The sequence below is a fragment of the Actinomadura sp. genome (assembly GCF_044508335.1).
In the GTDB taxonomy this organism is placed as follows: Bacteria; Actinomycetota; Actinomycetes; order Streptosporangiales; family Streptosporangiaceae; genus Spirillospora.
This window is the reverse complement of record NZ_JBIQHY010000007.1, coordinates 16064-71562: the sequence shown is the minus strand read 5'-3', so window position 1 is coordinate 71562 and position 55499 is coordinate 16064. Positions and strand designations below refer to the sequence as shown.

Below are 55499 nucleotides of genomic sequence, written 5' to 3'. Positions count from 1 at the left end.
CTCCACCGGCTGCGCCAGCGGCGCCACCGCGATCGGCGAGGCCGCCCTCGCCATCCGCGCCGGCCGGATCGACGCGGCCGTCGCCGGCGGCGTCGACGCGATCCTCACCCCGTTCGTCATGGCCGCGTTCGCCCGCATCGGCGCGCTCGCCCGCCGCGACCCCGCCCCGCACACCGCCGGGCGCCCGTTCGACGCCGACCGCGACGGGTTCGTCGTCGGGGAGGCCGCCGCGTTCCTCGCCCTGGAGCGCGCCGACCGCGCCGAGGCCCGCGGCGCCCGCGTGTACGGGGAGGTCGCCGGGTACGGGGCCGCCTCCGACGCCGCCCACCTCGTGCGGCCCCGCCCGGACGGGGAGGTCGCCGCCCGCTGCATCGCCGCGGCGCTCGCCGACGCCGGGCTGGAGGCGTCCCGGATCGGGCACATCAGCGCGCACGCCACCGGCGCCCGCGGCAACGACGGCGCCGAGGCGCTGGCGATCGACCGCTGCTTCGGCGGCCGCACCCCGCCCGTCACCGCCACCAAGGGCGTCACCGGGCACGTCCTCGGCGCCGGCGGTGCGCTGCAGGCGATGCTCGCGCTGCTCAGCGCCGCGGACGGGCTCGTCCCGCCCACCGCCAACTTCACCGCGCCCGACGCCGAGACCGCGCTCCTGGACGTCGTGCACGGCGAGGCCCGGGCGATCCCGCCCGCGCGGCCCGCGCTGTCGAACTCGTTCGGGTTCGGCGGGCACGACGCTGCCCTCGTCCTCACCCCCGCCTGACGGGGCGCTCCGGCCGGGGGCCTACCCGTCCACCCGGGGCCTACCCGTCCACCCGGGGGCCGACGGGCCGGGGCCCGTCCGGGACCGCGGGGCCGCGGCGCCGGCGGGAGGACCGCCCGCCGCGGGAGGCCAGCAGCGCCCCGGCCGCGATCAGCAGGACGCCGGCGGCGCCGCCGCACAGCGGCACCACGGTCTTCAGCAGCCGGATCTTCCGGGCGCCGTCCGCGGAGCGGTCCTGCAGCGCCCGCCGCGACTCCGGCGTCATCTTCAGGGTGAAGTCCGCGACGACGAGCCGGCCAGGCCCCTCCTTGGGGCGCAGCGTCGACAGGACGTGCCGCTGCTGGTCGATCGGCGCGCCCGTCCGCGGGTCCACCCAGTACGTCGCCTCGGCCTGGTAGTAGCGGTCCACCGGCACCGCCGGGCCGCCCGCGGGGCGCCCCAGCAGCTCGCCGGGCACGTCCGGCAGCTCCCCGGCGACCCTGGTCTCCGGGATCCGCTGGACGAAGCGGTAGGCGAGCAGGCCGCCGACGCGCTCCCGGCCGTCGAAGACCACCGGCCAGCTGCGCAGCGTGGAGGTGTCGAACAGCTCCAGGCCCTTCTTGCGGACCTGCACCGGCCAGAACAGCCCGATGCCCGACAGCCGGACGCCGGCGTCGCCGTCGATCGCCGCGCCGCAGCAGTTCCGCAGCCGCCCGGTGCGGCGGTCGAACGCGTACCGCTGCTTCTGGAGCTCGATCGTGGTGCCGCGCCCCACGTCCTGCACGACCGTCGTGGAGTCCCACACCGCGACGCCGTCGTGCGCCGACTTCGGGTCGCCGCGGACGGTGTTGGTCGCCACGATCGTCGCGCCCGTCCGCGGCATCGCCTCCCCGGCGTCGAAGTAGGAGGCGTCGTCGGCGCGCAGCCGGGTCACCTGGTACAGGTCCGCCGGCGCCCCGATCAGCGACGGCGCCACGTAGAAGCGGACGAGGAGCCCGGCGGCCAGCAGGAACGCGCCGAGCCCGATGAGGGACGCACCCATGATCCGCCGCACTGCCGCCTCCCGGCCCACGCTCGGAACCACGCACGAACTTGATATTTCATCTTTTGCGAGTGTCCCGCATCACACCCGCAAAAGAAATGGATCAGCGCCCGAACCCCGCGAAGAGTGTGCCGCCGCCCAGCCGGACCGGTCGTCCGGCGCGGCCCGCCCGCCCGAACCCCTCGTCCGGCCCGCCTCGGGGGCGGCGCCGCGGTGAGCGCCAGTTAACGCGCGGGTCACGCGAGTGATCCATCCGGGAAATACGGGCCGCCCAGCATCGGGGTTCATGGGAGCCGACAGCACAACGGACCGGAGGCTGGTCGTCGCGGGGCACGGACCGGCCGCGCACCGCCTCGTGGAGGCGCTCCGCGCGCGGGACGCCGCCGGGACCTGGACCATCACCGTCATCGGCGAGGAGCCGCGGCCCGCCTACGACCGGGTGGCGCTGACGACCCACCTGGAGGGCGCCGACCTCGCCCACCCCGCGCACGGCCCCGAGGTCGCCGTCCGCACCGGCGAGCGGGTCACCGCGATCGACCGCGCCGCCCGCACGGTCGCCACCTCGGCGGGGGACGCCGTCCCCTACGACGCGCTCGTCCTCGCCACCGGGTCGGCGCCGTTCGTGCCGCCGGTCCCCGGCGCGGACCTGCCCGGCGTGTTCGTCTACCGCACGATCGACGACCTGGACGCCATCCGCGCGTACGCCGCCGGCAAGACCACCGGCGCCGTCGTCGGCGGCGGCCTGCTCGGCCTGGAGGCGGCCCGCGCCCTGCAGGGCCTCGGGCTGCGCAGCGGCGTCGTCGAGGTCGCGCCGTGGCTGATGCCCCGGCAGCTCGACGAGGGCGGCGGCGCGATGCTGCGCCGCCACATCGAGGGCCTCGGCATGGCCGTGCACGCCGGCGTCCCGATCCGCGCCCTGGAGGCGGGCGGGGACGGCGCCGTCCGCCGCGTCGTCCTCGACGACGGCACCGTGGTCGACGCAGAGGTCGTGGTGATCTCCGCCGGCATCCGCCCGCGCGACGAGCTGGCCCGCGGCTGCGGCCTGCCGGTGGGGGAGCGCGGCGGCGTCGCCGTCGACGGGACCTGCCGCACCGAGGACCCCGCGATCTGGGCCGTCGGCGAGTGCGCGTCGGTCGAGGGGACGGTCTACGGGCTCGTCGGGCCGTGCTTCTCCATGGCCGAGGTCGTCGCCGACCGGCTCCTGTCGGACGCCAGCACCGCCGTGTTCGAGGGCGCCGACATGTCGACGAAGCTGAAGCTGATGGGCGTGGACGTCGCCAGCTTCGGCGACCCGTTCGCCGGCCCGGAGCAGGGCGCGCTCGGCGTCACCTACACCGACCCCGTCGCCGGCGTGTACAAGAGGCTCGTCGTCAGCGACGACGCGCAGACCCTGCTCGGCGGCGTCCTCGTCGGCGACGCCGAGTCCTACGGGACGCTCCGCGCCTACGTCGGGGGCGGCCTGCCCGGCCCGCCCGAGCAGATGCTGTTCGGCGGCACCGAGGCCGCCGGCGGCGACCTGCCGGGCGCGACGGTCATCTGCTCCTGCAACAACGTCACCGCCGAGGACATCCGCTGCGCCATCGCCGAGCACTCCCTCACCGACGTGCCCGGCGTGAAGGACTGCACCCGCGCCGGCACGAGCTGCGGCAGCTGCGTGCCCCTGGTGAAGCGGATCCTGGACGCCGAGCTGACCGCCGCCGGGATCGAGGTCAGCAAGGCCATCTGCGAGCACTTCGACTACAGCCGCGCCGAGCTGTTCGACATCATCCGCGGCGGGGGCGTCACCAGCTTCACCCAGCTCGTCGAGGAGCACGGCACCGGCCGCGGCTGCGACATCTGCAAGCCCGCCGTCGCCTCCATCCTGGCCAGCCTCGGCAACGGCCACATCCTGGAGGGCGAGCAGGCCGCGCTGCAGGACACCAACGACCACTTCCTCGCCAACCTGCAGAAGAACGGCACCTACTCGGTCGTCCCGCGCGTCCCCGGCGGGGAGATCACCCCCGAGAAGCTCATCGTGATCGGGGAGGTCGCCCGCGACTTCGGCCTCTACACCAAGATCACCGGCGGGCAGCGCATCGACCTGTTCGGCGCCCGCGTCGAGCAGCTCCCCGAGATCTGGCGGCGGCTCGTCGAGGCCGGGTTCGAGTCCGGCCACGCCTACGGCAAGGCGCTGCGCACGGTGAAGTCGTGCGTCGGGTCCACCTGGTGCCGCTACGGCGTCCAGGACTCGGCCGCCATGGCGATCCGCCTCGAACTGCGGTACCGGGGGCTGCGCGCCCCGCACAAGCTGAAGTCGGCCGTGTCCGGCTGCGCCCGCGAATGCGCCGAGGCGCAGAGCAAGGACTTCGGCGTCATCGCCACCGAGAACGGCTGGAACCTCTACCTCGGCGGCAACGGCGGCATGCGGCCCCGGCACGCCGACCTGTTCGCCACCGACCTCACCGACGACGAGCTGATCCGCTACATCGACCGGTTCCTGATGTTCTACATCCGCACCGCCGACCGGCTGCAGCGCACCGCGAGCTGGCTGGAGTCCCTCGACGGCGGCCTGGACTACCTCCGCGAGGTCATCGTGGACGACCGGCTCGGCATCTGCGCCGAACTCGACGCCGCCATGGCCCGCCACGTCGCGTCCTACTCCGACGAGTGGCGCGACACCCTCGACGACCCCGAGCGGCTCCGCCGGTTCGTGTCCTTCGTCAACGCCCCGCGCACCCCCGACCCGAGCATCGCGTTCGCGGTCGAGCGCGACCAGATCAAGCCGCTCCCGCTGGAGGTGAAGCGATGAGCCCCGCGGCCCGGCCGGGCATCGTGGTCGTCGGAAACGGCATGGCGGGGTCGCGGTTCGTCAGCGAGCTGCGCGACCGCGACACCGCGACCCCCGTCACGGTGTTCGGCGCCGAGACCCAGCGCCCCTACAACCGGGTGCTGCTGTCCAACGTCCTCGCCGGCGTGACCCGGCCCGACCACATCAGCCTGGTCGACGCCGCCTGGTACGCCTCCCACGGCGTGGACGCCCGGCTCGGCGTCGAGGTCACCCGCGTCGACCGCGCCGCCGGGACGGTGCACGCCTCCGACGGGACCGTCACGCCGTACGAGACGCTCGTCCTCGCGACCGGCAGCACCGCGTTCGTCCCGCCGATGCCCGGCCTGCGGGACGGCCTCCCCGAGGGCGCCCTGGTGTTCCGCACCCTGGACGACTGCCGGCGCATCACCGAGCTCGCCGCCTCCGCGCGGCGCGCGGTCGTCGTCGGCGGCGGGCTGCTCGGCATCGAGGCGGCCCGCGGGCTGGCCGGCCGCGGGCTGGACGTCACCGTCCTGCACCTGGCCGGGCACCTCATGGAACGCCAGCTCGACCCCGCCGCCGGCAAGGTCCTCGCCCGCACCCTCGCCGCGCTCGGCATCGGCACCCGGCTGCAGGCCGGCGTCGCCGGGCTGCGCACCGCCGGCGGCGCCGTCACCGGCGTCGAGCTGGCCCGGCCCGGCGGCGGGACCGAGGTCGTCGACGCCGACCTCGTCATCCTGGCCTGCGGCGTCCGGCCCGAGGTGACCCTCGCCCGCGACGCCGGCCTGGCCGTCGGCCGCGCCATCGTCGTGGACGACGAACTGCGGTCGGTCACCGACCCGTCCGTCCGCGCCATCGGCGAGTGCGCCGAGCACCGCGACGAGGTGTACGGGCTCGTCGCGCCCGCCTGGGAGCAGGCCGGCGTCCTCGCCGGGCTGCTCGCCGGCACCGACCCCGCCGCCCGCTTCACCGGCGCCCGGCAGATCACCCGGCTCAAGGCCGCCGGCATCGAGCTGGCCTCGATGGGGGAGACGCACTTCGGCGACGACGACGAGGACGTGGAGGTCGTCCGGTTCACCGACGCCGCCCGCGGCACCTACAAGAAGGCCGTGATCCGCGACGGGCGGCTCATCGGCGCGATCCTGCTCGGCGAGACCGCCGCCGCCGGAACCCTCACCCGGCTCTACGACCGCGCCGCGCCGCTGCCCGCCGAGCGCCTCGGCCTGCTGTTCCCCGGCATGGGCCGCGCCGCGGAGGCCGAGTCGCCGGTGCGGATGCCCGACGCCGCCACCGTCTGCCACTGCAACAACGTCAGCAAGGGGGAGATCCGCGCCTGCTGGCAGGCCGGCGCCCGCACCGCCGCCGACGTCGCCCGCGCCACCCGCGCCGGCACCGGCTGCGGCGGCTGCCGCGACGCCGTCGAGGGCATCGTCGCCTGGCTGGACGAGCAGGACTCCGCCGACGTCGCCTGAACCCGCCGAACCCCGCCGCCGAACCCCGCCGCCGACCTGGCGGCGGGGGCGGCCCGGGGCGGTGGGTAGGCTCCGCCCATGCTCGACGGACGTCCGCTGATCGACGCGCACGTGCACGCCGCCCGCCTGCCGACCCTGCCCCCGGCATGGCGGCAGTGGGCCGAGGAGTTCGGCGCGTCCCACCCCTGGCAGGACCTCTACGACGCCGACGGGACCCTCGTCCCCGAGCGGGTCGACGCCCGCTTCGAGGAGGAGGGCGTCGACATCGCCCTGCTGCTGTGCGAGTACAGCCCGAAGACGACCGGCACCCAGCCCATCGAGGACCTGGAGCCGCTCCTCAAGCACAACCCGCGCCGCTTCCGGCCGATCGCCAACGTCAACCCCCACCTGCACTACCCGATCGGCGCCGAGGTCGCACGGCAGCTGGAGTTCGGCGCCGCCGCGCTGAAACTCCACCCCGTGCACGGCGGGTTCAGCGTCGCCGACCCCGACCTGTACCCCGCCTACGAGGTGTGCCGCGACGCGGGCGTGCCCGTCGTCGTGCACTGCGGCACCAGCTCCTTCCCCGGCTCGGCCAACCGGTACGCCGACCCGACGCCCGTCGACGACGTCCTGCGGCTGTTCCCCGGCCTGACGTTCGTCCTCGCCCACGGCGGCCGCGGCTGGTGGTACGACGCCGCCGCGTTCCTCGCGCTGTCCCGCGAGGAGGTGTGGATCGAGCTGTCCGGGCTGCCGCCGCGCCGGCTCCCCGAGTACTACGCCCGGCACGACCTGCGCCGCCTGGCCCGCAAGTTCATCTTCGGCACCGACTGGCCGGGCGTCCCCGGCGTCGCACGCAACGCCCGCGCCGTCGCCGGCCTCGGGCTGGACGAGGAGACGCTGTCCCTCGTCCTCGCCGGCAACGCCCTGCGCGTCTACAAGGGCCTGTCCCTCTGACCCCTCCGGCCGCCGGCCGTTTCGCCCCCCGCCCGCGGGAAAGGACTCCTCCATGACCGACCCCGGTCCGTTCACCGAGGACGTCGTGCGGCAGATCATGCGGCACATGAACGACGACCACGCCGCCGACTGCCTCACCATCTGCCGCGCCCTCGGCGGCCGCCCCGGCGCGACCGCCGCCCGGATGACCGGCCTGGACCCCGGCGGCATCGAGTTCGCCGTCAGCGACGGCGGCGCCGAGCACACCGTCCGGATCCCGTTCGGCGAGCGGCTCACCGAGCGCCCGCAGGTGCGGCGCGAGGTCGTCCGGATGACCGAGGAGGCCCGCGCCGCCCTGAGCGGCTGACCTGGCTGGCCTGCACCCCGTCGGCGGCGACGCCGCCCGGCTCTGCCGCTTCCCCGGCAGGCCCAGGGCCTGCAGGGGCCGCTGCCGCGCCTCGCCCGAGGCCGCGGCGGGGGACGCCGCCGAGCAGACCCGGGTCAGCGCCGGGGCCGGGACCGCCTGCCGGCCCGGCGCCGCCGTCACCGCCGGGCTCGGCGGGCACGTCCGCGCCGGCGCCGCCTGACGGCGCGCCCCGCGGGATTTGGGGCGGGCCGAAAAGGGGATGCGGTTTGGCTCGCGGGCGGGTGGAGATCCGGTAGGCAGCCGCGGGGCCCGCGACGGGCCCCCGACCCCCAACGGAGGCCCGACATGCTCGCGATCGTCGCCGCGATCGTCTTCGCCCTGGCTCTGCTCTTCGACCTCGCCGACGTCTCCTCGGACGCGATCAACAACGGGACGCTGACCGTCCTCGGCCTGCTGCTCATCGCGCTGCACTTCGCCGGCGTCGGCACGTCGGCGAACTGGCGGCCCCGCCGCTACAGCCGCCGCCGCTGACCGGCGGTCACTCGGCGCGGGAGAACCGGACCCGGCGCCGCGCCGGGTCCGCCTCCTCCAGCCGCACCTTCACCTGCTCGCCGAGCGGCAGGTCCGCGCCCTCGCAGCGGCCGAACACCGGCGGCGCCACCAGCTGGACGCGCCCGCCGGTGCGGTCGCCGTTCACGTCCACCACCACCGCGTCGAACACCTCCCCGACGTGGTCGCGCAGCAGCAGCGCCTCGACGAGGTCGACGCAGGCGTGGTCGACGTCGGCGGCCCGGCGCAGCGCCCGCTGCATCGTGTCGGGCAGCCCCGGCAGCGCCTCGCGCGCCCACCCCGGCACCGGGCGCCCCGCCGCCAGCGCCAGGCACACCTCCGTCGCGTACCGGTCCGCCAGCCGCCGGATCGGCGCGGTGACGTGCGCGTACGGGGCCGCCACGGCGGCGTGGCCGGGCTGTGCGGGCGGCGCCCCGTCGAACGCGGTGTAGCCGGCGCCGCGCATCAGCGCCGCCGCGTCGTGCAGGAACGCCGCGTGCCGGGGCAGCGCCGGGTCGAGGGCGCGGACGATGCCGCCGTAGGAGGCGTCCGCCGGCCAGGCGACGCCGAGCGCGCGCGCCGCGATCCGCAGCCGCGCCTCCGCCTCGGCGGGGGGCGGCGGCATCGTGCGCAGCAGCCCGACCCCGCCGTCCAGCATCAGCCGGGCCGCGGCCCGGCCGGTCAGCAGGGAGATCTGCGCGTTCCACGCCTCGGTCGCGAGGTCGCCGCGCAGCTTCACCGCCCAGCCGCCGGCGGCGTGCACGACCTCCTGCTCGGGCAGCGGCAGGCTGACCCCGCCGCGCGCCGCCTCCGCCGCGATGAGCCGCTCGCCGATCTCGCCGAGCAGCGCGATGCGCGGATCCCCGCCGTCGTGGCGGGCGGTGGCGTAGTCGAGGCGGTCGCGGCTGCGGACGACGGCGCGCCGCACGTCCACCCCGGTGATCCGCCCGGCGTCGTCGATGTCGATCGTCCACGTCACCGCGGGGCGGTCGCGGCCCGGCAGCAGGCTCGCGGCGCCCTCCGACAGGGGGCGCGGGTGCAGCGGCGCGCTCGCGTCCGGCAGGTAGAGGGTGACGCCGCGGGTGTGCGCCTCGGCGTCCAGCGCGCCGCCCGGCCGCACGAACCCGGCCACGTCCGCGATCGCGTACCGGACCCGGTGGCCCGGCCCGCGCCGCTCCAGGTGCATCGCCTGGTCCAGGTCCATCGAGCCGGGCGGGTCGAGGGTGAAGAACGGGACGTCGCGCAGGTCGGCCCGGCCGCCGTCGAGGGCCGCGGGCCGCGCGGCCTCGGCGAGGACGGCGGGCGGGAACGGGCCGGGCACCGAGAACTCGGCGCGGATCCGGTGCAGCCCGGCGCGGACCTCGGCGTCGGCCTCGGCGGTACGCAGTCGCAGCGGTCGGCGCGGCACAGAACCGAGCGTACGGGACGGACCCGCCGCACCGATCGGAATCTACAATGTAAAGGCGTCGGGCCGGCCGCGCGCTCCGGGTGAGAGGGCGGGGGTCCCGGCGAACGCCCGCAGGCCGTCCGGGTCCACGACGGTGATCCGCCGCCGGCCGGTGCGCACCAGGCCCGCGTCGCGCAGCACGGCCAGGGCCCGCGCGACCGTCTCCCGGGAGGCGTCCATCCAGCTGCCGAGCTCCTCCTGCGACAGCGGCGGCCCGATCGCGATCTCGCCGCCGGGGCCCGCCGGCGCCCGCCGGGCCGACAGCTCGGCGAGCCCCTCCAGCAGGATGGCCAGCCGCCGCGCGCCCTGCGCCGACACGTGCGCCTGGGCCCGCCGCCCCGCGTCGTCGAGCCGCCGCACGAACGTGCCGCTGACCAGCATCCACACCCGCGGATGCGCGTCGAGGAAGGCGGTGAACCGCGACGCCGGCACGACCAGCGCGCGGATCTCGTCGAGCGCCTGCACCGTCGCCGACCGCTCCCTGCCGCCGAGGACCGCGCTCTCGCACACCAGGTCGCCGGGGCCGCGCACGGCGAGCACCACCGCGTGCCCGGCCGCGCTGGACGAGACGACCTTCGCCCAGCCCGACTCGATGACGACGATGTGGTCGGAGTCGTCGCCCTGGTAGCACAGCGGCGCCCGCGGCCGGTAGGTCCGCGGCCGCCCGGCGTCCCGGAGCGCCGCGCGCTCCCGTCCGTCCAGCGCGTCCCAGAACCCTCCGCCGCGCACCGCGGCGAGGCCGCCGCGGGATGTGGTCCGCTCGCTCACGGCAGTTCCGTTCCGGTCCGGGATGGGGTGAACCGGCACCCGCGGCAGTTGGGGGGAGTGGGGCGGTGAGGCCCAGTGCCGCGGGTACCGGTCGTCTGCACGCGTGTCCGCACGCCTCCAGCAGAACCCGTCACCGCCTCGGATGCTGCACGCCGGAGAACCGCCTGTCTGCGTCTTATGACACTTTTGGCGAAAATTGCAGTGAAATCGCGTGCTTCAGCGCGAAAGAGCATTGAGGAGGCGGTTCACCGGGCTGCCGAGATTCCACCGGTCGGCGAGCTCCACCAGCCTCTCCGCGTCGCGCGGCCCGGCGGGCAGCCGGTCGTCCAGCTCCGCCAGCTCAGGCGCGTCGATGTCGGTGACCACCCGCACCACCGTCTCTGCGGCGGCCAGGTACTCGCGCGCGGCCTCCAGCCGGCGGCGCGCGCCCGCCGGGAACCCCGCGTCGGTGCCCGCGTCCAGCGCCGCGAGGATGCCCTCGACCGACCCGAACCGGGTGACCAGCGCCGCCGCGGTCTTGTCGCCGACGCCCGGCACCCCCGGCAGCCCGTCGCTCGGGTCGCCGCGCAGCGTGGCGTAGTCGCCGTAGCCGCGGCCGGGGATGCCGTACTTGGCCGCGACCTCCTTCTCGCCCATCACCTGCAGGTTCCGGATGCCGCGCGCGGTGTACAGCACGGCGACCGGGCCGCGGTCGTCGACGAGCTGGAACAGGTCGCGGTCGCCGGTCACGATGTCGACCGGCCCCTCGGCGGCGCCGCGCACCGCGAGCGTCCCGATCACGTCGTCGGCCTCGTAGCCGGGGACGCCGGCGCGGGCCAGCCCCACCGCGTCCAGCACCTCGTCGATCAGCGGGAGCTGCGCCTCCAGCGCGTCCGGGGTCTGGTCGCCGCCGTCCGCGGCGACCCGATGCGCCTTGTAGGACGGCAGCGCCGCCACCCGGAACGCGGGCCGCCAGTCGGCGTCCATGCAGCAGACGAGGCGGTCCGGCGACCGGTCCTGGACGAGCCGCGCGATCATGTCGATCAGCCCGCGCACCGCGTTCACCGGCGTCCCGTCGGGCGCCGTGACCGACTCGGGCACCCCGAAGAAGGCGCGGAAGTACAGCGACGGCGTGTCCAGCAGCATCAACCCGCTCATGGGAGGACATGCTCCCACGCGGGTCCGGCGCCGCGCCGCACCGCCGCTCCTGCGATCCTGGTACCGGCCATCGGACCGGAACGGAGAATGGAGACGGGTGTGACAACGGAGTTGTATCCGCCGGAGCGCATCGGGCGGGTGCGGGAGGCGGTGGCGGAGGCGGGCCTCGGCGCGGTGCTGCTGACGCCCGGCCCGGACCTGCGCTACGTCACCGGCTACGACGCCAAGGAGCTGGAGCGCCTCACCTGCCTCGCGGTGCCCGCCGAGGGGGAGCCGTTCCTGGTCGTCCCGCGGCTCGAGCTGCCCGCCGCGCAGGAGTCGCCGGCCGGGGCGCTCGGCATCGAGCTGGTGCCCTGGGACGAGACCGCCGACCCGTACGCGCTCACCGCCGCCCGGCTCCCGGCAGGGCCGGCGAAGGTCGGCGTCGCCGACCGGATGTGGGCGGTCATGGCGCTGCGGTTCCGCGCCGCGCTGCCGGACGCCGAGCAGGTCGCGGCCGGGCCGGTGCTGCGCGAGCTGCGGATGCGCAAGTCCGCCGCCGAGGTCGCGGCGCTGCGCGAGGCGGGCGCGGCGATCGACCGCGTGCACCGCCGCGTCCCCGGCCTCCTCAAGGCCGGCCGCACCGAGCGCGAGGTCGCCCGCGACATCGCCGACGCGATCACCGCCGAGGGCCACGCCCGCGTCGACTTCGTCATCGTCGGCTCCGGCCCGAACGGCGCGAACCCGCACGCCGAGCCGTCCGACCGCGTGATCCGGCCCGGCGAGCCCGTCGTGGTCGACATCGGCGGGACGATGCCGAGCGGCTACTGCTCGGACTCCACCCGCAACTACTGCGTCGGGGAGCCGCCCGCCGAGTACCGCGCCTACTACGCGGTGCTGGAGGAGGCGCAGCGCGCGTCGTGCGCGGCGGTGCGGCCGGGCGCGACGCCCGAGGAGGTGGACGCGGCGGCCCGCGGCGTCATCGCCGCCGCCGGGCACGGCGAGCACTTCTTCCACCGCACCGGCCACGGCATCGGCCTGGAGTCGCACGAGGACCCCTACATCGTCGAGGGCAACCGCGAGCCGCTGGAGCCGGGGATGGCGTTCTCCATCGAGCCGGGCATCTACCCCGGCCCGCACGGCGCCCGCATCGAGGACATCGTCGTGTGCACCGAGGACGGCTTCGAGCCGATGAACACCACCGAGCACGGCTTGGTGATCGTGGACTGACCCGCCGCCGGGGACGGGACGGCGGCGGCGCGGACCGGCCTGCCGTCATCGGGCGCCGGCCTGCCGCCATCGCGCGGCGGCCCGCCGCCGGCGGTCGTCGAACGAGGGTGCGGACCGGTTTTCGGTCCGCACCCTCGCGTCATTGCGGACAGCACAAATTAGGGCGGAAACGGGTCGGTAACGATCTCTGCACCAAATGTGTCAGCGGGCACTGTGCGTATTGCGGTTCGGCCGGTCGGCCATGTACCACCTAGATGCATTGTTACGAGGGGGTAAGCCGGTTTCTTCCGCATCGCGGACCGTCGCGCCGTGCCGGAGCGAGCCCGCGCCCTCCCCGGAGCCGTGCCGTGCAGAAGAGGAGACGCCGTGGCAGAGGTCGACCTGACCAGCGTCGGGAAGGTCTATCCCGACGGCACGCGGGCCGTGACCGACCTGAACCTTCACATCTCCGACGGGGAGTTCCTCGTCCTCGTCGGGCCCTCGGGCTGCGGCAAGACGACCGCGCTGCGGATGGTCGCCGGCCTGGAGGAGATCTCCGAGGGCGAGATCACGATCGGCGGCCGCGTGGTCAACCGCGTCCCGGCCCGGGACCGCGACGTCGCGATGGTGTTCCAGAGCTACGCCCTCTACCCGCACCTGTCGGTGCGCGACAACATCGGCTTCGGGCTGTCGCTGCGCAAGATGCCGAAGGCCGAGATCCGCGAGAAGGTCGACCGCGCCGCGGAGATCCTCGGCCTCACCGAGCACCTGTCCCGCAAGCCCCGCAACCTGTCGGGCGGGCAGCGGCAGCGCGTGGCGATGGGCCGGGCGATCGTCCGGGAGCCGCAGGCGTTCCTGATGGACGAGCCGCTGTCCAACCTCGACGCCAAGCTCCGCGTCCAGATGCGCGCGGAGATCGCCCGCATCCAGCGCGACCTCGGCGTCACCACGATCTACGTCACGCACGACCAGACCGAGGCGATGACGCTCGGCGACCGGGTCGCGGTGATGAAGAAGGGCGAGCTGCAGCAGGTCGCGCCGCCGCAGGAGCTCTACGACCGGCCGGCGAACCTGTTCGTCGCCGGTTTCATCGGCTCACCGGCCATGAACCTGATCCAGGGCACGCTCTCCGGTGACGCGGCGAACCCGCGCCTGGAGATCGGCGGCCAGACCCTGGCGCTGCCGGCCGAGGTGCTGACCGAGCGCCCGGCCCTGGCGTCCCGCCTCGGGAGCGACGTCGTCGTCGGCATCCGCCCCGAGGACATGGAGGACTCCGAGCTGGTGGAGACGCCCGACGGGGCCGGGCTGACCTCCACCGCCGACCTCGTCGAGGCGATGGGGTCGGACGTGCTCGTCCACTTCGCGATCGAGGCGTCCCAGGTCGTCACCGAGGACACCAAGGAACTCGCCCGCGACGCGGGGACCGACGTGCTGGGGACGCTGGACAGCCCCCACACCGACATGGTCGCGCGGTTCAGCCCGCGCACCCGCGTGAAGGTGGGCGACCCGGTGACGATCCGCGTCGACACCGGGCGCCTGCACTTCTTCGATATCGAGTCCGGCGCGGCGATCTGGGGATCGGACGCCGCCGGTCCGCTCAGGGAGGATGAGGAATGAGGGTCAGCAGGCTGATGGGAGCCGCCGTCGCGGCGGGACTGCTCCTGTCATCGGCCGCCGCGTGCGGCGGCGACGACGACGGCGGCAGCGACGGCTCGACGCCCGCCGGCGGGGGAGCGCTGAAGGGCACCACGATCGAGGTCGCCGCCAAGTGGACCGGCCAGGAGGAGGCGAACTTCCGCAAGGTCCTGAAGGCGTTCGAGCAGAAGACCGGGGCGAAGGTCAACTACGCCTCCACCGGTGAGAACACCGACGCCTACCTCGGCCCGCGCATCGAGGCCGGGAACCCGCCGGACGTGGCGATCCTGCCGCAGCCCGGCCTGATGCAGCAGTACGCGCAGAAGGGCGCGCTGAAGCCGCTCGACGAGGACGTCGTCGCGCAGGTCGGGCAGAACTTCTCGCCCTACTGGAAGGAGCTCGGCTCCAGCGGCGGCAAGGCCTACGGCGTGATCGTCAAGGCCGCCTACAAGTCGATCCTGTGGTACCGGCCCGAGGCGTTCGACGAGGCCGGCGTGCAGCCGCCCGCGGCGTGGGCCGACCTGGTCAAGGCGGCCGGCACGCTGCAGGACGCGGGCACCACCCCGTTCACCCTCGCCGCCGGGCCGCAGGACTCCTGGACGCTCACCGACTGGTTCGAGAACGTCTACCTGTCGCAGGCGGGCCCGGAGAACTACGACAAGCTCGCCAAGCACGAGATCAAGTGGACCGACCCGACGGTCGGCAAGGCGCTGGAGACCCTCGCCGAGATCTGGGGCAAGCCCGACTACCTGAACGGCGGCGTCGCCACCGCGACCAAGACCAAGTTCGACGAGTCGGTCACCCAGGTCTTCGGCCAGCAGAAGGCCGCCATGGTCTACGGCGGCGACTTCGCCGCCGCGAACATCTCCACCACCAAGGCCAAGGTCGGCACCGACGCCAAGGTGTTCGCCTTCCCGAAGGCCGGTGACACGCCCCCGGCGATCCTCGGCGGCGACGTCGGCGTCGCGATGAAGGACGGCAAGGGCGCGCAGGAGCTGATGAAGTTCCTCGCCTCCCCGGAGGCCGGCAAGGTCTGGGCCGGGCTCGGCGGCTACCTGACGCCGAACAAGAACGTCCCGCCGGACGCCTACTCCGACCCGATCGCCAAGCAGCTGATCGGCCAGCTGCAGCAGTCCGGTGACGCGGCCCGTTACGACATGTCCGACCTGGCGCCCGCCGCGTTCGGCGCGACGCCCGGCAAGGGCGAGTGGGAGGCGCTCCGCCAGTTCGTGATGCACCCGGACGACGTCAAGGGCACGCAGGCCAAGCTGGAGGCCGAGGCCGCCAAGGCCTACAAGTAGGGAATCCCCTGATGAAGGCTCGGAATGAGGAGGTGCCGCCGGCCGCGACGGCCGGCGGCGCCGCCGCCGTCGACGTACCGGCCGCGCGGCGGCCCGGCGCCCGCCGGGGACGCGAGCGGCTGACCCCGCCGTCCTGGCTGGCCATGGCGTTCCTGCTGCCGGCGCTGCTGCTGCTCGGCTTCCTGGTCGTCTACCCGATCGTCTACTCGGTGATCCGCAGCTTCTTCGACGCCTCGGGCGACGGGTTCGTCGGCGCCGACAACTACACCGGGATCTTCAAGGGGCACAACAACCTCGTCGCGGTGCGCAACACCGCCATCTGGGTCGTGGTGGCCCCGACGATCGTCACCATCGTCGGCCTGGTCTTCGCCGTCCTCACCGAGCGGATCCGGTGGGCGACGGTGTTCAAGCTCGTCGTGTTCATGCCGATGGCGATCTCGTTCCTCGCCTCCGGCGTGATCTTCCGGCTGGTCTACCAGATGGACCCCGACAAGGGCGTCGCCAACGCGGCGCTCGTCGCGATCCACGACACCTTCGCGCAGGGCACCACCTACCCGGGCGCCGGGCCCCGCAACGGCGGGGACGCCCCCGTCCGCGAGGACGGCGGCGCCGTCGTCACGGTGAACTCCTACGGGCCGGGGCAGAGCGCCCTCGTCCCGCTGCTGAAGGTCAAGCAGCAGTACCTGCCGAAGGACGCCAAGCCGGCCGCGCAGCCGCCGGCCGCCAAGCCCGGCCAGCTGACCGGGACCGTGTGGTTCGACTTCACCAGGGGCGGCGGCGGGCAGCAGAACACCCCCAACGCCGGCGAGGTCGGGCTCCCCGGCGTCAAGGTCGAGGCCGTGCGGGACGGCAAGGTGGTCGCCAAGGCCACCACCGGGGACGACGGCACCTTCACGATGAAGAAGGTCCCCGACGGGACGTACACGATCCGGCTGCCCAAGGACAACTTCACCGCCGCCTACCGCGGCGCCGAGTGGCTCGGCAGCACGCTCATCACCCCGGCGATCATCGGGTCGTACCTGTGGGTGTGGTCCGGGTTCGCGATGGTGCTGATCGCCGCCGGGCTCGCCGCGATCCCCCGCGACGCGCTGGAGGCGGCCCGGGTGGACGGAGCCACCGAGTGGCAGGTGTTCCGGCGGGTGACGATCCCGCTGCTCGCACCCGTCCTGATGGTGGTGATGGTGACGCTGGTCATCAACGTCATGAAGGTCTTCGACCTCGTCTACATCATCGGCGGCGGTGATCCGAACGCCAACGTGCTGGCCCTGCAGATGTGGACGGTGTCGTTCGGCGGCGGCAACGACCAGGGCGCCGGCAGCGCCATCGCCGTGCTGCTGTTCGTGCTGGTGCTGCCCGCCATGCTGTTCAACGTCCGGCGACTGCGGCAGGAGCGCAAATGAGCACCGCGGAGAAGGAGGCGAAGGCGCCGGCCGCCGGCGGCGGCAACGGCAACGGCGCGGCGGGCGCGCCGCACCGCGGCGTGGCCGCCCGGATCGTCGGCAGGCTCGGCGGCGGGGCGGCGCAGGCGCTGCTCGTGCTGATCGCGCTGTTCTGGCTCGTGCCGACGCTCGGGCTGCTGGTGGCGTCGCTGCGCTCCAACGAGGACAACAACGCCAGCGGCTGGTGGAACGTCTTCGCCAAGCCCACCGAGCTGACCATGCAGTCCTACAGCTCGCTGCTGGACAAGGGCGACTTCGTCGACTCGTTCTGGAACACGGTGCTGATCACCGTCCCGGCGACCGTGCTGGTGGTGGTGATCGCCGCGCTCGCGGCCTACGCGTTCGCGTGGATGGAGTTCCCCGGGCGCGACTGGCTGTTCATCCTCGTGGTGGCGCTGCTGGTGGTGCCGATCCAGGTCGCGCTGATCCCGGTCGCCAAGCTGTACGGGGCCATCGAGTTCGGCGGGTTCCACATGTTCGGGTCGATCGCCGGCGTGGTGCTGTTCCACGTCGCGTTCGGCCTGCCGTTCGCCATCTTCCTGCTCCGCAACTTCTTCGCGGCGATCCCCCGGGACCTGCTGGAGGCGGCGCGGATGGACGGCGGGTCGGAGTGGACGATCTTCCGCCGGGTGATCTTCCCGCTGGGCGGCCCGGCGATCGCCTCGCTCGGCATCTTCCAGTTCCTGTGGGTGTGGAACGACCTGCTGGTCGCGCTGGTGTTCGCCGACACCGAGTCGCAGCCGATGACCAAGTGGCTGCAGTCCCAGATGCGGCAGTTCACCGGCAACATCGACATCCTCGCGCCCGGCGCGTTCCTGTCGCTGATCGTCCCGCTGATCGTGTTCTTCGCCTTCCAGCGCTACTTCGTCCAGGGCGTCCTGGCCGGGTCGGTGAAGTAGCCGGCGCGGCGGACGCGCACCTCGCGGCGACGCCCCCCGGCCCGCGCGGGCCGGGGGGCGTCGCCGCGTCCGGCGCCGGTGCTACTTGCGCAGGCTCGCGGCGCCGTGCCGGGCCGCGGCGTCGGGGTGCCCGATGGCCAGGCCGCTGGACGGGTCGAAGAAGTGCAGCCGGCGGGTGTCGACGGCGAGCTGCACGTTCTGGCCCGGGCGGACGTGCGAGCGGGAGTTGACGCGCGCCGTCCACAGCGCCTTGTTGTCGACCAGCGGGATCGCCATGTCGCCGTCGCCGTCGGCGTCCTCGGCGAGCGCGGCGGTGTCCTTGTGCTCGACCGGCGGGGCGTCGATCGTGAAGATCACGTTGATCTCGCTGCCCAGCTCCTCGGTGACGCTGCTGCGGACCGGCATCGGCGCCCACTCGGGCTTGGCGTGCGCGGCGTCCTCGAAGTCCGACGGGCGCACCCCGAGGATGACCTTGCGGCCGAGGTAGTCCTGCAGGCCGGGCTTCTCGCTGAGCGTCGCGGCCGGCACCGGCAGCGTGTACCCGGCGAAGGAGACCTGCGCGCCGCCGTTGCCGGAGGTCAGGTCGGCGAGCACGAAGTTCATCGCCGGCGAGCCGATGAACCCGGCAACGAACAGGTTCACGGGGTTGTCGAACAGCCGCTGCGGGGTGTCGACCTGCTGGAGCACGCCCTCGCGCAGCACGCACACCCGCGACCCGAGGGTCATCGCCTCGACCTGGTCGTGGGTGACGTACACGGTGGTGACGCCGAGCCGCTCGTGCAGCTGGCTGAGCGAGGCGCGCATGGAGACGCGCAGCTTGGCGTCCAGGTTGGACAGCGGCTCGTCCATCAGGAACGCCTGCGGCTCCCGGACGATCGCGCGGCCCATCGCCACGCGCTGCCGCTGGCCGCCCGACAGCGCGGCGGGCTTGCGGGACAGGTACTGCTCCAGGCCCAGCATCTTGGCCGCCTCGCGGACCTTGGCCTTGATCTCCGACTTCGGCGTGCCGCGCAGCTTGAGGCCGAACGCGAGGTTCTGCTCGACCGTCATGTGCGGGTAGAGGGCGTAGTTCTGGAAGACCATCGCGATGTCGCGGTCCTTGGGCGCGAGGTCGTTGACGACCTGGTCGCCGATGGAGATCTTCCCGGCGCTGATCTCCTCCAGCCCCGCGATCATCCGCAGCGCGGTGGACTTGCCGCAGCCGGACGGGCCGACCAGCACCATGAACTCGCCGTCGCGGATCTCCAGGTCGAGCCCGTCGACGGCCTTCACGCCGCCGCTGTACACCTTGTCGACCCGATCCAGCACGATCTTGGCCATCCGAACCCTCCATGGAAACGTTTCCGTTATCCCCTGCCGAGCAGGGACTTTGTGTCGCTGTGTGGAGTAAACATCATGGAATCGTTTCCATGGGAGCGCTGTGCCGGATAAGATCATCGAAAACGTGCGAAACGGGAGGTCACGGGGTGGCGCAGCGGCGGTCGGCGACGATCAAGGACGTGGCCGCGGCGGCGGGCGTCGGCATCGCCACCGTGTCCCGGGTGTTCTCCGGCGGCTCGGTCAGCGCGGCGACCCGCGAGCGCGTGCTCGCCGCCGCGCGCGAGCTGGACTACCGCCCGAGCGCCCTCGGCCGCGGCCTGAAGCTGCGCCGCAGCGGCGGCATCGGGCTGATCGTCCCCGACGTCACCGACCCGTTCCGCGCCGAGCTGGTCGCGGGCGTGCTCGCCTGCGCCCGCAGCCTCGGCGAGCACGTCATCGTCGACGCCGCGCACGGCGACCCGGCCCGCGAGGCCGAGATCGTCGAGCGGCTCGTCGAGCAGCGGGTGGACGGCATCATCGCGGTGCCCGCCGGGGAGCTGGCCGACTGGCGCGGCGCCGCCCGGGTGTGCTCCAGCGTCGTGTTCGCCGACCGGGTGCTGCCGGGCCTGCCGGAGATCCCGGCGGTGCTCCCCGACGACGCGGGCGGCGTCCGGTCCCTCACCGAGTACCTCGCCGGGCTCGGGCACCGCCGCATCGGCTTCCTCGGCGGCGTCCCCGGCACGCCCGCCGGGGTGCGCGAGCGCGCGTTCCGCGACACCCTCGCCCAGCTCGGCGTCCCGGTGGAGGAGGACCTCGTCGTCGCCGCCCGGCCCGCCCGCGACGCCGCCTACGCCGCCGCGGCCGGGCTGCTGCAGCGCCGCGCCGACGTCACCGCGATCCTCGCCGCCGGGCACCTGCTCGGCGAGGCGGCCGTGCTGGTCGCCCGCGAGCTGGACCTGCGGATCCCCGCCGACGTGTCGGTCGCGATGATGGACGACGTGGCGTGGGCGGAGCTGTGCGACCCGCCGCTCACCGCCGTCGCCCGCTCCGGCCACGACATCGGCTACCGCGCCTGCGAGCTGCTGCTGCGCGAGCCCGCGCGGCGGGGGAGGGGCGGCCCGGTGCTGCTGCCGACCGAGCTGGTCGTGCGCGGCAGCTGCGGCCCGCTGCGCCCGCCGCGCCGGTGAAACCGCCGGATCACCCCCGATCCGTGATCAATGGGGGCGCACGCACCGGCCCCGGCACGCTAGATTTCCCGCGTGGAGGAGATCGATCGTCAGATCCTGGCGCTGCTCGCCGACGACGGGCGGATGAGTTTCACCGACCTGGCCAAGGAGACGGGGCTGTCGGTGTCGGCCGTGCACCAGCGCGTCCGGCGGCTGCAGAAGCGCGGCGTGATCACCGGGTTCGCCGCGCAGCTGGACAGCCGGCAGATCGGGCTGCCGCTGACCGCGTTCGTGTCGATCAAGCCGATCGATCCGGCCGCGCCGGACGACGCGCCCGACCGGCTGGCCCACCTCCAGGCGATCGAGGCGTGCCATTCGGTGGCGGGCGACGAGAGCTACATCCTCAAGGTGCGGGTCGCGTCCCCGAACGAGCTGGAGGACCTGCTGCAGCAGATCCGCGCCGCCGCGAACGTCGCGACCCGCACCACGGTCGTCCTCAGCACCCCCTGGGAGGCGCGCCGCCCGCCCCTCTAGCGCGGGGCGAAGGCGTCCAGGGCCGCCAGCGCGCGGTCCGCGGACGCGCCCGGGTCGGCGTCCGGCCCGGTGATCTCGGGGTCGAAGTTCAGGTCGACGAACGCCTCGGTGACGCCCTGCCCGGCGAGCGCCTCCAGGTCGCCGCGGACCTCCTCGGCCGAGCCGGTGAGCGGGCGCCGCCCCTCCCGGCCGGCGGGGCGGATCCGCACCGCGGCCCGGCACACGAACCGCAGCGCGGACGCGTCCCGGCCGGCCCGCTCGGCGGCGTCCCGCACGACGGCGATCGAGCGGCCGATCTCGGCGGGGTCGGCGCGGCTGGAGCTGACCCACCCGTCCGCGAGCCGCCCGGCGCGCCGCAGCGCCGGCTCGGTCGCGCCGCCCAGCAGGACCGGGAGCGGGGACTGCGCCGGGGGCGGCTCCATCACCACCGGCGGGAAGTCGTAGAACTCGCCGTGGAACTCGGTCGCGCCGCCGCTCCACAGGCCGCGCAGCACCGCCAGGAACTCCTCGGCGCGGGCGCCGCGCCGCTCCATCGGAGCCCCGGCCGCGGCGAACTCCTCGCGCATCCAGCCGAGCCCGAGCCCGAGGTCGAGCCGCCCGCCGCTGACCCGGTCGAGGGTGGCGGCCTGCTTGGCGAGGACCGCCGGCGCGTAGAACGGCAGGTTGACGACGGCGACGCCGAGCCGCACCCGCCGGGTCCGCCCGGCGAGGTAGGCGAGCGTGACCAGCGGATCGGGGACCGCGCGGTAGGCCGTGCCGTCCGAGCCGGCGGGGTTGAGGACGCGCTGCAGCGTCCACACCGAGTGGTAGCCGAGCTCCTCGGCCCGTTCGGCGATCAGCGCCTGGTGGTCCGGCGTGGCCCAGGCCCCCGCCACCGGAACCGCGAACCCGATCAGCACGGCCGCTCCCTCCCGCCTGCACCTTACTTTGTCAAGGCGCGAGCCCGTGTGCATACCCCGCGCGCCGCCGGAGACCTTACCCCGCGCGGGGTAGCGCCGGCGCCGGCGGCGTGCGCGGCGTCGTTGATCCGGATGCGGCTCGGCGGGTGCGTCCCGGGAGCGACGCGGTGGAGGGCTCAGGCGTGGGGGCTCGGGGGCGGGGGCTCAGGGCGCGGCGGCGATGAAGCAGGAGTTGCCGAAGCCGACCTCGTCGCCGGGCCGCAGCCGGGCCGGGCCGGTCAGCCGCCACCCGTTCACCCGGGTGCCGTTCATCGACCCGAGGTCGGAGATCATCCACCCGTCGCCGGACCGGTAGATCTCGGCGTGGAACCGCGAGACCGTCAGGTCGGTGAGGATGAACTGGCAGGCCGGGGCGCGGCCGACGACGATCCGCTTCAGGTCGGCCGGCGGCAGCATGAACCGGGGCAGCCGGGGCGCCCGCCAGGCCGCCTCGATCCGCGCCGTCACCTGCGACACCGAGGAGACCAGCCCGGTCAGCCGGTCGATCATCCGGTTCTGCGGGGGCAGGTCGCGCACGATGCCGGCCAGCTCCGCCTGGCTGCGCGCCCGCAGGACCTGGTCGACACGGCGCTCGAACGTGTCGTTCGACATCCGGCCCTCGGCCACGCGGTCGCTCAGGACGCGCAGGGCCCGGTCCCGTTCCGTGTCGGACGCTCTCACCGGGAATGAGGGCTGACCGTCCATGGCTGTGAGTATCCAGTCCCCATCGTCGGCTGTCCAGAAAGGGCCGTCGGCCCGAGGAGGCGGGTGATCGCCCTCACCCGCCCCCCCACCTGTTCGATGGGTCGTCCGCCGGAAAAGTTCGCGGCGGGCCGCGCCGTCCGGGCCGGCCGCGCGCGGGGTCAGCGCGACAGCAGGTCGCGCGCGATGTGCGTCACCTGGATCTCGTCGGTGCCCGCGTAGATCTGGAACGACTTGGCGTCGCGGGCGAGCTGCTCGACGCGGTACTCGCTCATGTAGCCGTTGCCGCCGAACAGCTGCACGGCCTCCTGCGCGACCTCGCTGGCGGCCTGCGCGGCGTACAGCTTCATCGCCGACGCCTCGGCGAGCGTCATCGCGCGTCCGGCCCGCTGCATCTCGATGTGCCGGAACACCAGGTTCTGGACGTTGAGCCGCGCGACCTCCATCTTGGCCAGCTTCAGCTGGATGAGCTGGAAGTCGCCGATCCGCTGCCCCCACAGCTCCCGGGTCTTGGCGTACTCGACCGACAGCCGCAGGCACTCCTCGATGACGCCGAGCGCCATCGCGGCGACACCGGCCCGCTCGGTGACGAAGTTCTGCTTCGCCGACTCCTTGCCGCCCTGCGAGCCGGACGCCAGGAGGCGGTCGGCGCCGGCGCGGACGTCGGTGAGGAACAGCTCGCCGGTGGGGGAGGAGTGCAGGCCCATCTTGCGCAGCGGCTTGCTCTGCTCCAGCCCCTCCATGCCCCGGTCGAGGACGAACGTGAGGATCTCGCGGTCGCGCGGGTCGCGCCCGTCGTCGAGCTTGCAGTAGAACACGATGATGTCGGCGTAGGGGCCGTTGGTGATGAAGGTCTTGCTGCCGTTGATGACGTACTCGTCGCCGACCTTCCTCGCGGTGGCCTGCATGCCGCCGAACGCGTCCGACCCGGAGTTCGGCTCGGTGATGGCCCAGGCGCCGACCTTCTCCATGGTCAGCAGCGGCAGCGCCCAGCGCTCCTTCTGCTCGGGGGTGCCCCGCTTCATGATCGTCCCGGCGGCGAGGCCGAGCCCGACGCCCATCGCCGACACCAGGCCGGGCGCGACCTTGCACAGCTCGATGACCGGGATCATGGCCATCGCCGCGTTCCCGCCGCCCTGCCGTTCCGCGCCGTCCCCCTCCTGCCCGGCGGGCGCGCCCTCCTTCTCGCGGGCGATCCGGGCGTGGAAGGACGAGCGGGCCATCTCGTCCATCCCGAACGTCTTGTAGAGGCCGCGGAGCAGGTCGTACGGCGGCAGCTCGCCCGATTCCAGGGCGTCCAGGTTGGGCCGGACCTCGGCGTCGATCCAGCCGCGCACCGCGTCCCGGATCATCAGGTCTTCCTCGGACCACTCGATCATGCTCTGCCCCGCCCCTTCGAACTCCTGCCGGTTGCAGGGCCCATCCAAGCAGATCGCGCAAGCGAGCGCTTATTCGGGCCCGGGGGCTCCGTCCGGGGCGGGCGGAGGGGCTAGCCGAGGGACACCACGTCCGCGAGGACGCCCCCGTCCGCGGTGAGGCGTGCGGGGGAGGGGCTGTCGTAGACGACCAGCAGGCGGGTGCCGGGCTCGTCCAGCACCGCGATGCCCTCGGCGTGGTCGTCGCCGTCGCCGTAGGGCAGGACGCCCAGCGTCTCCAGCTCCTCGGCGGTCACGATCTCGGCGGCGTCGGCCTTCGCCGCGCCGCGCCACCGCACGACCCGCACCGGGCCGTCCAGGTCCATGCTCGGGCCGGTGAGCACGAGCAGGTCGTCGCCGTGCGGGCACAGGTCGCGGATGCCGAGGCCGCCGAGGTCCAGGAAGTGGGTGCGGTAGAGGTCCTTGCCGCCGCCGACGGGCAGCAGCCGCAGCCGCCCCGGGTCTCCGGGGTCGGTGCCGGGGCGGACCTCCACCAGCACCGCCCAGCCGCGCAGCACCGGCCCGCGCAGCCCGATGTAGAGGCGGTCGCCGTGCGCGGCGATGCCCTCGATGTCGATGCCGTTGTCCTTGCTCGGGATGGACAGGAACGGTGCGAGGTGCGGGTCGTCCTCCAGCAGGTCGGTGAGGGAGTCCTTGTCCAGGCCGAGGACCGCGGCGGTGCGGCCGCCGTCCTCGCGGACGACGGCGGGCAGCCCGTCCTCGCCGGTGACCAGGGGGAGCCGCACGAGGATGAAGCGGTTGTCCTCGCGGACGACGGTGGCCAGCCGCTTGCGGGCCTTCGCCGGGCTCTGGCCCGGCTTGATCTTCTTGCGCTTGAGGCTGTGCGAGCCGATCGCCCACAGCCAGCCGTTGGCCCGCGCCAGGCCCTCGATGTCGGCCTCCTCGCCGGGGCCGGCGGGCAGCCGCACGAGGTCGGCGAGCGCGACCGTGGCCTGCGCGTCGTAGCCGGTCACGCGCCCGTCGCCGTCGAGCACGGCGGTGAGCCGCTCGATCGTGGCCGTCTCGTCGCCCGCGACCCACAGGCAGCGGCCGTCCTGGCGCACGGCGGACAGGTTGGTGTGCGTCTCGGCTTCCCGGCTCTCCAGCCCGAAGCGCAGCTCGACTCGGCGTTCCACGATCATTGCGACATATTCCCATATCCGGTGCGCCCGTTCGGCCGCCGCAGGGGGCCTGAACTGGCCTTCACCGGTCCCAGCGGACGTCCAGGCGCGGCGGCTTGCGGAACACCAGGCCGTGCGGGCGGGCCGGGCGGCCGGGGTCGAGCCGCAGCCCGGGGAGCCGGTCGAGCAGCGCGGTGAGCGCGGTGCGCGTCTCCAGCCGGGCCAGGTGGGAGCCGAAGCAGAAGTGCGGGCCGTGCGCGAACGCCAGGTGCTCGGCGGCGTTGTGCCGCCGCACGTCGAAGCGGTCCGGGCCGGGGAAGACCGCCGGGTCGCGGTTGGCGCCCGCGATCGACACCCGCACCAGGTCGCCGGCGCGGATCCGCGCCTCGCCGAGGACGACGTCGCGGGTGGCGTACCGGTCCACGACCGACGCGGAGGGCTCCAGCCGCAGCGACTCCTCGATCGCCGCGGGGAGCAGGTCCCGGTCGTCCAGGACGAGCCGCAGCTGGTCGGGGTGCCCGAGCAGGTGCAGCGCGGCGTTGGCGATCATGCCCTCGGTGGTGTCGATGCCGCCGAACATCAGGATCGCGGAATCGGCGACGACCTCCGCCGTGGTGAGGCCCGCCGCGGCGTCCCCGGCGGCCTCGGCCAGCAGCGACCCGGGCCGGGACGCGGCGATCGCCTCCTCGACCGCCGCGGTGAGCGACCGGTACGCCCCGGCCGCCGCGGCGGGGGCGGCGCCGCCGGCGGTGATGGCGGAGACCGCCTCGACGAACGCGCCGTACCAGGACCGGACGGTCGCGGCGTCGACGCCCTCCAGGCCCAGCGCCTCGGCGACGACCGCGACGGCGAGCGGCCCGGCCAATTCGCCGCGCAGCTCCGCCCGGCCGGCGGGCGCGAGGCCGTCCACCAGCCGGGCGGCCTCCGCCTCGACGAACGCGGTGAACCGCTCGCGGGTCCGCGCCGGGCGGAACGGGCGCGCGAACGGGTCGCGGTGCCGGGTGTGGGCGGGGCCGTCCAGCGACAGCATGCTCGGCCCGACGACCTGGGCGGTGGAGAAGCGCGGATCGTCCACGGTGAAGGCGTCCGCGTCGCGCAGCACCCGCAGCGCCAGGTCGCGGGAGGTGACCAGCCAGCCGCCCAGCGCGGGGACCAGGGCGGCCGGGGCGCGCTCCCGCAGCTGGGCCAGGTGCGGGTGCGGATCGTCCGCCAGGTCGGCGGCGGTCAGGTCGGCGGTCGGCTCGGTCGTCATCGGGTCGAGGATAGGCCGCCGCCTTACTGATCTACAACGTAAAGGCGCCGGGCCGTCCGTCCGTCACGCGGCCTCGACCCGCTCCCGCCACCACTCGCGGCCCTCTTCCGGCAGCGTGTAGATCGGGTCGTGGTACTCGTACCGCCGGGTCAGCGCGTCCGGGTCGGACAGCTCCAGCCCGGTGCGGTAGTTCTTCGTCCAGTAGGAGATGCCGCGCTCGCGGTCGTACTCGGCGAGCTGGTGCACCCAGCGCTTGCCGACGTAGGGGACGTCGCAGACGATGCGCGGGGTGGCGAAGCCGGGCAGGTAGCCCATGATCGCGTGCTGCAGTTCCTGCGCCTCCCAGACCGCGAGCCGCCAGTGCTCGCTGTTCGGGATCATGTCGCACATGTACAGGTAGTACGGCATGATCCCGGCCTCGTCGAGGAGCGCGAACGACAGGTCGAGCAGCGCGTCCGGGGTGTCGTTGACGCCGCGCAGCAGCACGCCCTGGTTGCGGACGTCGCGGATGCCCGTGTCGAGCATCGCGCGGGCGGCCTTGGCGACCAGCGGCGTCACCGACTGGGCGGCGTTGACGTGGGTGTGGATCGCGATCTGCACGCCGCGCCCGTGCGCCTTGGCGGCGAGGCGCTCCATGCCGGCCCGCACGTCGTCCTGCAGCCAGTGCTGCGGCAGGCCCATGAGCGCCTTGCTGGCCAGCCGGATGTCGCGGATGTTGTCGATGTCCAGCAGCGCGTCGACGAACGACTCCAGCCGCGCCCACGGCATGTTGGCGACGTCGCCGCCGGAGACGACCACGTCGCGGACGCCGGGGGTGCGGCGCAGGTAGTCCAGCATGGCGCCGAGCCGGTCCGGCGGCTTGATGGTGAACTTGTGCTTGTCGACGTTCGGGGTGGAGTTGCCGACCAGGTCCATGCGGGTGCAGTGGCCGCAGTACTGCGGGCAGGTCGGCAGGATCTCGGCCAGCACCTTGGTGGGGTAGCGGTGGGTGAGGCCCTCGACGGCCCACATCTCGGCCTCGTGCAGGGAGTCGCGGGAGGCGTGCGGGTGGGACGGCCAGTCGGTGCGCCGGTCGCTGAACACCGGCAGCATGTAGCGGCGCACGGGGTCGGCGTAGAAGGCGGCCGTGGACGAGGAGTCCATCGTGTTGAGCATCTGCGGCGGCAGGAGCATCGACATCGTGGCGCGCTCGGCCTGGTCGCGCTCCAGGTCGGCGTAGAACGACTCGTCCAGCCGGTCGCCCATGACCTGGCGGAGCTGCCGCAGGTTCTTCACGCAGTGGGCGCGCTGCCACTGCGCCGACTCCCATTCCTCCCGCGTGACGTCGCGCCATCCCGGCAGGCGCCGCCAGTCGGGCTCCTCCAGGGGCCGTCGCCGGTAGGCGTACGGCTGGCGTGCGGTCTCGTCGGACGCTCCGCCGGGTAGGGCCGCGTCCGGGTGCAGGGCAGTGGTCATCGTCGACCGCCTCCTAGCCTCACATTGATCGCGCAAAACTCTTGTGTGAGCCCGACGTTACGGGAAGACTTTCGATGAAACTAGTGGTGCCCTGTACATCTTGCGCTACACCATCTGTTTTCGGAAGAGAGGCGGGACGGCGATGACCGACGGGCGGACGGCTCCCGGCACGGGGACGGCGGTGGGCCTGCACCGGGTGCTGGAGCCCGCGGGCGTGCTGCCGCAGGCCGCGCGGCGGCTCGACACCGACCCGCGGATCCGGCCCGACGAGGTCCGCATCGCCGTCGAGCGCCTCAACCTGGACGCCGCGTCCTACCGGCAGCTGCACACCGCGCACGGCGGCGACCCGGACGCGATCCGCGCCGAGGTGCTGCGGATCATCGGGGAGCGCGGCAAGATGCACAACCCGGTGACCGGGTCGGGCGGCATGCTCGTCGGCGTCGTCGAGGAGGCGGGGCCGGAGTCCCCGCTCGGGCTGAAGCCGGGCGACCGCGTCGCCACGCTGGTCTCGCTGACCCTCACCCCGCTGGCGGTCAGCGACGGGCTGGCCGGCTGGGACGGGCTGTCGGAGCAGGTCCCGGCGCGCGGCCACGCGATCCTGTTCGCCCGGTCCATCGCCGCCGTCCTGCCGGACGACATGCCGGTGCCGCTCGCCCTCGCCGTCATGGACGTGTGCGGCGCGCCCGCCCTCACCGCCCGGGTCGTCGCCGCGCGGCCGGCCCCGTCGGTCGCGGTGCTGGGCGCCGCCGGCAAGTCCGGGTGCCTGTCGCTGGCCGCCGCGCGCCGCGCCGGGGCGTCCCGCGTGATCGGGCTCGTCCCGACCGCCGAGGAGGAGGAGCGGCTCACCGCGTCCGGGCTCGCCGACGCGGTCGTCCGCGCCGACGCCCGCGACCCGGTGGCCGTCGCCGCCGCGATCGGCGAGCCGGTGGACGTCACCGTCGTGTGCGTGGACGTGCCCGGCTGCGAGCACGGCGCGATCCTCGCCACCGCCGCCGGCGGCACCGTCGTGTTCTTCTCGATGGCGACGTCGTTCCCGGCGGCCGCGCTCGGCGCCGAGGGCCTCGCGGCGGACGTCACGATGCTCATCGGGAACGGCTACGTCCCCGGGCACGCCGAGGCCGCGCTCGACCTGGTGCGGACGGAACCGGCCGTGCGCGCGCTGTTCACCTCCCGGACCGGGCCGGTTTCGGCAGAATGACCGGGAACGCCCCGGCAGCGGCGGGGATCACCCGATCATCGAGGGAGACAGAATGGCGAGCATCACCGAGGAACTGCGCGGCCGGGACCCCAAGGAGCGCCGGGCGCAGATCGTCGACGTCCTGGTCGACGCCTTCTCGGACCTGATGGAGCGCAGCCCCGCCGAGTTCCGCCGCCGCTTCCGCAAGATGGCCTCCGACCCGTTCGCGTTCTACCGGGGCAGCGCCTGCCTGTTCTACGCCGACATCGTCCACGACGCCGACCCGTGGGCCGACGAGCGCACGTCCCGCGTGTGGATCCAGGGCGACCTGCACGCGCAGAACTTCGGCACCTACATGAACGACGACGGCGTGTTCGTCTTCGACGTCAACGACTACGACGAGGCCTACGTCGGCCACTTCACCTGGGACGTCAAGCGGTTCGTGGCGAGCCTGGCGCTGCTGGCCTGGCAGAAGGCGATCTCCGACGCCGACATCCGCCGGCTCATCGAGACCTACGTGCGCGCCTACGTCGACCAGGTCCGGCACTTCGCCGCGCACGAGGGCGACGAGAAGTTCGCGCTGACCCTGGACACCACCGACGGGTACGTCCGGGACGTGCTCGTCGCCGCGATGGGCGGCACCCGCATCGGGCTGCTGGAGGGCATGACGGTCGTGGACGGCCCCGACCGCCGATTCCGCGACCGTCCCGGCGTCCGCCGCCTGGGGGAGGCGGAGCGCGCCAAGGTCGAGGCCGCCTACCAGGAGTACCTGACGACGATCCCGGCCGAGAAGCGGTTCGGCAGCCTCACCTACCAGGTGAAGGACGTGGTGGGCGCGTCCGGGTTCGGCATCGGCTCGGCCGGGCTGTCGGCCTACAACATCCTGGTCGAGGGCAGCACCCAGGCGCTGGAGAACGACGTCATCCTGTCGATGAAGCAGGGCAACGTCGCCGCGCCCAGCCGCGTCGTCGACGACCCCCGCATCCGCGAGTACTTCCAGCACCACGGCCACCGCACCGCGGTGTCCCGCCGCGCGCTGCAGGCCAACAGCGACCCGTGGCTCGGCCACACGCAGATCGACGGCGTCGGGTACGTCGTCCAGGAGCTGTCCCCCTACGAGGAGGACCTGGACTGGGGCGGCCTCACCGAGCCGGAGGACATGCTGTCGGTCCTGGACGACCTGGGCCGCGCCACCGCGAAGGTGCACTGCGTGTCCGACACCGACTCCGACCACACCCTGGTCGGCTTCCAGGTCGAGGACGCCATCCACGCCGCGATCGGCCCGGACGAGTCGGCGTTCGTCGAGGCGATGGTCGCGTTCGGCACCGAGTACGCCGCGATCGTCCGCAACGACCACGCGCTCTTCGTGGACGCCTTCCGCAACCACGAGATCCCCGGCCTGTAGGCCCGCTCACACGGCCCGGGTCACCCCGCGGGGCGGAGCAGGAGGAGGGCTATGTCGTCGTGGCCCTGCTGGTCGGACAGCAGGGCCAGGACGCCGTCGGCGGTGTCCTCCAGCGTGGCGGACCGCGAGGCGACCAGGGCGGACGCCAGCCGCGCGATGCCCTCGTCGACGTTGCGCATGCGGCTCTCGACCAGGCCGTCGGTGTAGAAGGCGAGGGTGGCGCCGGGCGGGATCTCGGCCGCCGCCTGCTCGTACTCGGGCGGGTGCGCGGGGTCGGACACCCCGAGCGGCAGGCCGTGCGGGAGCGCGAAGCGCTGCGCCGTCCCGTCGGGGAGGGCCAGCAGCGGCGGCGGGTGCCCGGCGCACGCCAGCTCGCAGCGCAGCGTCGCCGGGTCGCAGACCATGCACAGGCAGGTCGCGAACTGGGCGGCGTCCAGGCCCTGGGCGATGGAGTCGAGCCGCCGCAGCACCTCGGCGGGCGGGAACTCGCAGCTGGCCAGGGTGTGCGCGGCGACCCGCAGCTGGCCCATCGCGGCGGCGGCGGTGACGCCGTGCCCGACCGAGTCGCCGATGACGACCGCGACCTTGTCCGCGGGCAGCGGCACCACGTCGTACCAGTCGCCGCCGACGCCGCTGGCGGCCGGCAGGTAGCGGTGCGCGATCTCCAGGCCGGGCGGGGCGGCGACCCCGGCGGGCAGCAGCCCGGCCTTCAGCGCGGTCGCGGTGCGGTGCTCGCGCCGGTACAGGCAGGCGTTGTCGACGCTGGTGGCGGCGCGCGCGGCGAGCTCGGACGCCAGCGCCGTGTCGGCGGCGGTGAACGGCAGCCGGCCGCGCTTGCGGCTGAACACCGCGAAGCCGAGCGACCGGCCGCGCGCCACCAGCGGCACCGCCAGCAGCGACACGTGGTCGAGCAGCCCGTCGATGACGCGGCCGGTCTGCCGCGCCATCGTGTCCTGGATGGCGTCGCCGCCGAACTCGATCATGGCGCCGGTGGTGAGGCAGCGGGCGTAGGGGGTGGACGGCGGGTAGACGATGACCTCGTTGACGGGGAACTCGCGGGACCACTCGCGCGGGTCGTCGTCGGCGAACGCGACCGCGAGGCGCCGCACGACCGCGGAGCCGTCGGCCTCCGCGGCGGGCTGGTCGTCGTCGGCGAGGAGCCGCTCCAGGACGTAGATGGCGCCCGCGTCGGCGAACCGCGGGACGGTGACGGCGACGATCTCCCGGGCGGTGAGGTGCAGGTCGAGGGTGGAGCCGATGCGGCGGCCCGCCTCGTTCAGCAGCTCCAGGCCGCCGGCCCACGGCGGCGACACGGTCAGCGCGACGAGGGTGCCGCCGTCGGCGTGGGCGATCGCCTCGCACGAGACGGACAGCCCGTCGTCCGACAGCGGCAGCACCCCGCTCCAGGGGTGGCCGGACACGGCCGCCTTCAGCGCCGACGCCAGGTGCCCGGCGGCGTGGGGCCGGCCGAGCAGCTCGGGCAGGAGAGCGCCGGCCGCGGCGGCCGCGTCGTGGCCGAACAGGCGCGCGGCGCCCTCGCTCCATCCGGTGATCCTGCCGTCCGGGTCGAGCAGGACGGTCACCGGTCCCGGCCGGGCGGGTCGATCGGACATCGGTCTTCACTGTCCCGTTCGCAGGGGCTTTCCGGCGCGGCCGCGTTACGCTGATTGCGCTCCGCGGACGGCACGCCTCGGTCACAAGGGAGACGATGCATGGACTCCGAGTGGATCCCACCCGAAGTCGACAGTCAACGACCAAGCGTCGCACGGGTGTACGACTATCTGCTCGGCGGAGCCCACAATTTCGCCTCCGATCGTGATCTCGCGACGGGGCTGCTGCGGGTCGAGCCGCAGGCGCGGGAGCTGGCGCAGGCGAACCGGGCGTTCCTGCGCCGCGCGGTCCGCACGCTGGCGGGGGCGGGCATCGCCCAGTTCGTCGACATCGGGTCGGGCATCCCGACGCAGGGCAACGTGCACGAGGTCGCGCAGGGCGTGAACCCGGACGCGCGGGTCGTGTACGTCGACAACGACGACGTCGCCGTCGCGCACAGCCGCACCATCCTGGCGGGCGACGACCGGACCGCCGTCCTGCAGGCCGACATGCGCCGCCCGGCCGACATCCTGTCCGCGCCGGAGCTGAAGAGCCTGGTCGACCTGTCCGAGCCGGTGGCGTTCCTGCTGGTGGCGGCGCTGCACCTGGTGAAGCCCGAGGAGGACCCGGAGGGCATCGTCGCGGCGCTCCGCGACGCCGCCGCGCCCGGCAGCCACCTGGTGATCTCCCATCTGACCCACGAGGCGCAGCCGGGCAAGACCGCCGCGATCGGGAAGCTGTACGACCGGGCCACCTCCCCGGCGGTGTCCCGGTCGCACGCGGAGATCCTGCGTTTCTTCGACGGCTGGGAGCTGCTCGACCCCGGTCTGGTGTACGTGCCGCTGTGGCGCCCGGACGAGGGCGACGCCGTGGACGACCCCGAACGCTTCCTCGTGTTCGGCGGAGTCGCCCGCCTCACCTGACCCGCCGCCTCCCCCGCCCGCGCACTCGCCCGCCCCGCACCCCGCTCGGCCTGCGCCTCGCCTGGTCGGCTGCTTGCCCGACTGGTGCCTCGCCGCATCGGCGGCTCGCCTGGTCGGGTGCCCGCCCGACCGGGCGTGCGGCGGGCGGGTGCTCGGTGGGCGGGTGCGGTGGTCAGCGGGCGAAGGCGATGGCGGTGCCGGCGCTGACGACGACCGCGATCACGACGAGGACCAGCGAGGTGCTCAGCGGGTTGCGTCGCCGCTGCGGCGTCTGGACCGCGCGCGGCGCCGTGTGCGCGGGCTCCGGCGTCGCCTGCTCCGGCGTCGTCCGCTCCGGCGGCGAGGGCCGCGCGGGCGAGGGCCGCGGCGGCGGGGGCTGCACGCGCGACGGCTCGGGCGGGCGCGTCCGCGGGGGCGGCGGCAGCACGGGCGCCGCCGCGGGCCGCGGGCGCCGCGGGGGAGGCGCGGCCGGGACGGTCTCGGCCGGGACGGCCTCGGCCGGCGGCTCGGGGGTCTCGGCCGGGGGCGGCTGCTCCGCGGGCCGGGGAGGCTCCGGGGGCGGCGGTTCCGGCGTGCCGGGCGGCGGGGGCTCGGCGCAGCCGTCGGCGCCGGGCCCGATCCGGATGTCGACGCACACGGTGACGCCGGGCGGCGGGATGGGGGCCGCGAGCGCGCCCGCCGGGAGAGCGAGGGCGCCCGCGACCGCGGCGGGCAGGGCGGGTACGGCGAGGCGGGCGCGCACGCTCACCCACCCCCCGAGATGTGCTGCAGCTGGGCCTGCAGGCTCGTGTAGGCGTCCGGGCGGACGGCCAGGGCGCCGGTGAACACGTGCGAGATGTCGACGGTGAGGTAGGTGCCGGCCGCGAGCAGCGCGGCCATCATCGACAGCGGGACCAGGGTCGCGCCGCGCGGCCGGGCCCCGGACGTGAACGGCAGCAGCAGGACGGCGAGGCCGGTGAGGACGGTGACGGCGAGCAGCCCCGGCGGCGGGGTCGTGCGGGCGTCCATGGCGCGCTGCTCGCGGGCGGCGGATATCTCGGCGAGGTGGTCGAGCACGGCGGTGCGGGCGTCCTTCAGTTCGTCGGTGCCGGCGTTGACGGCGATGACGTCGCGGCGCAGGCCGTCCAGCTCGTCCCGGCCGCGGGTGCTGAGGCGGCCGTGCTCCATGAGCCGCCACTCGGGGCCGCGGACCAGGGCGACGTACCGGGTCAGGCCCGCCTGGACGTGCCGCGCGTCGGGCGGCGGCAGCCGGCTCGCGGCCCAGTACGCCTCGGAGATCGCGTGGCTCTCGGCGTAGGTGTTGGAGCGGGCCGCGTCGATCGTCGTCCACGGCACGACGATGGCGATGGCGAACGCCAGCAGGAACAGCGCCGACAGCATCGCCCCGCTGTGCGCGGTGGTCGGGCCGTCGGGGTCGGGGTCGTCCACGCCCCTCCAGCGCCGGACGAGCCGGCTCGCCAGCAGTACCACGCCGATCGCGCAGGCCGCGGCCGCACAGTAAACGATCATGCCCCTCCCGGCATCGGGCCGTCATCACTTCGGGTGAGTGTATTTTCACGGACCGTTGCTACCGGCGGGTTTCGCGATGACCGTCACCTGGAGGTGACGTGACCGCCCGGCCAGGGAAGGTGATCGGTGTGGGAGAGGAAGGACGGGGAGTTCTGCTGCCAGTTCTTGTGAAATACGGTGTTCATGCCGGAAGATCTCCCGTAGAGAACCCGGTGTGAAGGACGATTGTTCGGGCCGGCCCGGCAGGGGCGGCGGTGTGAGGGGAGACGGCAATGGCGCCGCAGGGAAAGCTGGACCTCGACCCGGAGGTGGTGCGGACCGCCCGGCGGCTCGCCGCCCGGGCCGCGGAACCGATCATCGGCATGGCCCGCTCCCACACGACCGTGTCGGTCGAGCGGGCGCTGCTGCGCCTGGCGGGCCTCACCGGCGCCGACGACGGGGGGCGCCCGTGGGTCAACCACCTCGCCGACGCCGTCCGCGACCAGGTCGGCTTGGAGCACGGCCTCGCCCTGCCCGTCTGGGACGCCCTGCTGAACGGCCCGTACGCCGATCTGGGCGACCTGGCGCGGGCCGCCGCGCGGGGGCGGGTCTCGTTCCGGCTGCCGTCCGGCGCCGAGGCCGGCCGCGCCCGCGCGGCCGCCCGCGAGGCGGCGCGCGGCGGCATCGCCCGCATCGACCGCCGCCGCGCCGAACGCGACCGGCTGCTGGCCGAGCTGCCGGCCCCGGACACCGCCGACCCGCCGCGCCCGCTGGTGTACCTGATCGTGGCGACCGGCGACATCTACGAGGACATACCGCAGGCGCAGGCCGCGGCCCGCGAGGGCGCCGACGTCGTCGCGGTGATCCGCTCCACCGGGCAGTCGCTGCTGGACTTCGTCCCCGAGGGCGCCACCCGCGAGGGCTACGCCGGCACCTACGCCACCCGCGAGAACTTCCGGCTGATGCGCTCGGCGCTGGACGAGGTCTCCCGCGAGCTGGGCCGGTACGTGCGGCTGACGAACTACGCCTCCGGGCTGTGCATGCCGGAGATCGCGACGCTCGCCGGGCTGGAGCGCCTGGACATGATGCTCAACGACTGCATGTACGGGATCATCTTCCGCGACATCAACCCGCGCCGGACGTTCATCGACCAGCGGTTCTCCCGGCAGATCCACGCCCGCGCCGGCATCGTCATCAACACCGGCGAGGACAACTACCTCACCACCGCCGACGCGGTCGACGCCGCTCACACGGTGATCGTCAGCCAGCTGCTCAACGAGCGGTTCGGGCACGAGGCGGGCCTGACGGACGCCCAGCTCGGCCTCGGCCACGCCTTCGAGATCAACCCGGCGATCCCCGAGTCGTTCCGGCTGGAGCTCGCGCACGCCCAGCTCGTCCGGGAGCTGTTCCCCGGCGCGCCGCTGAAGTACATGCCGCCGACCAAGCACATGACCGGCAACATCTTCGCCGGCTACCTGCTGGACGCCTTCTTCAACCTCGCCGGCGTGATGACCGGCCAGTCGATCATCCTGATCGGGATGATGACCGAGGGCATCCACACCCCGTGGCTGTCGGACCGCGACCTGGCGCTGGAGAACGTCCGCTACGTCCGCGACGCCTGCGGGAACCTCGCCGAGGACTTCATGCCCCGCCCGGACGGGATGGTCGTCCAGCGGGCCAAGCAGGTCCTGTCGGAGTCGGTCGACCTGCTCGGCCGCATCGCCGACGACGGGCTGCTCAACGCCATCGCCGAGGGCACGTTCGGCGTCACCCGCCGCCCGCCCGACGGCGGCAAGGGCCTGGACGGCGTCGTGCCCCGCGCCGACGGCTACTTCAACCCCGCCATCGAGATCCTCGACTCCGAGGACCCGCACGCCGCCCGCGCGGACGCCCAGGAGGTGCCGGCATGACGGCCGAGAGCAGCAGGACCGGGACCCGGGCCCCCGCTGAGACCCCCGCGGAGCCCGCCGACACCCGGCAGGTCATCCGCCCCTACGGCGACACCACCGGCGACGGCATGGTGCAGATGTCGTTCACGCTGCCCGTCCCCGCCGGCAAGCGCGCCGAGGCCGCCGCGCTGCAACTCGCCGGGAAGATGGGCCTGGACCCCGCCAGCGTCGTGCACGCCAAGCCGATGGGGCCCGACTTCACCTTCTTCATCGTGTACGGGAAGGTGCGGCACCTGATCGACTACGCGTCCATCCCCGTCCCGGAGGAGCGCGCCTACCCGCTGCTGACCTCCCAGGAGGTGAACCTGGCGATCCGCGAGGGGCTGAACCGGCGGCTGGTGGTCGTCGGCGCGTGCATCGGCACCGACGCCCACACCGTCGGCATCGACGCGATCCTGAACGTGAAGGGGTTCGCGGGGGAGAAAGGCCTGGAGTACTACCGGGAGATCCAGGTCGTGAACATGGGCGCCCAGGTCACCGTCGAGGAGCTGGTGGAGCGCGCCAAGGCCGAGGACGCCGACGCGGTGCTGGTCTCCCAGGTCGTCACCCAGCGCAACGCGCACCTGCACAACACCAAGCAGATGGCCGCCGCGTTCCACGCCGAGTACCCCACCGCCGTCGCCGGAGGCATCGGGCGGCCGCTGCTGGTGGTGGGCGGCCCCCGGTTCGACACCGTCACCGAGGCCGACCTCGGCGTCGACCGGATCTTCGGCAAGGGCACCACCCCCGCCGAGGTCGCCAGCTACCTCGTCCACGCCCTGCTGCCCGCCCACGCGCCCGGCGGGGCCCGCGACACCGAAGGAGAGGCCGACGATGAGTGACCCGCGCGAGGGGACGACCGTCACCCACCGCCGCTACATCCCCTACTCCCACGCCCACTACGCCGGCGACCTGGTGGACGGCGCCTACGTCCTCGGGCTGTTCGGGGACGCGGCGACCGAGCTGTGCATCCGCACCGACGGCGACGAGGGCCTGTTCGCCTCCTACGCCGACGTGCAGTTCCGCGCGCCGGTCAAGGCCGGGGACGTGCTGGAGACCACCGCCGTGCTGACCCGCGCCGGCACCCGCAGCCGCGTGATGGAGTTCGAGGCGCGCGTGGTGTGCCGGGGCCGCCCGGACAAGGGCGAGTCGGCCGCCGAGGTGCTGCCGGAGCCGATCGTCGCGGTCACCGCGACCGGGACGGTGGTGGTCGCCGCGCCCGGCGGCTGACACCGGCCCTCCGGCGCCGGACCGCCGGGTCCGGCGCCCGCCCTCCGCCACGCCATGATCGCCGATCGTCCGGGACCGAATTCCGGGGCGCTGATCATGGTACTGAGCTGGGGAAAGAGGGTGTCGCCGCAGAACATGGCGCGGTTGACACCGGGCCGGAAGCCGGTAGTTTTGCAGCAGTCCAGCACGGGACTCACCGATCGGCCGCCCGAGGCGCCGCCGGGCACCGCACCACGACGGGGACGGGGATCACGAGAGTGGTCGGCATCGTGCCCGCCTCAGCCAGTGCGGTGATCCGGGAGCGGGCCCGGGCGGAGCCGCCCGATCGCGCGGGGGGTTGGACCCGGGAAGGGCCCGGACATCCAGTAGAAAACGGAGCCTCGTTCTCACCGCCTGTGGGACGACTCCGGCCCGACGGGTGTCGCGGGCCCTCTTCCGTGTCGGCGTGCCCGCCCCGTCCCGCCCGCGGCCCCGCCTCCGTCCGGGCCTCCGTCCGGGCCGGCGCCGGTCCGCGGTCGCCACGGGTGCCCGCGGCCGGTAGCGTTCCGGGAAGGAACGAGCGAACGAGGTGGGACGTGGCGCAGGAGACCCTCCCGGACCGGTCGTCTGCCGCAGGCCCCGGAGGGCACGCCGGCGCACCCGCCGGCGAGGCGCCGCACGGGCGGCTCGGCCGGCTGCGCGCCGGCCTGCGCCGCGGCGGCCGCGCCGGCTGGCCCCGCACCCTGCTGGCGCTGGCCGGTGGGCTGGTGATGTGGCCGGCGTTCCCGCCGCTCGACCTCACCCCGCTCGCGCCCGTCGGCGTCGCGATGCTCACGCTCGCGGTGCGGGGGGTGCGGCCCCGCACCGGCGCCTGGCTCGCGTTCGTCGCCGGCGCCGCGTTCTTCCTCCCCGCCCTGGAGGGCATCTCCCGCATCGGCCCGGACGGCTGGATCGTCCTCAGCCTCGTCGAGGCCGCCTACTTCCTGCCGATGGGCGCCGGGATCGCGGTCGCCGCCCGGCTGCCCGGCTGGCCGGTGTGGACGGCCGCGCTGTGGGTCGCCCAGGAGCTGGTCCGCGGCCGCGTCCCCTTCGGCGGGTTCCCGTGGGCGCGGCTGGCGTTCAGCCAGACCGCCACGCCTTTGACCCCGTACGCGTCCTACGGCGGCGCACCGCTGGTGACGTTCCTGACCGCGCTGGCCGGCGGGCTGCTCGCCTACGCCGCCGTGGCCGCGCACCGCGCCCGCGCGTCCCGCCGCGACCGGGCCGCGACCGCCGGCCCAGCCCCCGGCGGAGCCTCCGATGAGGCCGCCGAGGGGGCCGCCGGCGGGGCCGTCTCGGCCCCGCGCGCGCTCGCGCCCGCCGCGGCCGCCCTGGCGCTGATCGCCGCCGTCGCCGGGGGCGGGCTGCTCATCCCCACCCCGGCGTCAGGCCGGCCCGTCACCGTCGCGGTGATCCAGGGCAACGTGCCGCGCCTCGGCCTGGACTTCCTCGGCCAGCGCAAGGCCGTCCTGGACAACCACGTCAAGGCCACACACGAGCTCGCCGCCAAGGTCCGCGCGGGCCAGGTGCCCCGGCCCGAGCTGGTGGTGTGGCCGGAGAACGCCAGCGACCTGGACCCCTACCGCGAACCCGACGCCTACACCGCCATCGACGGCGCCGTGCGGGACGTCGGCGTCCCCGTCCTCGTCGGCGCGCTCACCGACACCCCCGACGGCGAGAAGGTCGAGAACCGCGGCATCGTCTGGGACCCCGAGTCCGGGCCCGGCGACTACTACGTCAAGCGGCACCCCGTCCCGTTCGGGGAGTACCTGCCGTTCCGCGACATCCTCACCAAGCTGATCACCCGGTTCGAGCGGATCCCGCGCGACTTCGCCAAGGGCACCCGCTCGGGCGTGATGAAGCTCGGGCCCGTCACCATCGGCGACGTGATCTGCTTCGAGGTCGCCTACGACAAGGAGGTCCGGGACGTGGCGCCCGGCGACATCCTCGTCGTGCAGACCAACAACGCCACCTACGGGCGCACCAGCCTCCCGCCGCAGCAGATCGCGATGTCGCGGCTGCGCGCGGTCGAGCACGGCCGTACGATCTTGGTTGCCGCGACCAGCGGGATCAGCGCGATCGTCGCCCCGGACGGCCGGATGCTCGCCGAGTCCCGCGAGTTCGTCCCCGACATCCAGGTCCGCACCGTCCCGGCGCGCACGCAGCGGACCCTGTCGGACCGGCTCGGGGCCGTCCCCGAGTGGGCGCTCGCCCTGCTCGGGCTCGGCGCGGTCCTCGCGGCGGCATGGACAGCCAGGAAGAACGAGGGGAATTGACACCGATGGAGATCCCAGCCGACCTCGGCCGGGTGCTCGTGATCATCCCGACCTACAACGAGCGGGACAACATCGAGCGCATCGCCGGGCGGGTGCGCGAGGCCGTCCCGTCGGTGGACGTCCTGGTGGTCGACGACGCCAGCCCCGACGGCACCGGCGAGGTCGCCGACGCGCTGGCCGAGAAGGACGAGCAGATCAAGGTCCTGCACCGGCAGGGCAAGGACGGGCTCGGCCCCGCCTACATCGCCGGGTTCCGATGGGCCGCCGAGCACGGCTACGACGTCATGGTCGAGATGGACGCCGACGGCTCCCACCAGCCCGAGGAGCTGCCCCGGCTGCTGTCCGCGCTGGAGGACGCCGACCTGGTCATCGGCGCCCGCTGGGTGCCCGGCGGGAAGGTGCGGAACTGGCCGAAGCGGCGCGAGGCGCTGTCGCGCGGCGCCAACACCTACGCCCGGCTGATGCTCGGCATCCCGCTGCACGACGCCACCGCCGGCTACCGCGCGTTCCGCGCCGCGACCCTGGCGAAGATCGGGCTGGAGGAGGTCGACTCGCGCGGCTACTGCTTCCAGATCGACCTGGCGCTGCGCGCGCTGCGGCAGGGCCTGCGCGTGGTGGAGGTGCCGATCACGTTCGTCGAGCGCGAGCACGGCACCAGCAAGATGAGCCGGGACGTGATGGCCGAGGCGGCGCTGCGCATCACCCAGTGGGGCATGAGCGACCGCGTCGGCAGGCTCCGCCCGCCGCGCTGAGACCCGCCGCGTTGAGACCCGCCGCGTTGAGACCCGCCGCGACCGGGACGCCCCGCGGGAAACGATCGGCGGCGTCCCGGCGTTGACAGGGGAGAGGCTTTTCCGACCCGGAAATGGGGCCATGCTGCCGCTGCTGATCGTCCTGGGAATCCTGCTGCTGCCCGCGCTGGAGATCTTCGTGATCATCCAGGTCGGCGCCGCGATCGGCGCCTGGCCCACGGTGGGGCTGCTGGTCGCCGAGACCGTGCTCGGCGCCTGGCTCGTCCGGCGGGAGGGCCGCCGCGCCTACGGCGCGCTCCACGACACGGTCCGCACCGGCGTCCTGCGCGACCGCGAGCTCGGCGACGCCGCGCTCACCATGGCCGGCGGGCTGCTGCTGCTGTTCCCCGGCTTCGTCACCGACGTGTTCGGGCTGCTGTTCGTGCTGCCGTTCACCCGGCCGCTCGTCCGGCGGTCCCTGTCGTCGTTCGCCGCGCGGCGGATGCGGGCCGCCGAGGAGCGGGCCGCGACCGTGTTCCCGCCCGGCGCCGGCGGCGCCGGGTTCGGCCCGCTCGGCCGCAGGCCCGGCCCCGAGGGGGTGGAGACCCCGCCGGGACCGGTGGTCCGCGGCGAGGTCGTCCACGAGGACGACGACACCGCCTCCCGCGCCTGACCCCGCGGCGGCCCCCGGGCGGCGCGCTCAGGCGTCCCGCACGGCGAACACGGCCCCGCCCGCCAGCAGCGCCGCCGCCGCGTAGCCGGCGAGCACGGCGAGGCCCTGCCACGGCCCGATGGGCAGCAGGTCCAGGTTCCGCGTCGCCTGCACGGCCAGGCCCGCGGGCATCGGCGACGCCTTCTCCAGCCGCTCCTGCCACGCCCCGTCCCCGGCCAGCCGGGTGACGGCCGGGACGGCCCACAGCAGCGCCAGCACCGCGGTGATCGCCGCCGCCGGCTCCCGCAGCGCCGCCCCCGCGCCGAGCGACAGCAGCGCCACCAGCACCAGGTACAGGACGGTGCCGGCGGCGGCGCGCGCCGTCGGGCCGTCCAGCGGGGACAGCGGCGGGTAGCCGTTCGCCGCGGTGAACCCGTTGCCCGGCAGCAGGCCCCGCCCGGCCGCCAGCGACGCCAGCACCCCCAGCGTCCCGGCCGCGGCGGCGGCGCCCGCGACCACGGCGGCCTTGGCGGCCAGCACCGCCGCCCGGCGCGGCACGGCCGCCAGCGTCGCCGCGATCGTCCCGGTGGCGTACTCGCCGCCGACGGCCAGGACGCCGAGCACCACCGCCGCGACCTGCCCGATCCGCACACCCGACAGCGCCAGCCTCGGGGTGTCCTCCATGCAGCCGGCCGGGCTCGTGCAGTGCGAGGTGTCGACGGAGCCGGTCACGGCCGCGCCCACCGCGGCGGTCAGCCCCGCCAGGGCCAGCAGCACCCACCAGGTGCTGGGCAGCGTCCGCAGCTTCGTCCACTCCGCGTGCACCGCCCTCACGCATGTCCGCGGCGGGGAGACGGCCCCAGGCGCCCCCCGGCCCGCTCCGCTCACGCGTCTCTCCTTCGGAGCAGCCACGCCGCGGCCGCGAGCGCGGCCGCCGTGTAGGCGCACAGCACCCCGAACCCGGCCCACGGGCCGATCGCCTGGTCGAACCGCGGCACCGTCTGCTGGACCGCGAACCCGGCCGCCGGGGTGAGGCGCTCCAGCCACCGCGCCGCCGACAGCGGCAGCCCCGTCGCCACGATCTGCGGGACGAGCAGGAGCAGCAGCACGATCGTGATCGCGGGCGCGCTGCGCCGCACGATCACCGCGACCGCCAGCGAGAACACCGCGACCACGGCGAGCAGCGCCGCCGTGCCGAGGACGGCCCGCAGCACCGCGCCGTCCGACACCGGCGGCGGCGACATGCCGTGCGAGCGCAGCACCGGCCCGGCGGGCAGCACCGCCCCGAACGCCGCCGCCAGCCCGGCCGCCAGCGACGCCGCGCCGACGACCACCGCCTTGGCGGCCAGGACCCGGCCCCGGCGCGGGGACGCCGCGAACGTGGTGCGCAGCATGCCGCGCCGGTACTCGCTAGTCGCGAACAGCACCGCCAGCGCGATGACCGCCGCCTGCCCGATCAGCACGCCGGTGAGGGTGGTCTTGGTGATGTCGTCGGCGAACTCGTCGGGGCCGATGTCGCCGGCGCCCTTCAGCGTGAACGTCCCGCCCGACAGCGTGCGGCCGTCGGCGTCCGCGGCGGCCGCCGGGCCGCCCGGCGCGCCCCGGTCCCGCCACGCCGCGCCCGGCGGCGCCGGCGACACCGCCACGTGGTCGAACGTCGCGCGGGTGGCGGAAGGACGCCCGGACACGGTCTCCCCGCCGAACCGCCGCTCCACCGCCATCTCGTCGGGGGCGGCCACGAACATGCCCGCGAGCGCCCGCTCGGGCAGCCCGTCCAGGCGGACCGACCCCACGCGGTGCCAGGTCCGGCCGTCGGGGGAGTCGTAGCCGGTCACGGCGGCGCCGGAGCGGGTCAGCTTCAGCCAGCGCGGCAGGTCCGCGGTCCCGCCGCCGGCGCCGCCGCGCTCGTAGCCGGTCTGCAGCCGGACGCCGTGCCCCGGCGTCACCATCAGCGCCGCGTACGGGGTGCCGCGCTCGGCGCTGCCCCGGATCATCAGCCCGGCCTTCGCCCACTGGCCGCCGCCGTCCCGGGACGCGACGCGGGCGACGACCGAGCCGTCCCCCGCGAGGGTCAGGTAGGTGAAGTGGCCCAGGTCGATCTTGTGGAGGCGGGCGGGGTCGGACGGCGCGTCCCCCGAGCCGGTGGCCTGGGTCCCCGCCGCCGACAGCAGCGCCACCAGCACCGTCAGCAGCACTGCCGCCAGCAGGGTCAGCGTCCAGCGGGGGACGGTGCGCAGCTTGGTCCACTCGGCCAGCAGCAGCCGCCCGAACCCGTCCCGGGCCTGCGCCTGGACGGTGCTCCGGTAGACCTTCCCGGCGGTCACGGGGCCTCCTGCCGGGTCAGGGCCTGGAACTCCACCGCGTCCCGGGTCAGCTCCATGTACGCCTCCTCCAGCGACGCCCGGTGCTCGGCGATCCCGCTGAACGCGACCCCGGCGCCGGTGAGCAGCGCGATGATCCGCTCGGACGGCAGGCCGGCGACCGTCACCGCGTCCGGCCCGGACGCGGTGACGGTGGCGCCCGCGCGGGCCAGCACGGTCATGGCCTCCTGCCGCTCGGCGGTGCGCAGCTCGACCCGCCCGCCGGACGCGGCCGCCAGCAGGTCCGCGACGCTGGTGTCGGCGATCAGCCGGCCCCGCCCGATCACCACCAGGTGGTCGGCGCCGCCCTCCAGCTCGCTCATCAGGTGGCTGGACACCAGCACCGCCCGCCCCTCGGCGGCCAGCGACCGCAGCAGCCCGCGGATCCAGGTGATGCCCTCGGGGTCCAGGCCGTTGACCGGCTCGTCGAACATCAGCACCGGCGGGTCGCCGAGCAGCGCCGCGGCGATCCCGAGCCGCTGCCGCATGCCGAGGGAGAACCCGCCCGCCCGGCGCCGCGCCGCGCCCGCCAGCCCGGTCAGCTCGATCACCTCGTCGACCCGCCGGGCCGGCAGCCCGTTGGCGTGGGCGAGCCAGCGCAGGTGGTCGCGGGCGCGCCGCGCCGGATGCACCGCCGAGGCGTCCAGCATCGCGCCGAGCCGGCACAGCGGCGTGCGCAGCGACCGGTAGGGCCTCCCGCCGACCAGCGCCGTCCCGGTGTCGGGCCGGTCCAGGCCCATGATCATCCGCATGGTGGTGGACTTGCCGGCGCCGTTCGGGCCGACGAACCCGGTGACCTGCCCGGGCCCGGCGGTGAACGACAGGCCGTCCACGGCGACGGCCGCGCCGAACCGCTTGCGCAGCCCCCGCACTTCGATGGTTGCCTCCATGCCCCGGGACCCTACGGGCGGCGGCGGCGCCGGGTCGTCCCGCCGCGGAGGCGTCTTCGCGGGCGGTGGGCGGGGGACGGGGCATCCCCCGCGGGAGGGACGCCGCCGGGCCGCCGGCCGCGCCACAATGGCGTCCGTGGGGGAGATCGACGGGCGGGCGCTGTGGCCGGCGGCGGGCGCCGGCCTCGCCGCCGCCGGCGCCGCCGAGGCGGTCCTGCGCACGCACGGCTCGGGGGCGGTGCCGTCCCTGGCGATCGTGGTGGACGTGTGCGCGACGCTGCCGCTCGCCCTGGCCCGCGACCGGATCACCGCGGCCGCGGCCGCGATCACGGTCGCGGCCGCCGCGGCGTGCGTCCTGCACGGCGGGGCCGCCGTCGCGGCGCTCGTCGCGCTCGCGGCGGTCTGGACCGAGCTGGTGCGGCGGCGCGTGGCGCGGCGCCGGGCGCGGGCCGCCGCGCTGGACGCCTCCCGCCGCGCGTTCCAGAGCACGCTGCTGGAGCACACCGCGCGGGGCGAGCGGGCCCGCATCGCCCGCGAGCTGCACGACGTCGTCGCCCACCACATCTCGATGATCTCCGTGCAGGCCGAGACCGCGCGGCTCGCCGTCCCCGGCATGCCCGCCGAGGGCGCCGAGCGGCTGCTGGCCATCGGCGACACCGCCCGCACCGCGCTCACCGAGATGCGCCGCCTCCTCGGCGTCCTGCGCGAGGACGCCGGCGCCGAGCCGACCCGCCGCCCGCAGCCCGGCCTGCAGCAGCTCCTCGACCTGGTCGACGAGGCCCGCGCGTCCGGCGCCGGCGCGGCCCGGCTGATCGTCCGCGGGGACGTCGCCGCCCTGGACCCGGGCCTGGAGCTGGCCGCCTACCGGATCGCGCAGGAGGCCCTCACCAACGTGCGCAGGCACGCGCCCGGCGCCGCGGTCGACGTGGAGATCGACTACGCGCCGGACGCGCTGCGCCTCACCGTCCGCGACAACGGCCCCGGACCCGGCGGGCACGGACCCGGCGGGCACGACCCGGCCGGGCACGGGCTGCTCGGGATGCGCGAACGCGCCGCCGCCGCGGGCGGAGGCCTGCGCACCGGGCCCGGCCCGGCCGGGGGTTTCGTCGTCGAGGCGACGCTGCCGCTGGAGGCGCCGTGACCGTGCGCGTGGTGGTCGCCGACGACCAGGAGGTCGTCCGCGCCGGGTTCGGCGCGCTGCTCGGCACCCAGCCGGACCTGGCCGTCGTGGCGACCGCGTCCGACGGCGCCGAGACCGTCGAGGTGTGCCGCGAGCACCGGCCCGACGTGGTGCTGATGGACGTGCGGATGCCCGTCCTGGACGGCATCGAGGCCACCCGCCGCGTCACCGCCGGGCCGGACGCGCCGCGCGTGCTGATGCTGACCACCTTCGACCTCGACGAGCACGTCTACGACGCCCTCGTCGCGGGCGCCAGCGGGTTCCTGCTCAAGGACGTCACGGCCGAGCGGCTGTTCGACGCCGTCCGGGTCGTCGCCGCGGGCGAGGCGCTGCTCGCCCCGGCCGTGACCCGCCGCCTCATCGGCGAGTTCGCCCGGCTGCGGCCCCGCCCGCCGGAACCGGACGTGCTGGACGCCCTGACGCCGCGCGAGACGGAGGTGCTGCGCCTGCTCGCCGGGGGCCTGTCCAACGCCGAGATCGCCGCGCGGCTCGTCGTGGGGGAGGAGACGGTCAAGACCCACGTCAGCCGGATCCTGCGCAAGCTCGGGCTCCGCGACCGCGTGCAGGCCGTGGTCACCGCCTACGAGAGCGGTCTCGTCCGGCCCCGCTCCGGAGGCTGACGGCGGGCCCGGACACAGGCCGGGCCCGCACCGTCGTCCGGTGCGGGCCCGTCACCCGAAAAACTCTCAGTCGCTCACGCGGACTTCCTGCGCCCCGCCCGCAGGATCTCCAGGCGCTCGGCGAGGACCTCCTCCAAGTCCTCGACGGTCCTGCGCTCCATGAGCATGTCCCAGTGGGTCCGCGGCGGCTTTCCCTTCTTGGCTTGGGGCAGCTCCCCGTCGACCCGCAGGGCCGTTGCGCCGCAGTTGCGGCATTCCCAGGTCATCGGCACCTCGGCCTCGGCTGCGAGCGTCACGGTGAACCGGTGGCCCTTGGTGCAGGTGTAGTCCACCTCTTGCCGAGGGGCCAGATCGGTGTTGCGATCGTTCTCGTAGCTCGTCGCTCCGAGTCGGGTGCCGCGAAGTGCGCGCTCGGCCATCGTCACGTGCCTCCCAGACGGCTTGCGGTCTTGCCCTGACCAACGCTGAACACCGTGACAAGATTCCCGCGCCCGGGGTGATCCAACCCTGCTGTTTGCGGCCGCACCGGGCCGCCGGCGCGGAAACTCCGGCGCGTCCGGCGGATCCGCCGGGCCGGTGCGGCGGGCCCGCCGGCGGGCCGCGACCTGCCGGCGGGCCCCGCTACAGCCACGGCCAGGCCGGCTACAGCCACGGCCAGGCCGCGTCGCGCCCGGCCTCCAGCAGCGGGACGGCGCGGAACGCCGCGTCGGACAGGCCGCCGAAGACGTGCCGGTTCCCGGTGCCGGACGGGCCGTGCCCGTACCGGTAGCCGGCCAGGTTCCAGGTGTAGACGGGCACGTGCGCCGGGACCTGCGCGGTCGGGTCGGCGCCGCGGGGGCCGCCCCACGCCTGCTCGTCGGTGACGATCACGACGCGGTCGTGGCCGCGGAAGTGCGCCCGGACCGCCTCGGCGGTCTGGGTGCCGCCCATGGAGTGGAACCGCTCCAGGACCTTCAGCAGCGACTCGCCCTGGCCGAAGCGGACGGGCCGGTGGCCGGTGCCGAACTCGACCAGGTCGGCGTGCGCCGCGCGGACGGCCAGCGCGGCGCCGAAGACCGCGGCGGCGTCGGCGCGGTTGAGCCCCGACTTCCGCGAGACGGGCCCGAACATCGAGCCGGACCGGTCGACCAGGATCAGCGTCCGGCCGGCCAGGGCCGGGACGCCGGCCAGCGAGTGGTTCAGCGCCCGCTCCAGCGGCCACGCCCACCGCAGCGACGGCGCGGCCCGGTGCGCGGCGAGGAACCGGAACGGGAGCATGCGGCTCCCGGCGATCACCTCGGGGTCGGCGAGCTCGGCCGCCACCTGCTGCGCGACATCGTCGGACACACCGGCCTGGTCGAAGTTCCGCAGGTTCCGCACCAGGGCGAAGATCCCCATGGACGGGATCAGCGCCTCCCACAGGCGCGCCTTGTCGACCTTCGCCCCCGCCAGCGAAAGCGCGTTCTCCCACGTGAGTCCCGCACGGCGGAGCGCATCGGCGTCGAGCAGCAGCTCGGGCCGCTCGGCCGCGGCCTCAAGGAACGTCCCGTTGTATGCGAGGGTGCCGAGCCTGTCCGGGTCGGGTGCGGTGCCGCGGTTGTGGCGCCGGTCGAGTGCGTGGGCGAACAGGTCACCCTGCCACGGCTTGGCAGGGTCCGGGCTCGGGTGGACCAGGTCGATCACGTCGCCGAAGCGGAAGCCCTTGGAGCCGGTGTCGTACTTCAGCAGGGACCGCTCGGTGTAGAGCCGCCGGACGGCGTCGGCGATGCCGCGCTTGACGGGCTTGGGCACGGTGCGGCCGTAGGCGGACGTCCAGTAGGCCAGGGCCTCGCCGGGCTCGTCGGCGCGCTGCAGGACGCTTGCGACGAGCCCGCGGTTGCCGCCGTTCAGCCCGGCGTCGAGGCGGGCCCTCACGGCGTCCAGCGCGGCGACGAGCGAGGCGGAGCGCATGCCGGCCTCGGTGCGCAGCCACGGCAGGAACCCGGCCGTCCACTCGCCGTCGGCGACGGCGACCGTGCGGACCAGGTCGCGGAACCGTGCGTCGCGGTCGCCGGCCCTCTCGTAGAAGCCGTCCTCGCCGACCATGTTCGCGACCGCGAGCAGGAACAGCTCGCTCTTGGCGTCGCGGGCGTGGCCGGGCGCGCCCTCGTGGGTGCGGCCGGACGGCGCCGCTTCGCCGCGGACCGGGCTGGACACGGCCGGGCGGACGCTGCCGCGGTTGAACTTCGCCATGAGAAAGGCTCCCTTCCGCAAAGGGAGAGGGAGCCCTGCGTTCCGCGGAGATGCCCGAGATCAGGAGTCGGCTACGGAATGACGAGTCCGGTGCTCTCCCGGGCTGAGCTACACCGCCCCGAAGGCGGTGGTGGGATTCGAACCCACGCCCGCCGGATCCAAGAAGTATCCGTGGCCTGCGCACCGGGCACCCGCGAAGTATGTGCTCCCTCCCGAGATCTGAGTCGGTGCACGGGGTCGCCCCCGATATGGGCGTCGCGAGCGGAGGTCTGGCCGCCGGCGATGGGAATCGAACCCGTGAAGTATCCGTTCACCTGCGCACCGGGAGGTGCGTATTCGGTTGTCGAGCCCTTCCGAGATCGGAGGCGGCCTCGGGTGGATTTCTTTTGCAGAGAAGTAACCCGCGGCCTTCGCACCGGAAGGGCGATGCCATAAGGAGATCAGTCCGGGGCGGTCGAACTCAACTGAATTAACGCCATTCGCGCATGGCGTAGCGATCGTGAGGTTTCGGCGCGCTCTGCCGTCCGCTAAGTCGCTGACGGCAGATTTCCCGCCGCCCGGGCGCGGCGCGGGGCCACCGTGGGAACCGGCGGCCGGACGGACCGGCCCCGCGATCCGCAGGGAGGGACACCACGGTGAACACGCTCACGGCCGCGCCGGCCGCCGCGTCCGCGTCACTGGGCACGCTCGACGACCAGCTGACCGCCCGGCTGCTGCAGGAGCGCATCCTCGTCCTCGGCGACGAGGTCGACGACCGCATCGCCAACCGGCTGTGCGGGCAGCTCCTGCTGCTGTCGGCCGAGGACCCGCGCCGCGACATCAGCCTGTACATCAACTCGCCCGGCGGGTCCGTCCTGGCCGGCCTGGCGATCTACGACACGATGCGCCTCATCCCCAACGACGTCTCGACGCTGGCGATGGGCCTGGCCGCGTCCATGGGCCAGTTCCTGCTGTGCGCCGGGACGCCCGGCAAGCGGTACGCGCTGCCGCACGCGCAGATCCTGATGCACCAGGGGTCGGCCGGCCTCGCCGGGACCGCCGCCGACGTCGAGATCTACGCCGGGCAGCTGCGCCGCGTCAGCGGCATCATGACGTCGCTGACCGCCGAGCACACCGGGCAGACCGCCGACACCATCGCCCGCGACGGCCTGCGCGACCGCTGGTTCAGCGCGCGGGAGGCCCTCGACTACGGGATGATCGACCACATCGTCGAGCAGCTCGACGACGTGCGCCCGGCCGCGCGGAAGGCGGGGCTGTGACCATGGGGCAGTACACGATCCCGACCGTCGTGGAGCGGTCCCCGCGCGGCGACCGCGCCTTCGACGTCTACTCGCGGCTGCTGTCGGGCCGCATCATCTTCCTCGGCACCGAGATCGACGACGGCGTCGCCAACGTCGTCATCGCCCAGATGCTGCACCTGCAGTCCGAGAACGCCGACCTGCCGATCGAGCTGTACATCAACTCGCGGGGCGGCTCGTTCAGCGCGCTGACCGCCATCTACGACACCATGCAGTACATCCGGCCCGACATCGCGACCCTGTGCGTGGGGCAGGCGTCCTCGGCCGCGGCGGTGCTGCTGGCGGCCGGGACGGCCGGGAAGCGGTCGGTGCTGCCGCACTCCACGGTGGTGCTGCACCAGCCCTCGACCGAGGAGGGGTCGTTCGAGGCCGGCCGCGGCACCCTGCCGGACCTGGCCGTCCAGGCCGACGAGGTCGCGCGGGTGCGGGCGCAGACCGACCGGATCCTCAGCCGGCACACCGGCCACCCCGTCGCCAAGATCCACGCCGACATCGACCGGCGCCGCACCTTCGGCGCCGAGGAGGCCGTCGCCTACGGGATCGCCGACCAGGTCATCGCCGCCGCGTAGCCGGGCCGCCCCGGTCAGGCGGCCAGGGCGAGCACCGACACCGTGGCGCCGCCCGCACCCGAGGCGGGGGGCGCCACGGGCGGCGCCGCGGCCCGCCGCACCGGCATCGCCCGCACGACCCCGCCCTCGACGCGGGCGGCGTCGACGCGGGTCAGGTCGTGCACGACCGCCGCCAGCAGCTCGGCCAGCTCGACGTCGAGGGCGTCGCACACCGCGGCCAGCACCTCCGACGACGCCTCCTTGCGGCCCCGCTCGATCTCCGACAGGTACGGCATGGAGATCCGCGCGGCGACCGCCACGTCCGCCAGGGTGCGGCCCTGCGTCCGCCGGATCCGGCGCAGCGCGGCGCCCAGCAGCGACCGCAGCAGCGCGCGCGGGCGCCGGCCCGGTCCATCGGCGGCGATGTTCGTCATCGGGTCCTCGTCTCACAGCAGGCGGGCGGCCCTCCCGCCCGGCGAACACCTTCATGCCTATCCGCCGCGCCCCGCGCGGGCCAGTGCTTTTCGCCCTCGGCGCACAGTCAGGCGCGGCTGGTGAGGACCGCGTCGACGAGCCCGTAGTCCTTGGCCTCCTCGGCGGTGAAGTACCGGTCGCGGTCCAGGTCGCGCCGCACCGTCTCGGGGGCGCGCCCGGTGGCCTCGGCCAGGATCGCCTCGGTCTGCTCCCGCAGCCGCAGCACCTCCCGCGCCTGGATGTCCAGGTCGGTGGCGTAGCCGCGGGACACCTCGATCTCCGGCTCGTGCAGCAGGATCCGCGCGCCGCGCAGCGCCTGCCGCCGTCCCGGCGAGCCCGCCGCCAGCAGCACCGCGGCCGCCGATCCGGCCTGCCCGACGCATGTGGTCTCGACCTCGGGCCGGACGTAGCGCATCGTGTCGCAGATCGCCATCATCGCCGTCAGCGACCCGCCCGGCGAGTTGATGTAGAGCGAGATGGGCCGGTCGGGGTCCATGCCCTCCAGCGCCAGCATCTGCGCGGTGACGTCGTTGGCGCTGGTGTCGTCCGCCGGCGCCCCGAGGAAGACGATGCGGTCCTCGAAGAGCCTGTTGTAGGGGTTGGTGTCCTTGCGGCCGTAGCTGGTCTGCTCCTCGTACTCGGGGACGAGGTAGCGCCGTTCCGCTCGTGTCATGTGCCCACCCGGTCGGTGCTGTCGATGACGTGGTCGACGAAGCCGTAGTCGCGGGCCTCCTCGGCGGTGAACCAGGCGTCCCGGTCGCCGTCGGCCTCGATCCGCTCCAGCGGCTGCCCCGTGTGGAACGCGGTCCGCTCCGCCAGGGTCCGCTTGAGGTAGAGCGACTGCTCGGCCTGGATCTTGATGTCGGAGGCGGTGCCGCCGATGCCGCCGTGCGGCTGGTGCATCATGACCCGCGCGTGCCGCAGCGCGTACCGCTTGCCCCGCGTCCCCGCGCACAGCAGCGTCTGCCCCATGGACGCCGCCATGCCCATCGCGACGGTGGATATGTCGTTCGGGACGAACTGCATCATGTCGTAGATCGCCATCCCCGCGTCGACGACGCCGCCGGGGGAGTTGATGTAGATCGTGATGTCGCGCTCGGGGTCCTGCGCCGCGAGCAGCAGGAGCTGCGCGTTCACCCGGTTGGCGAGCCGGTCGTCGATCTCGCTGCCGAGGAACACGATCCGCTGCGCGAGGAGCCGCTCGTACAGCTGCGCGTCCGCGAGCTGCGGCAGCTCCGTCACCTTGGCCCGCGACCTCCCCACGAACGTCTCCGCCCGCCGCTCGCCGTCCCACTGCCTGGGCAAACCGCTCACGTGCCCTCCTCGATCATCTGTACAGTACGTACGCTAGGTACATCATGGAGGCTAGTGTGGGATGAGACGAGTGGCCAGGAGTGGATTGTGCGTTTCGCTATACGATGAATCACGTGGATGTTCCGGTGACCGAAGCACGTGCCCAGTTCGCGGATCTGGTGAACCGGGTGGCCTACACCGGCGAGCCCGTCAAGCTCACGCGGCGCGGCAAGGTGATGGCCGCCCTCGTCTCCCCGGAGGATCTGGAACTGCTGGAGGCGATCCGCGCGCAGCGCCTCGACCTCCAGGTCGGCGGGACGGTCCCGCCGGGGCAGCCGTCCCAGCCCGCCGAGCGGCCGCAGCCGTCACCGCCGATGCGCATCGCGGCCCGCTACCGCCCGCCCGGCTTCAACCGCTGACCGGTGCGCCTCTCGCGGGCCTCAGGAGGCGGGGGAGGGGCTCGGGGCGCGCCAGAGGCCGCGGGAGGTCATGATCCGGCGCAGGGTCAGCAGCTCGTCGGTCATGATGCCGTCGATGCCTAGGTCGAGCAGGCGCTTCATGGCGGCGGGGTCGTTGACCGTCCAGGCGTGGACCTGCAGGCCGAGCCGGTGGGCGTGGTCGATGAACGCCTCGGTGACGAACGGGACGGGGCCGAGGCCGTAGGGGACCTGGGCGCAGGCGACGCCGGTGGCGGCCAGGCGGACCAGCTTGGCGGCGGGTCCGCCGTAGGAGCGGGCGCGCAGCGCCATCAGGCCGCGGGGGCCGAGGGCCGTGCACACGTCGTGGTCGGTGAACAGCGGGAGGCGGGCGCGCATCTGGGCCAGCCGGCGGGTGGAGAAGGACGTGATGCACACCCGGTTCCAGGCCCTGGTGCGGTGCAGCGTCGCGGCGAGCGGCCCGATGACGTGGGCGTCCTTGAGGTCGATGTTGACGCGGGCGTCCGGGAAGGAGCCGAGGACCTCCTCCAGGCGGGGGATGGGCTCGGTCCCGGCGATGCGGGCCTTGGCGACCTCGGCGTAGGGGAGCCGGGAGATCGCGCCGGTGCGGTCGGTGACCCGGTCGAGCGTGCGGTCGTGGAAGGCGACCACGACGCCGTCGGCGGTGGCGTGGGCGTCGGTCTCCAGGTAGCGGTAGCCGAGGTCGGTGGCGTGCTGGAAGGCGGCCATCGAGTTCTCCGGGCGGCCCGCTCCGCCGCGGTGGGCGAAGGGGATCGGCCCGGGATGGTCGAGGAACTCATGCGAGTGGCGCACCCCTCCGATTATGGCGGACCCCGCGATCAAGCCTGACCTTACTATGTAAAGGAGCGTGGCGGTGCTACCGTCGCCCCTCGATCGATCAACGAGGGAGCACCGATGGCGGACGTGAACGACTACCGGGCGACGTTCGAGCTCGTGGACGTCGACGGCGACGGCTACATCTCGACGGCCGAGCTGAAGAACCTGATGAGCCGGCTCGGCCAGGACATCACCGACATGCGGGCGGTCGAGGTGGTCGTGGCCGCCGACGCCAACCGGGACGGGAAGATCTCGCTGGAGGAGTTCACCTCGCTGATGGAGCGGGCGTCCCGCGGCTGACCGGTCAGGCGGGGCGGCGGATCTTGAGGGCGTTGTCGGTGCGGGTCATCGACCGCCCGTCGGGCGCGGTCTGGACGCGTTCGTGCTCGCCGATGTGCAGGACCTCCCATTCGCCGTCCGCGAGGTCGAGGGACTTCAGGACCTCTTCCGCGGTGGGCAGGTGGACGTGGGGGTGGGCGCCGGGGTCCCAGGGCGGCGGGCCGGCGTGCCCGGCGACGAACAGGACGCCGCCGGGCGCGACCGCCGCGGCGGCCGAGCGGAGGACGGCCTCGCGGGGCATGCCCTCGGCGGGGGTGTGCAGGAACATCGCGGTGACCAGGTCGTAGGCCCCTTCGGGGAAGGACGCGGCGAGGTCGTGCCGCTGCCAGTCGACGCGGTCGGCGACGCCCGCCTCCTCGGCGTGGCGCGCGGCCCGCTGGAGGGCGTTGCGGGAGATGTCGGCGGCGGTGACGCGCCAGCCCCGCTCCGCGAGCCAGATGGCGTCGGCGCCCTCGCCGCAGCCGAGGTCCAGGGCGGTGCCCGGTTCCAGCCCGGCGATCTCCTTGACGAGGATGGCGTTGGGCTTGCCGCTCCAGACGTGGTCGTGCTCGGCGTAGCGGGCTTCCCAGAACTCTTCGTTGCTCATGGTGTCGTCCATGCCCCGATGATGGGCCGCCGGTTTCCGGAACCGCCAATCGCGTTGCCGTCCTGGCAAAACAGGCCCCCCTCGCGCGGCGGCGGGGGGCGCGTCCGGTCAGGCGCTGGTGAGGCGCCAGGCGCCGGGGGACCGGCAGGCGTGCGCGAGGCCGCGGATGGTGGCGCGGGCGGGGTCCGGGGCGATGGTGACGGCGAGGTTCATCTCGGCGGTGAGGCGGCCCGGCAGGGACGGCAGCCGGGCGCCGCCGCCGGTGAGCAGGAGGCCGCCCTCGCGGGCGGTGCGGCGCAGCGGCGCGGGCAGGTCGGCGAGCAGGTGGTGGACGCCGGCGGCGAGCCGCTCCCGGACGTGCTCGGGCAGCCGCGGCGCGTTGTGCCCGACCTGCCGGTCCTGGACGTACCGCACGGACCGCGCGGAGTGCACGCGGCCCCGCATGACGACGGCCGTCTCGGCGATGCCGGCGCCGATGTCGAGGATGAGCCGGGGCCGCGGGTCGTCGATGTCGACGCCGGCGCCGATGGCGGCGGCGAGCGGCGCCTCCATGGTGCGGACCGGGCACCCGGCGGCCGCGCGGACGGCGTTGGCCGCGCGGCCGAGCTGGGCGCCGCTCGCGGCGGCGGGCACGGCGAGCAGGACCTGCCGGAGCCGGAGGCCGGGGTCGGCCTCCAGCAGCGTCAGGCGGGCGAGGCGGGTGCAGGCGCCGGCGTCGGCGACCATGCCGTGCTCGATGGGGCGTGCGGCCCCGCGGGCGCGGCGGCGCCCGGTGGCCGGGGCGGGACCGCCGATCGTGGACGGGCGGTCGATGATCACGTCCAGGGCGGGCACGCTCGCGCGGACGCGGCTGCTGCCGAGGTCGAGCGCGGCGCGCGGGCCGCCGCGGGTGCCGCCGGGCGTGCCGTCCCGTCGCGCCGCGGAGGCGGTCGTCACCGTCGCCGCTGCTGGCATTTCACGCAGCGCCGGGCGTACGGGATGATCTCCAGGCGGCCTTCGGGGACGGGCTTGCGGCAGTCCTCGCACAGGCCGTAGGTGCCCTCGTCGAGGCGGACGAGGGCGGCGTCGATCTCCTCCAGGTTGCTCTCCAGGGTGGCGCGGCGGGCCATGACGGCCTCGTCGGGGGCGCTCTGGCCGGCGAGGAGCTCCAGCTCTGCGATGTGGGTCTGGCGTTCCCGCTGGAGCAGCTCGCGGGCCTGCCGGGCCTTCGCGCCGCCGGGCGGGTCGCCGCCGAGGGCGTCGCCGACCGCGCCGTTGACCGCGCTGTTGACCGTCATCGCAATGGGCTCCCTTCGGTCGCCGGGGAAAATACGTGGCGAACCTCCACCATGCGGCAAGGGGGCGTGTCCTGCTATGGGGGCTGACACCCATTCTGGGAAGTTCGAGGGTGCAGACGGGCGGTGCGCTCGACGGGCGGGCGCTCCGGGAGGTGCGCTCCGGGAG

Annotated in this window: 54 protein-coding genes (1 of these 54 cut by a window edge); 28 read left to right on the top strand and 26 right to left on the bottom strand. The window is 74.5% G+C overall.

The window, feature by feature from the left end:
• On the top strand, positions 1 to 760 hold the 3' portion of the coding sequence (locus ACIWVC_RS04815) for a beta-ketoacyl-[acyl-carrier-protein] synthase family protein (RefSeq protein ID WP_396446766.1). 527 nt of this gene lie to the left of the window's left edge; 760 of the gene's 1287 nt are visible here — the last part of the coding sequence; the start codon falls outside the window, past its left edge; it ends in the stop codon at positions 758 to 760.
• A 40-nt stretch (positions 761 to 800) separates the two neighbouring features.
• On the opposite strand, the gene ACIWVC_RS04810 is transcribed toward ACIWVC_RS04815, so the two are convergent.
• Positions 801 to 1823: a DUF3068 domain-containing protein gene (locus tag ACIWVC_RS04810; protein WP_396446767.1), complete on the bottom strand. Its 1023-nt coding sequence runs from the start codon at positions 1821 to 1823 to the stop codon at positions 801 to 803.
• Between the two features lie 244 nt (positions 1824 to 2067).
• Here ACIWVC_RS04810 and nirB point away from each other — a divergent pair, with 244 nt between their 5' ends.
• From nirB to ACIWVC_RS04785, 5 genes are all read left to right on the top strand, one after another.
• A complete protein-coding gene (gene nirB / locus ACIWVC_RS04805) occupies positions 2068 to 4569 on the top strand; it encodes a nitrite reductase large subunit NirB (RefSeq protein ID WP_396453844.1) in 2502 nt (833 codons plus the stop codon).
• The gene (locus ACIWVC_RS04800) at positions 4566 to 6038 is read left to right on the top strand and encodes an FAD-dependent oxidoreductase (protein WP_396446770.1); all 1473 of its coding nucleotides are present in this window, start codon (positions 4566 to 4568) and stop codon (positions 6036 to 6038) included. The genes nirB and ACIWVC_RS04800 overlap by 4 nt, the downstream gene beginning before the upstream one ends.
• Positions 6039 to 6116: 78 nt before the next feature.
• A complete protein-coding gene (locus tag ACIWVC_RS04795) occupies positions 6117 to 6974 on the top strand; it encodes an amidohydrolase family protein (protein ID WP_396446771.1) in 858 nt (285 codons plus the stop codon).
• Between the two features lie 52 nt (positions 6975 to 7026).
• Positions 7027 to 7320, top strand: coding sequence for a DUF2470 domain-containing protein (locus ACIWVC_RS04790; RefSeq protein ID WP_396446773.1), 294 nt, complete (start codon positions 7027 to 7029; stop codon positions 7318 to 7320).
• A 345-nt stretch (positions 7321 to 7665) separates the two neighbouring features.
• Positions 7666 to 7851 carry a hypothetical protein gene (locus tag ACIWVC_RS04785; RefSeq protein WP_396446774.1) on the top strand — a complete coding sequence of 62 codons (186 nt, stop codon included), beginning with the start codon at positions 7666 to 7668 and terminating at the stop codon, positions 7849 to 7851.
• 7 nt (positions 7852 to 7858) lie between these two features.
• Here ACIWVC_RS04785 and ACIWVC_RS04780 read toward each other — a convergent pair whose 3' ends face one another.
• The 3 genes from ACIWVC_RS04780 to ACIWVC_RS04770 all read right to left on the bottom strand — a co-directional run bounded on the left by ACIWVC_RS04780 (position 7859) and on the right by ACIWVC_RS04770 (position 11221).
• Positions 7859 to 9277: an RNB domain-containing ribonuclease gene (locus ACIWVC_RS04780; protein WP_396446775.1), complete on the bottom strand. Its 1419-nt coding sequence runs from the start codon at positions 9275 to 9277 to the stop codon at positions 7859 to 7861.
• Between the two features lie 42 nt (positions 9278 to 9319).
• Positions 9320 to 10084 carry a Crp/Fnr family transcriptional regulator gene (locus ACIWVC_RS04775; protein WP_396446776.1) on the bottom strand — a complete coding sequence of 255 codons (765 nt, stop codon included), beginning with the start codon at positions 10082 to 10084 and terminating at the stop codon, positions 9320 to 9322.
• A gap of 216 nt (positions 10085 to 10300) precedes the next feature.
• Positions 10301 to 11221, bottom strand: coding sequence for a 5'-3' exonuclease H3TH domain-containing protein (locus ACIWVC_RS04770; protein WP_396446778.1), 921 nt, complete (start codon positions 11219 to 11221; stop codon positions 10301 to 10303).
• Between the two features lie 99 nt (positions 11222 to 11320).
• On the opposite strand from ACIWVC_RS04770, the gene ACIWVC_RS04765 reads away from it, so the two are divergent.
• From ACIWVC_RS04765 to ACIWVC_RS04745, 5 genes are all read left to right on the top strand, one after another.
• Positions 11321 to 12430, top strand: a complete 1110-nt coding sequence (locus ACIWVC_RS04765) for a M24 family metallopeptidase (RefSeq protein ID WP_396446779.1) — start codon at positions 11321 to 11323, stop codon at positions 12428 to 12430.
• A gap of 366 nt (positions 12431 to 12796) precedes the next feature.
• Positions 12797 to 14026, top strand: coding sequence for an ABC transporter ATP-binding protein (locus tag ACIWVC_RS04760; RefSeq protein WP_396446780.1), 1230 nt, complete (start codon positions 12797 to 12799; stop codon positions 14024 to 14026).
• On the top strand, positions 14023 to 15345 hold the full coding sequence (locus ACIWVC_RS04755; protein ID WP_396446781.1) for an ABC transporter substrate-binding protein: 1323 nt from the start codon (positions 14023 to 14025) through the stop codon (positions 15343 to 15345). Before ACIWVC_RS04760 ends, ACIWVC_RS04755 begins: the two co-directional genes overlap by 4 nt.
• Before the next feature lie 11 nt (positions 15346 to 15356).
• Entirely contained in the window at positions 15357 to 16745 is a 1389-nt protein-coding gene (locus tag ACIWVC_RS04750; RefSeq protein ID WP_396446782.1) for an ABC transporter permease subunit, read from the top strand.
• On the top strand, positions 16742 to 17683 hold the full coding sequence (locus tag ACIWVC_RS04745) for a carbohydrate ABC transporter permease (protein WP_396446783.1): 942 nt from the start codon (positions 16742 to 16744) through the stop codon (positions 17681 to 17683). Before ACIWVC_RS04750 ends, ACIWVC_RS04745 begins: the two co-directional genes overlap by 4 nt.
• An 81-nt stretch (positions 17684 to 17764) precedes the next feature.
• Here ACIWVC_RS04745 and ACIWVC_RS04740 read toward each other — a convergent pair whose 3' ends face one another.
• Complete coding sequence (locus ACIWVC_RS04740; RefSeq protein WP_396446784.1) at positions 17765 to 19003, bottom strand: ABC transporter ATP-binding protein; 1239 nt, start codon at positions 19001 to 19003, stop codon at positions 17765 to 17767.
• A gap of 146 nt (positions 19004 to 19149) precedes the next feature.
• Here ACIWVC_RS04740 and ACIWVC_RS04735 point away from each other — a divergent pair, with 146 nt between their 5' ends.
• Positions 19150 to 20169: a LacI family DNA-binding transcriptional regulator gene (locus ACIWVC_RS04735; protein ID WP_396446785.1), complete on the top strand. Its 1020-nt coding sequence runs from the start codon at positions 19150 to 19152 to the stop codon at positions 20167 to 20169.
• 72 nt (positions 20170 to 20241) lie between these two features.
• Positions 20242 to 20682, top strand: coding sequence for an Lrp/AsnC family transcriptional regulator (locus ACIWVC_RS04730; RefSeq protein WP_396446786.1), 441 nt, complete (start codon positions 20242 to 20244; stop codon positions 20680 to 20682).
• Here ACIWVC_RS04730 and ACIWVC_RS04725 read toward each other — a convergent pair.
• The 6 genes from ACIWVC_RS04725 to ACIWVC_RS04700 all read right to left on the bottom strand — a co-directional run bounded on the left by ACIWVC_RS04725 (position 20679) and on the right by ACIWVC_RS04700 (position 27565).
• Positions 20679 to 21581, bottom strand: a complete 903-nt coding sequence (locus ACIWVC_RS04725) for a TIGR03619 family F420-dependent LLM class oxidoreductase (RefSeq protein ID WP_396446787.1) — start codon at positions 21579 to 21581, stop codon at positions 20679 to 20681. The genes ACIWVC_RS04730 and ACIWVC_RS04725 overlap by 4 nt on opposite strands.
• A gap of 204 nt (positions 21582 to 21785) precedes the next feature.
• A complete protein-coding gene (locus tag ACIWVC_RS04720; RefSeq protein ID WP_396446788.1) occupies positions 21786 to 22325 on the bottom strand; it encodes an FHA domain-containing protein in 540 nt (179 codons plus the stop codon).
• Between the two features lie 158 nt (positions 22326 to 22483).
• Positions 22484 to 23701, bottom strand: coding sequence for an acyl-CoA dehydrogenase family protein (locus ACIWVC_RS04715; RefSeq protein ID WP_396446789.1), 1218 nt, complete (start codon positions 23699 to 23701; stop codon positions 22484 to 22486).
• 110 nt (positions 23702 to 23811) lie between these two features.
• Positions 23812 to 24879 carry a DUF3616 domain-containing protein gene (locus ACIWVC_RS04710; RefSeq protein ID WP_396446790.1) on the bottom strand — a complete coding sequence of 356 codons (1068 nt, stop codon included), beginning with the start codon at positions 24877 to 24879 and terminating at the stop codon, positions 23812 to 23814.
• A gap of 61 nt (positions 24880 to 24940) precedes the next feature.
• Positions 24941 to 26110, bottom strand: a complete 1170-nt coding sequence (locus ACIWVC_RS04705; RefSeq protein WP_396446791.1) for a cytochrome P450 — start codon at positions 26108 to 26110, stop codon at positions 24941 to 24943.
• A gap of 63 nt (positions 26111 to 26173) precedes the next feature.
• Positions 26174 to 27565, bottom strand: coding sequence for a KamA family radical SAM protein (locus ACIWVC_RS04700; RefSeq protein ID WP_396446793.1), 1392 nt, complete (start codon positions 27563 to 27565; stop codon positions 26174 to 26176).
• A gap of 142 nt (positions 27566 to 27707) precedes the next feature.
• Here ACIWVC_RS04700 and ACIWVC_RS04695 point away from each other — a divergent pair, with 142 nt between their 5' ends.
• Both ACIWVC_RS04695 and ACIWVC_RS04690 read left to right on the top strand, forming a co-directional pair.
• Positions 27708 to 28763 (top strand): L-erythro-3,5-diaminohexanoate dehydrogenase, encoded by a 1056-nt coding sequence (locus ACIWVC_RS04695; RefSeq protein WP_396446794.1) that lies wholly within the window; start codon positions 27708 to 27710, stop codon positions 28761 to 28763.
• A 52-nt stretch (positions 28764 to 28815) separates the two neighbouring features.
• Positions 28816 to 30147, top strand: coding sequence for a DUF2252 domain-containing protein (locus ACIWVC_RS04690; RefSeq protein WP_396446795.1), 1332 nt, complete (start codon positions 28816 to 28818; stop codon positions 30145 to 30147).
• A gap of 20 nt (positions 30148 to 30167) precedes the next feature.
• Here the strand turns inward: ACIWVC_RS04690 and ACIWVC_RS04685 are convergent, their stop codons facing one another.
• Positions 30168 to 31760 (bottom strand): SpoIIE family protein phosphatase, encoded by a 1593-nt coding sequence (locus tag ACIWVC_RS04685; protein WP_396446796.1) that lies wholly within the window; start codon positions 31758 to 31760, stop codon positions 30168 to 30170.
• A gap of 99 nt (positions 31761 to 31859) precedes the next feature.
• Here ACIWVC_RS04685 and ACIWVC_RS04680 point away from each other — a divergent pair, with 99 nt between their 5' ends.
• A complete protein-coding gene (locus ACIWVC_RS04680; protein WP_396446797.1) occupies positions 31860 to 32660 on the top strand; it encodes an SAM-dependent methyltransferase in 801 nt (266 codons plus the stop codon).
• Positions 32661 to 32832: 172 nt separating this feature from the next.
• Here the strand turns inward: ACIWVC_RS04680 and ACIWVC_RS04675 are convergent, their stop codons facing one another.
• Positions 32833 to 33408 (bottom strand): hypothetical protein, encoded by a 576-nt coding sequence (locus ACIWVC_RS04675; RefSeq protein WP_396453843.1) that lies wholly within the window; start codon positions 33406 to 33408, stop codon positions 32833 to 32835.
• Positions 33405 to 34169 carry a hypothetical protein gene (locus ACIWVC_RS04670; RefSeq protein ID WP_396449557.1) on the bottom strand — a complete coding sequence of 255 codons (765 nt, stop codon included), beginning with the start codon at positions 34167 to 34169 and terminating at the stop codon, positions 33405 to 33407. The genes ACIWVC_RS04675 and ACIWVC_RS04670 overlap by 4 nt, the downstream gene beginning before the upstream one ends.
• Before the next feature lie 272 nt (positions 34170 to 34441).
• Between ACIWVC_RS04670 and ACIWVC_RS04665 the strand changes: the two genes are divergently transcribed.
• From ACIWVC_RS04665 to ACIWVC_RS04640, 6 genes are all read left to right on the top strand, one after another.
• Positions 34442 to 36058, top strand: a complete 1617-nt coding sequence (locus tag ACIWVC_RS04665; protein WP_396453842.1) for a lysine 5,6-aminomutase subunit alpha — start codon at positions 34442 to 34444, stop codon at positions 36056 to 36058.
• The gene (locus ACIWVC_RS04660; RefSeq protein ID WP_396449555.1) at positions 36055 to 36918 is read left to right on the top strand and encodes an OAM dimerization domain-containing protein; all 864 of its coding nucleotides are present in this window, start codon (positions 36055 to 36057) and stop codon (positions 36916 to 36918) included. The genes ACIWVC_RS04665 and ACIWVC_RS04660 overlap by 4 nt, the downstream gene beginning before the upstream one ends.
• On the top strand, positions 36911 to 37306 hold the full coding sequence (locus ACIWVC_RS04655) for a hotdog fold domain-containing protein (RefSeq protein ID WP_396449554.1): 396 nt from the start codon (positions 36911 to 36913) through the stop codon (positions 37304 to 37306). Before ACIWVC_RS04660 ends, ACIWVC_RS04655 begins: the two co-directional genes overlap by 8 nt.
• 575 nt (positions 37307 to 37881) lie before the next feature.
• Positions 37882 to 39600: an apolipoprotein N-acyltransferase gene (gene lnt, locus ACIWVC_RS04650; protein WP_396449553.1), complete on the top strand. Its 1719-nt coding sequence runs from the start codon at positions 37882 to 37884 to the stop codon at positions 39598 to 39600.
• Positions 39601 to 39605: 5 nt separating this feature from the next.
• Positions 39606 to 40352: a polyprenol monophosphomannose synthase gene (locus ACIWVC_RS04645; RefSeq protein ID WP_396453841.1), complete on the top strand. Its 747-nt coding sequence runs from the start codon at positions 39606 to 39608 to the stop codon at positions 40350 to 40352.
• A 121-nt stretch (positions 40353 to 40473) separates the two neighbouring features.
• Positions 40474 to 41004: an FxsA family protein gene (locus ACIWVC_RS04640; RefSeq protein ID WP_396449551.1), complete on the top strand. Its 531-nt coding sequence runs from the start codon at positions 40474 to 40476 to the stop codon at positions 41002 to 41004.
• 27 nt (positions 41005 to 41031) lie between these two features.
• Here the strand turns inward: ACIWVC_RS04640 and ACIWVC_RS04635 are convergent, their stop codons facing one another.
• The 3 genes from ACIWVC_RS04635 to ACIWVC_RS04625 are packed head-to-tail and all read right to left on the bottom strand — an operon-like array spanning position 41032 to position 44233.
• Positions 41032 to 41817 (bottom strand): ABC transporter permease, encoded by a 786-nt coding sequence (locus ACIWVC_RS04635; RefSeq protein ID WP_396449550.1) that lies wholly within the window; start codon positions 41815 to 41817, stop codon positions 41032 to 41034.
• Positions 41818 to 41867: 50 nt separating this feature from the next.
• Positions 41868 to 43307, bottom strand: a complete 1440-nt coding sequence (locus ACIWVC_RS04630) for an ABC transporter permease subunit (RefSeq protein WP_396449549.1) — start codon at positions 43305 to 43307, stop codon at positions 41868 to 41870.
• Positions 43304 to 44233, bottom strand: coding sequence for an ABC transporter ATP-binding protein (locus ACIWVC_RS04625; RefSeq protein ID WP_396449548.1), 930 nt, complete (start codon positions 44231 to 44233; stop codon positions 43304 to 43306). Before ACIWVC_RS04625 ends, ACIWVC_RS04630 begins: the two co-directional genes overlap by 4 nt.
• Positions 44234 to 44369: 136 nt before the next feature.
• On the opposite strand from ACIWVC_RS04625, the gene ACIWVC_RS04620 reads away from it, so the two are divergent.
• The gene (locus ACIWVC_RS04620; RefSeq protein WP_396453840.1) at positions 44370 to 45374 is read left to right on the top strand and encodes a sensor histidine kinase; all 1005 of its coding nucleotides are present in this window, start codon (positions 44370 to 44372) and stop codon (positions 45372 to 45374) included.
• Positions 45371 to 46033, top strand: coding sequence for a response regulator (locus ACIWVC_RS04615; RefSeq protein WP_396449545.1), 663 nt, complete (start codon positions 45371 to 45373; stop codon positions 46031 to 46033). The genes ACIWVC_RS04620 and ACIWVC_RS04615 overlap by 4 nt, the downstream gene beginning before the upstream one ends.
• Before the next feature lie 74 nt (positions 46034 to 46107).
• Here ACIWVC_RS04615 and ACIWVC_RS04610 read toward each other — a convergent pair whose 3' ends face one another.
• The gene (locus ACIWVC_RS04610; protein WP_067802035.1) at positions 46108 to 46452 is read right to left on the bottom strand and encodes an RNA polymerase-binding protein RbpA; all 345 of its coding nucleotides are present in this window, start codon (positions 46450 to 46452) and stop codon (positions 46108 to 46110) included.
• A gap of 223 nt (positions 46453 to 46675) precedes the next feature.
• A complete protein-coding gene (locus ACIWVC_RS04605; RefSeq protein ID WP_396453839.1) occupies positions 46676 to 48244 on the bottom strand; it encodes a TROVE domain-containing protein in 1569 nt (522 codons plus the stop codon).
• Positions 48245 to 48879: 635 nt separating this feature from the next.
• On the opposite strand from ACIWVC_RS04605, the gene ACIWVC_RS04600 reads away from it, so the two are divergent.
• Positions 48880 to 49503: a ClpP family protease gene (locus ACIWVC_RS04600; protein WP_396449543.1), complete on the top strand. Its 624-nt coding sequence runs from the start codon at positions 48880 to 48882 to the stop codon at positions 49501 to 49503.
• A gap of 2 nt (positions 49504 to 49505) precedes the next feature.
• Positions 49506 to 50111: a ClpP family protease gene (locus ACIWVC_RS04595; protein ID WP_396449559.1), complete on the top strand. Its 606-nt coding sequence runs from the start codon at positions 49506 to 49508 to the stop codon at positions 50109 to 50111.
• Positions 50112 to 50125: 14 nt separating this feature from the next.
• Here the strand turns inward: ACIWVC_RS04595 and ACIWVC_RS04590 are convergent, their stop codons facing one another.
• The 3 genes from ACIWVC_RS04590 to ACIWVC_RS04580 all read right to left on the bottom strand — a co-directional run bounded on the left by ACIWVC_RS04590 (position 50126) and on the right by ACIWVC_RS04580 (position 51827).
• Positions 50126 to 50524, bottom strand: coding sequence for a helix-turn-helix domain-containing protein (locus ACIWVC_RS04590; RefSeq protein WP_396449542.1), 399 nt, complete (start codon positions 50522 to 50524; stop codon positions 50126 to 50128).
• Between the two features lie 107 nt (positions 50525 to 50631).
• Positions 50632 to 51237 carry an ATP-dependent Clp protease proteolytic subunit gene (locus tag ACIWVC_RS04585; protein WP_396449541.1) on the bottom strand — a complete coding sequence of 202 codons (606 nt, stop codon included), beginning with the start codon at positions 51235 to 51237 and terminating at the stop codon, positions 50632 to 50634.
• On the bottom strand, positions 51234 to 51827 hold the full coding sequence (locus tag ACIWVC_RS04580; RefSeq protein ID WP_396449558.1) for a ClpP family protease: 594 nt from the start codon (positions 51825 to 51827) through the stop codon (positions 51234 to 51236). Before ACIWVC_RS04580 ends, ACIWVC_RS04585 begins: the two co-directional genes overlap by 4 nt.
• Before the next feature lie 176 nt (positions 51828 to 52003).
• On the opposite strand from ACIWVC_RS04580, the gene ACIWVC_RS04575 reads away from it, so the two are divergent.
• A complete protein-coding gene (locus ACIWVC_RS04575; protein WP_396449540.1) occupies positions 52004 to 52276 on the top strand; it encodes a type II toxin-antitoxin system Phd/YefM family antitoxin in 273 nt (90 codons plus the stop codon).
• A gap of 21 nt (positions 52277 to 52297) precedes the next feature.
• On the opposite strand, the gene ACIWVC_RS04570 is transcribed toward ACIWVC_RS04575, so the two are convergent.
• Positions 52298 to 53107 carry a glycerophosphodiester phosphodiesterase gene (locus ACIWVC_RS04570; RefSeq protein WP_396453838.1) on the bottom strand — a complete coding sequence of 270 codons (810 nt, stop codon included), beginning with the start codon at positions 53105 to 53107 and terminating at the stop codon, positions 52298 to 52300.
• A gap of 102 nt (positions 53108 to 53209) precedes the next feature.
• Between ACIWVC_RS04570 and ACIWVC_RS04565 the strand changes: the two genes are divergently transcribed.
• Positions 53210 to 53431, top strand: a complete 222-nt coding sequence (locus ACIWVC_RS04565; RefSeq protein ID WP_396453837.1) for an EF-hand domain-containing protein — start codon at positions 53210 to 53212, stop codon at positions 53429 to 53431.
• Between the two features lie 4 nt (positions 53432 to 53435).
• Here ACIWVC_RS04565 and ACIWVC_RS04560 read toward each other — a convergent pair whose 3' ends face one another.
• The 3 genes from ACIWVC_RS04560 to ACIWVC_RS04550 form a co-directional block, all read right to left on the bottom strand.
• Entirely contained in the window at positions 53436 to 54068 is a 633-nt protein-coding gene (locus ACIWVC_RS04560; RefSeq protein ID WP_396449537.1) for an SAM-dependent methyltransferase, read from the bottom strand.
• A gap of 96 nt (positions 54069 to 54164) precedes the next feature.
• The gene (locus ACIWVC_RS04555) at positions 54165 to 54992 is read right to left on the bottom strand and encodes a rod shape-determining protein (protein WP_396449536.1); all 828 of its coding nucleotides are present in this window, start codon (positions 54990 to 54992) and stop codon (positions 54165 to 54167) included.
• Positions 54989 to 55333, bottom strand: a complete 345-nt coding sequence (locus tag ACIWVC_RS04550; protein WP_396449535.1) for a TraR/DksA family transcriptional regulator — start codon at positions 55331 to 55333, stop codon at positions 54989 to 54991. The genes ACIWVC_RS04555 and ACIWVC_RS04550 overlap by 4 nt, the downstream gene beginning before the upstream one ends.
• Positions 55334 to 55499 lie beyond the last annotated feature (166 nt).

Coding starts and splice junctions, on each gene's coding strand:
- nirB (WP_396453844.1), top strand. CDS start 2,068: ATGGGAGCCGACAGCACAACGGACCGGAGGCTGGTCGTCGCGGGGCAC.
- ACIWVC_RS04800 (WP_396446770.1), top strand. CDS start 4,566: ATGAGCCCCGCGGCCCGGCCGGGCATCGTGGTCGTCGGAAACGGCATG.
- ACIWVC_RS04795 (WP_396446771.1), top strand. CDS start 6,117: ATGCTCGACGGACGTCCGCTGATCGACGCGCACGTGCACGCCGCCCGC.
- ACIWVC_RS04790 (WP_396446773.1), top strand. CDS start 7,027: ATGACCGACCCCGGTCCGTTCACCGAGGACGTCGTGCGGCAGATCATG.
- ACIWVC_RS04785 (WP_396446774.1), top strand. CDS start 7,666: ATGCTCGCGATCGTCGCCGCGATCGTCTTCGCCCTGGCTCTGCTCTTC.
- ACIWVC_RS04770 (WP_396446778.1), bottom strand. CDS start 11,221: ATGAGCGGGTTGATGCTGCTGGACACGCCGTCGCTGTACTTCCGCGCC.
- ACIWVC_RS04755 (WP_396446781.1), top strand. CDS start 14,023: ATGAGGGTCAGCAGGCTGATGGGAGCCGCCGTCGCGGCGGGACTGCTC.
- ACIWVC_RS04750 (WP_396446782.1), top strand. CDS start 15,357: ATGAAGGCTCGGAATGAGGAGGTGCCGCCGGCCGCGACGGCCGGCGGC.
- ACIWVC_RS04745 (WP_396446783.1), top strand. CDS start 16,742: ATGAGCACCGCGGAGAAGGAGGCGAAGGCGCCGGCCGCCGGCGGCGGC.
- ACIWVC_RS04740 (WP_396446784.1), bottom strand. CDS start 19,003: ATGGCCAAGATCGTGCTGGATCGGGTCGACAAGGTGTACAGCGGCGGC.
- ACIWVC_RS04720 (WP_396446788.1), bottom strand. CDS start 22,325: ATGGACGGTCAGCCCTCATTCCCGGTGAGAGCGTCCGACACGGAACGG.
- ACIWVC_RS04715 (WP_396446789.1), bottom strand. CDS start 23,701: ATGATCGAGTGGTCCGAGGAAGACCTGATGATCCGGGACGCGGTGCGC.
- ACIWVC_RS04710 (WP_396446790.1), bottom strand. CDS start 24,879: ATGATCGTGGAACGCCGAGTCGAGCTGCGCTTCGGGCTGGAGAGCCGG.
- ACIWVC_RS04705 (WP_396446791.1), bottom strand. CDS start 26,110: ATGACGACCGAGCCGACCGCCGACCTGACCGCCGCCGACCTGGCGGAC.
- ACIWVC_RS04700 (WP_396446793.1), bottom strand. CDS start 27,565: ATGACCACTGCCCTGCACCCGGACGCGGCCCTACCCGGCGGAGCGTCC.
- ACIWVC_RS04695 (WP_396446794.1), top strand. CDS start 27,708: ATGACCGACGGGCGGACGGCTCCCGGCACGGGGACGGCGGTGGGCCTG.
- ACIWVC_RS04690 (WP_396446795.1), top strand. CDS start 28,816: ATGGCGAGCATCACCGAGGAACTGCGCGGCCGGGACCCCAAGGAGCGC.
- ACIWVC_RS04685 (WP_396446796.1), bottom strand. CDS start 31,760: ATGTCCGATCGACCCGCCCGGCCGGGACCGGTGACCGTCCTGCTCGAC.
- ACIWVC_RS04680 (WP_396446797.1), top strand. CDS start 31,860: ATGGACTCCGAGTGGATCCCACCCGAAGTCGACAGTCAACGACCAAGC.
- ACIWVC_RS04670 (WP_396449557.1), bottom strand. CDS start 34,169: ATGATCGTTTACTGTGCGGCCGCGGCCTGCGCGATCGGCGTGGTACTG.
- ACIWVC_RS04665 (WP_396453842.1), top strand. CDS start 34,442: ATGGCGCCGCAGGGAAAGCTGGACCTCGACCCGGAGGTGGTGCGGACC.
- ACIWVC_RS04660 (WP_396449555.1), top strand. CDS start 36,055: ATGACGGCCGAGAGCAGCAGGACCGGGACCCGGGCCCCCGCTGAGACC.
- ACIWVC_RS04655 (WP_396449554.1), top strand. CDS start 36,911: ATGAGTGACCCGCGCGAGGGGACGACCGTCACCCACCGCCGCTACATC.
- ACIWVC_RS04645 (WP_396453841.1), top strand. CDS start 39,606: ATGGAGATCCCAGCCGACCTCGGCCGGGTGCTCGTGATCATCCCGACC.
- ACIWVC_RS04640 (WP_396449551.1), top strand. CDS start 40,474: ATGCTGCCGCTGCTGATCGTCCTGGGAATCCTGCTGCTGCCCGCGCTG.
- ACIWVC_RS04625 (WP_396449548.1), bottom strand. CDS start 44,233: ATGGAGGCAACCATCGAAGTGCGGGGGCTGCGCAAGCGGTTCGGCGCG.
- ACIWVC_RS04610 (WP_067802035.1), bottom strand. CDS start 46,452: ATGGCCGAGCGCGCACTTCGCGGCACCCGACTCGGAGCGACGAGCTAC.
- ACIWVC_RS04605 (WP_396453839.1), bottom strand. CDS start 48,244: ATGGCGAAGTTCAACCGCGGCAGCGTCCGCCCGGCCGTGTCCAGCCCG.
- ACIWVC_RS04595 (WP_396449559.1), top strand. CDS start 49,506: ATGGGGCAGTACACGATCCCGACCGTCGTGGAGCGGTCCCCGCGCGGC.
- ACIWVC_RS04590 (WP_396449542.1), bottom strand. CDS start 50,524: ATGACGAACATCGCCGCCGATGGACCGGGCCGGCGCCCGCGCGCGCTG.
- ACIWVC_RS04585 (WP_396449541.1), bottom strand. CDS start 51,237: ATGACACGAGCGGAACGGCGCTACCTCGTCCCCGAGTACGAGGAGCAG.
- ACIWVC_RS04565 (WP_396453837.1), top strand. CDS start 53,210: ATGGCGGACGTGAACGACTACCGGGCGACGTTCGAGCTCGTGGACGTC.
- ACIWVC_RS04560 (WP_396449537.1), bottom strand. CDS start 54,068: ATGGACGACACCATGAGCAACGAAGAGTTCTGGGAAGCCCGCTACGCC.
- ACIWVC_RS04550 (WP_396449535.1), bottom strand. CDS start 55,333: ATGACGGTCAACAGCGCGGTCAACGGCGCGGTCGGCGACGCCCTCGGC.